General features: G+C 40.7%; 42 protein-coding genes, 1 tRNA gene and 2 pseudogenes. 23 read left to right on the top strand and 22 right to left on the bottom strand.

The genetic code is table 11. The annotated features are described in order from the left end of the window. Nucleotides 1-388: 388 nt before the first annotated feature. From ACG9ZB_RS14095 to ACG9ZB_RS14060, 8 genes are all read right to left on the bottom strand, one after another. A complete protein-coding gene (locus ACG9ZB_RS14095; protein WP_419326396.1) occupies nucleotides 389-1642 on the bottom strand; it encodes a DcaP family trimeric outer membrane transporter in 1254 nt (417 codons plus the stop codon). A gap of 105 nt (nucleotides 1643-1747) precedes the next feature. Next, complete coding sequence (locus ACG9ZB_RS14090) at nucleotides 1748-2794, bottom strand: AbrB family transcriptional regulator (RefSeq protein ID WP_419326394.1); 1047 nt, start codon at nucleotides 2792-2794, stop codon at nucleotides 1748-1750. 49 nt (nucleotides 2795-2843) lie between these two features. After that, nucleotides 2844-4343: a tripartite tricarboxylate transporter permease gene (locus ACG9ZB_RS14085; RefSeq protein ID WP_419326393.1), complete on the bottom strand. Its 1500-nt coding sequence runs from the start codon at nucleotides 4341-4343 to the stop codon at nucleotides 2844-2846. A 12-nt stretch (nucleotides 4344-4355) separates the two neighbouring features. Then, nucleotides 4356-4802: a tripartite tricarboxylate transporter TctB family protein gene (locus ACG9ZB_RS14080; protein WP_419326392.1), complete on the bottom strand. Its 447-nt coding sequence runs from the start codon at nucleotides 4800-4802 to the stop codon at nucleotides 4356-4358. A gap of 55 nt (nucleotides 4803-4857) precedes the next feature. Then, nucleotides 4858-5850 (bottom strand): Bug family tripartite tricarboxylate transporter substrate binding protein, encoded by a 993-nt coding sequence (locus ACG9ZB_RS14075; protein ID WP_419326391.1) that lies wholly within the window; start codon nucleotides 5848-5850, stop codon nucleotides 4858-4860. A gap of 93 nt (nucleotides 5851-5943) precedes the next feature. Then, on the bottom strand, nucleotides 5944-7089 hold the full coding sequence (tcuB, locus tag ACG9ZB_RS14070) for a tricarballylate utilization 4Fe-4S protein TcuB (protein WP_004730463.1): 1146 nt from the start codon (nucleotides 7087-7089) through the stop codon (nucleotides 5944-5946). A gap of 2 nt (nucleotides 7090-7091) precedes the next feature. Beyond that, complete coding sequence (tcuA, locus tag ACG9ZB_RS14065) at nucleotides 7092-8486, bottom strand: FAD-dependent tricarballylate dehydrogenase TcuA (RefSeq protein WP_419326389.1); 1395 nt, start codon at nucleotides 8484-8486, stop codon at nucleotides 7092-7094. A 126-nt stretch (nucleotides 8487-8612) separates the two neighbouring features. Beyond that, nucleotides 8613-9518 carry a LysR family transcriptional regulator gene (locus ACG9ZB_RS14060; protein WP_419326387.1) on the bottom strand — a complete coding sequence of 302 codons (906 nt, stop codon included), beginning with the start codon at nucleotides 9516-9518 and terminating at the stop codon, nucleotides 8613-8615. Nucleotides 9519-10005: 487 nt separating this feature from the next. Here ACG9ZB_RS14060 and adeR point away from each other — a divergent pair, with 487 nt between their 5' ends. Both adeR and adeS read left to right on the top strand, forming a co-directional pair. Further along, nucleotides 10006-10734: an efflux system response regulator transcription factor AdeR gene (adeR, locus tag ACG9ZB_RS14055; RefSeq protein ID WP_419326385.1), complete on the top strand. Its 729-nt coding sequence runs from the start codon at nucleotides 10006-10008 to the stop codon at nucleotides 10732-10734. Then, nucleotides 10724-11815 carry a two-component sensor histidine kinase AdeS gene (gene adeS / locus ACG9ZB_RS14050; protein WP_419326383.1) on the top strand — a complete coding sequence of 364 codons (1092 nt, stop codon included), beginning with the start codon at nucleotides 10724-10726 and terminating at the stop codon, nucleotides 11813-11815. Before adeR ends, adeS begins: the two co-directional genes overlap by 11 nt. Before the next feature lie 22 nt (nucleotides 11816-11837). On the opposite strand, the gene ACG9ZB_RS14045 is transcribed toward adeS, so the two are convergent. From ACG9ZB_RS14045 to ACG9ZB_RS14030, 4 genes are all read right to left on the bottom strand, one after another. Further along, the gene (locus tag ACG9ZB_RS14045) at nucleotides 11838-12377 is read right to left on the bottom strand and encodes a GNAT family N-acetyltransferase (RefSeq protein WP_419326381.1); all 540 of its coding nucleotides are present in this window, start codon (nucleotides 12375-12377) and stop codon (nucleotides 11838-11840) included. An 86-nt stretch (nucleotides 12378-12463) separates the two neighbouring features. After that, nucleotides 12464-15568, bottom strand: coding sequence for a multidrug efflux RND transporter permease subunit (locus ACG9ZB_RS14040; RefSeq protein WP_419326379.1), 3105 nt, complete (start codon nucleotides 15566-15568; stop codon nucleotides 12464-12466). 2 nt (nucleotides 15569-15570) lie between these two features. After that, the gene (locus tag ACG9ZB_RS14035) at nucleotides 15571-16731 is read right to left on the bottom strand and encodes an efflux RND transporter periplasmic adaptor subunit (RefSeq protein WP_419326378.1); all 1161 of its coding nucleotides are present in this window, start codon (nucleotides 16729-16731) and stop codon (nucleotides 15571-15573) included. Nucleotides 16732-17292: 561 nt separating this feature from the next. Then, nucleotides 17293-17369: transfer RNA gene (locus ACG9ZB_RS14030), tRNA-Ile, on the bottom strand. Nucleotides 17370-18015: 646 nt separating this feature from the next. On the opposite strand from ACG9ZB_RS14030, the gene ACG9ZB_RS14025 reads away from it, so the two are divergent. Further along, nucleotides 18016-18588, top strand: a complete 573-nt coding sequence (locus tag ACG9ZB_RS14025) for a 1-acyl-sn-glycerol-3-phosphate acyltransferase (RefSeq protein WP_419326376.1) — start codon at nucleotides 18016-18018, stop codon at nucleotides 18586-18588. 262 nt (nucleotides 18589-18850) lie between these two features. After that, the gene (locus tag ACG9ZB_RS14020; RefSeq protein WP_178927990.1) at nucleotides 18851-19600 is read left to right on the top strand and encodes a YebC/PmpR family DNA-binding transcriptional regulator; all 750 of its coding nucleotides are present in this window, start codon (nucleotides 18851-18853) and stop codon (nucleotides 19598-19600) included. A 380-nt stretch (nucleotides 19601-19980) separates the two neighbouring features. Here ACG9ZB_RS14020 and ACG9ZB_RS14015 read toward each other — a convergent pair whose 3' ends face one another. Then, nucleotides 19981-20451 carry an Lrp/AsnC family transcriptional regulator gene (locus ACG9ZB_RS14015; protein WP_004693423.1) on the bottom strand — a complete coding sequence of 157 codons (471 nt, stop codon included), beginning with the start codon at nucleotides 20449-20451 and terminating at the stop codon, nucleotides 19981-19983. Nucleotides 20452-20733: 282 nt separating this feature from the next. Further along, nucleotides 20734-21498 (bottom strand): glutathione S-transferase family protein, encoded by a 765-nt coding sequence (locus ACG9ZB_RS14010; RefSeq protein WP_279697206.1) that lies wholly within the window; start codon nucleotides 21496-21498, stop codon nucleotides 20734-20736. Between the two features lie 380 nt (nucleotides 21499-21878). Between ACG9ZB_RS14010 and ACG9ZB_RS14005 the strand changes: the two genes are divergently transcribed. From ACG9ZB_RS14005 to ACG9ZB_RS13965, 9 genes and pseudogenes are all read left to right on the top strand, one after another. Next, entirely contained in the window at nucleotides 21879-23081 is a 1203-nt protein-coding gene (locus tag ACG9ZB_RS14005) for an SfnB family sulfur acquisition oxidoreductase (RefSeq protein ID WP_419326375.1), read from the top strand. A gap of 10 nt (nucleotides 23082-23091) precedes the next feature. After that, a complete protein-coding gene (locus tag ACG9ZB_RS14000) occupies nucleotides 23092-24315 on the top strand; it encodes an SfnB family sulfur acquisition oxidoreductase (protein WP_419326373.1) in 1224 nt (407 codons plus the stop codon). Beyond that, a complete protein-coding gene (locus tag ACG9ZB_RS13995; RefSeq protein WP_419326372.1) occupies nucleotides 24315-25739 on the top strand; it encodes an LLM class flavin-dependent oxidoreductase in 1425 nt (474 codons plus the stop codon). The genes ACG9ZB_RS14000 and ACG9ZB_RS13995 overlap by 1 nt, the downstream gene beginning before the upstream one ends. Before the next feature lie 15 nt (nucleotides 25740-25754). Continuing rightward, entirely contained in the window at nucleotides 25755-26597 is an 843-nt protein-coding gene (locus ACG9ZB_RS13990; protein ID WP_419326370.1) for a MetQ/NlpA family ABC transporter substrate-binding protein, read from the top strand. Between the two features lie 2 nt (nucleotides 26598-26599). Next, nucleotides 26600-27442 carry a MetQ/NlpA family ABC transporter substrate-binding protein gene (locus ACG9ZB_RS13985; RefSeq protein WP_419326400.1) on the top strand — a complete coding sequence of 281 codons (843 nt, stop codon included), beginning with the start codon at nucleotides 26600-26602 and terminating at the stop codon, nucleotides 27440-27442. A gap of 11 nt (nucleotides 27443-27453) precedes the next feature. Further along, nucleotides 27454-28524 (top strand): annotated as a pseudogene (locus tag ACG9ZB_RS13980) (methionine ABC transporter ATP-binding protein). Then, nucleotides 28505-29164, top strand: a complete 660-nt coding sequence (locus tag ACG9ZB_RS13975; protein WP_419326368.1) for a methionine ABC transporter permease — start codon at nucleotides 28505-28507, stop codon at nucleotides 29162-29164. Before ACG9ZB_RS13980 ends, ACG9ZB_RS13975 begins: the two are co-directional and overlap by 20 nt. 336 nt (nucleotides 29165-29500) lie before the next feature. After that, complete coding sequence (gene ychF / locus ACG9ZB_RS13970) at nucleotides 29501-30592, top strand: redox-regulated ATPase YchF (protein ID WP_004693442.1); 1092 nt, start codon at nucleotides 29501-29503, stop codon at nucleotides 30590-30592. Between the two features lie 188 nt (nucleotides 30593-30780). Continuing rightward, entirely contained in the window at nucleotides 30781-31119 is a 339-nt protein-coding gene (locus ACG9ZB_RS13965; protein WP_419326367.1) for a hypothetical protein, read from the top strand. A 58-nt stretch (nucleotides 31120-31177) separates the two neighbouring features. Here the strand turns inward: ACG9ZB_RS13965 and ACG9ZB_RS13960 are convergent, their stop codons facing one another. Then, nucleotides 31178-31717 (bottom strand): DUF962 domain-containing protein, encoded by a 540-nt coding sequence (locus ACG9ZB_RS13960; protein ID WP_419326365.1) that lies wholly within the window; start codon nucleotides 31715-31717, stop codon nucleotides 31178-31180. Nucleotides 31718-31834: 117 nt separating this feature from the next. Between ACG9ZB_RS13960 and ACG9ZB_RS13955 the strand changes: the two genes are divergently transcribed. Further along, complete coding sequence (locus ACG9ZB_RS13955; protein WP_419326364.1) at nucleotides 31835-32530, top strand: Crp/Fnr family transcriptional regulator; 696 nt, start codon at nucleotides 31835-31837, stop codon at nucleotides 32528-32530. Between the two features lie 293 nt (nucleotides 32531-32823). Here ACG9ZB_RS13955 and ACG9ZB_RS13950 read toward each other — a convergent pair whose 3' ends face one another. Beyond that, nucleotides 32824-33306 (bottom strand): hypothetical protein, encoded by a 483-nt coding sequence (locus ACG9ZB_RS13950; RefSeq protein ID WP_419326362.1) that lies wholly within the window; start codon nucleotides 33304-33306, stop codon nucleotides 32824-32826. Between the two features lie 101 nt (nucleotides 33307-33407). Between ACG9ZB_RS13950 and ACG9ZB_RS13945 the strand changes: the two genes are divergently transcribed. The 5 genes from ACG9ZB_RS13945 to dapC all read left to right on the top strand — a co-directional run bounded on the left by ACG9ZB_RS13945 (nucleotide 33408) and on the right by dapC (nucleotide 39830). After that, complete coding sequence (locus ACG9ZB_RS13945; protein WP_419326360.1) at nucleotides 33408-34160, top strand: AzlC family ABC transporter permease; 753 nt, start codon at nucleotides 33408-33410, stop codon at nucleotides 34158-34160. Continuing rightward, a complete protein-coding gene (ygaH, locus tag ACG9ZB_RS13940) occupies nucleotides 34157-34504 on the top strand; it encodes an L-valine transporter subunit YgaH (RefSeq protein ID WP_419326358.1) in 348 nt (115 codons plus the stop codon). The genes ACG9ZB_RS13945 and ygaH overlap by 4 nt, the downstream gene beginning before the upstream one ends. Before the next feature lie 222 nt (nucleotides 34505-34726). Further along, a complete protein-coding gene (gene purT / locus ACG9ZB_RS13935) occupies nucleotides 34727-35941 on the top strand; it encodes a formate-dependent phosphoribosylglycinamide formyltransferase (protein WP_419326357.1) in 1215 nt (404 codons plus the stop codon). Nucleotides 35942-35969: 28 nt separating this feature from the next. Beyond that, nucleotides 35970-38636, top strand: a complete 2667-nt coding sequence (glnD, locus tag ACG9ZB_RS13930) for a [protein-PII] uridylyltransferase (protein ID WP_419326356.1) — start codon at nucleotides 35970-35972, stop codon at nucleotides 38634-38636. Nucleotides 38637-38660: 24 nt separating this feature from the next. Next, complete coding sequence (gene dapC, locus ACG9ZB_RS13925) at nucleotides 38661-39830, top strand: succinyldiaminopimelate transaminase (RefSeq protein ID WP_419326355.1); 1170 nt, start codon at nucleotides 38661-38663, stop codon at nucleotides 39828-39830. Nucleotides 39831-39904: 74 nt separating this feature from the next. Here the strand turns inward: dapC and ACG9ZB_RS13920 are convergent, their stop codons facing one another. From ACG9ZB_RS13920 to msrB, 4 genes and pseudogenes are all read right to left on the bottom strand, one after another. Then, nucleotides 39905-40543, bottom strand: coding sequence for a LysE family translocator (locus tag ACG9ZB_RS13920; protein WP_419326398.1), 639 nt, complete (start codon nucleotides 40541-40543; stop codon nucleotides 39905-39907). Nucleotides 40544-40590: 47 nt separating this feature from the next. Continuing rightward, nucleotides 40591-41397, bottom strand: a pseudogene (locus tag ACG9ZB_RS13915) (AraC family transcriptional regulator). A gap of 66 nt (nucleotides 41398-41463) precedes the next feature. Further along, the gene (locus tag ACG9ZB_RS13910; RefSeq protein WP_126036662.1) at nucleotides 41464-41946 is read right to left on the bottom strand and encodes a glutathione peroxidase; all 483 of its coding nucleotides are present in this window, start codon (nucleotides 41944-41946) and stop codon (nucleotides 41464-41466) included. Then, nucleotides 41943-42362 (bottom strand): peptide-methionine (R)-S-oxide reductase MsrB, encoded by a 420-nt coding sequence (gene msrB, locus ACG9ZB_RS13905; RefSeq protein WP_005399615.1) that lies wholly within the window; start codon nucleotides 42360-42362, stop codon nucleotides 41943-41945. Before msrB ends, ACG9ZB_RS13910 begins: the two co-directional genes overlap by 4 nt. A 227-nt stretch (nucleotides 42363-42589) precedes the next feature. Between msrB and ACG9ZB_RS13900 the strand changes: the two genes are divergently transcribed. Continuing rightward, a complete protein-coding gene (locus ACG9ZB_RS13900) occupies nucleotides 42590-44020 on the top strand; it encodes a pyridoxal phosphate-dependent aminotransferase (protein WP_419326353.1) in 1431 nt (476 codons plus the stop codon). Between the two features lie 139 nt (nucleotides 44021-44159). Then, nucleotides 44160-44363, top strand: coding sequence for a KTSC domain-containing protein (locus tag ACG9ZB_RS13895; protein WP_004980128.1), 204 nt, complete (start codon nucleotides 44160-44162; stop codon nucleotides 44361-44363). 25 nt (nucleotides 44364-44388) lie between these two features. Here ACG9ZB_RS13895 and ACG9ZB_RS13890 read toward each other — a convergent pair whose 3' ends face one another. Together ACG9ZB_RS13890 and ACG9ZB_RS13885 are read right to left on the bottom strand one after the other, a co-directional pair. After that, complete coding sequence (locus tag ACG9ZB_RS13890) at nucleotides 44389-44994, bottom strand: O-methyltransferase (RefSeq protein ID WP_419326352.1); 606 nt, start codon at nucleotides 44992-44994, stop codon at nucleotides 44389-44391. Between the two features lie 28 nt (nucleotides 44995-45022). Continuing rightward, nucleotides 45023-45241 carry a DUF1653 domain-containing protein gene (locus ACG9ZB_RS13885; protein ID WP_419326351.1) on the bottom strand — a complete coding sequence of 73 codons (219 nt, stop codon included), beginning with the start codon at nucleotides 45239-45241 and terminating at the stop codon, nucleotides 45023-45025. 237 nt (nucleotides 45242-45478) lie between these two features. On the opposite strand from ACG9ZB_RS13885, the gene ahpF reads away from it, so the two are divergent. Both ahpF and ACG9ZB_RS13875 read left to right on the top strand, forming a co-directional pair. Continuing rightward, the gene (gene ahpF / locus ACG9ZB_RS13880; RefSeq protein ID WP_419326350.1) at nucleotides 45479-47044 is read left to right on the top strand and encodes an alkyl hydroperoxide reductase subunit F; all 1566 of its coding nucleotides are present in this window, start codon (nucleotides 45479-45481) and stop codon (nucleotides 47042-47044) included. 180 nt (nucleotides 47045-47224) lie between these two features. Next, complete coding sequence (locus tag ACG9ZB_RS13875) at nucleotides 47225-47566, top strand: hypothetical protein (protein WP_004980136.1); 342 nt, start codon at nucleotides 47225-47227, stop codon at nucleotides 47564-47566. Nucleotides 47567-47668: the final 102 nt, after the last annotated feature.

Here is a 47668-nt window from a genome sequence, read left to right as displayed (position 1 = left end):
AGAAATGCCACATCTCCGACAAACTAGGCCAGCATCATTGGTCTCTCAAATAATTTAACCCATACGAGTCTTTGTTGAATTTCTCTGTTCATAAACACCAATTATATTGAAATGATGTCTATGAATTACACATATTAGGTGACTATTTGCTGCTAAATTACTTTACGCTCCAGACGTAAAATAGAAAAGCTCAAGCAATGCCAGATGAATAGCATTTCTTGAGCCGATGGCTTAATTATAGTCAAACTACTTTATTATCCATACAGGATTCTAAAAAAAACTCGAAATAATTCATCGACTGATTTGTATTGGTTTTATAATGATTTGACTATAAACTTACGATGCAGACAATCAGAAAAGTGAATATCCGCAAAGTATCAATCCTGTTCTAGAATTCATATTTCGCCATCATTTCTATACGATTATCTTTTCCAATTCGATCATTCACGGTATTACGCTCACCATAAACATACTCCACCCCAAAAGTTAAAGGTTTATTGGGTTTGAACATCATATTCACCCAGCCCTGTTGTAACTTCTCATTGGCATCTTTCGGAATTCGGTCTTTATCAGCATAGATCAATGCACCATAGCCGAGAGTGCTTCTCAGCTTTTGATTAAATTGATAAGTAAGACCCATTTGAAAGGCATCAAAATCAATTAATTCGATGTCATCACCATTTTGGATATAACGACGGTTATCTGAACTTGCCAAAAGTAATTTATTGTCTCCAGAAACATGCGAATAGTTCGTATTGAATAATAAGGATGGCGTGATTTTATAACGAAGACCGAGTGCTGCTCCCCAACCCAATTCTGTTTCATCATTTTCACTACGTAAGCGTACTTCTTGCAGCAGACCGCGTGCAGTCATTACTCCTTTACCAGTGGCAAATTCATGTTTAACTTTACCTGCGAGTAAGGGCAAACGGTTCTCATCATTGCCTTTTTCTAAGCTTAAGAAATAGATGGTGAGCGGACTGATGGATTGCGAGTATCGCACCATTGGATTACGTGTTGTACCACCACCTAAAGCAGTATTTGAATCGAGCATTTCTGGCGCTGTTTCTGTTGAAAGAAAATTAGATGTCGTTTGACCAATCAACCAACGATCATAATTCAAATAAACATGCCGTAAGCGTGCTGTATCCTTGTTCTCTCCACCACGAAAATCGATTTCAATTTTGCCTTTTAATGTTTGGTCAGCTAAGGGGGTGGAAAAATCTAAACCAATACGTGTGGCATTCACTGTCGAATCCAAGCGATCTTCAGTGGCTTTTTTACTCGGATCCCCTTCTAGCACCACAGTATTAATCCGGTTAAACATGCCTTTCGCACCTTCAATCTGGTATGCAACATCAGCACGAACAAATCCATACAAATTCACATCAGCACCAGATTTGGTTTGCCACTTTGATATAGCTTGGATATTTTTTTCAGCAGGTTTAACTACAGTGGTTTCCGCTGTTGGTGTGATATTCGGATTAGTAGCCGATTTCACTTGCTGAGCCTGAAGCATTTGTCGAAGCTCATTCACTTCAGCACGCAATTGTTCGATTTCACTGCTCTGATTTGCATGGGTAAATGTAGTGATCGTGGTCAAACTCGCAATGAGTGCAATCCTAGGTGTATTAAATTTCATTTTGCATTCCATGTATTTTATTTAAAAAACTATGTTGTTCATCCATTTACAAAAACTGTAGGTATAGTTCCTCCTATATGAGCATGTGCAGCTGCTTAGAACGTCTTATTTTTCAGATTTAAAAAACAGTTGAAGACTGCGTTGATAAAAGAAATGAGTAGTCAGAATGACAAAAATTAATCTGGAAAGTTGAAAAGCCACAACAATGGGTACCGCAAGCCCCAAAGCTTTCGCCATGAGTGACATTTCTGCAATTCCTCCTGGTGAAAGCCCTAAAATCAAAAGCTGTTTTTGCGTATGACTTAAATTGACCAGCAATAAAGCAAAACTAATTGAGAACCCTAAAGCCATTAGATTGAATACCAATGTCATCAAAATAAATTTTTTATTGTTCTTTAAAAAACTAAATGGAAATTTGCTACCCAATGACCAACCAATACAAACTTGACCAAAAGCAATAAACCATTCAGGTAATCTCATTTGAAGCATTCCGTAGAATGACATCAAGCCAATAATGGCTAGTGGACCCAAAATCCAGGCATTCAAAAGATTAAAAAATTGAAAAACCCTACCAACAAAAAATGCTAGACAAAAAAGCAGAAAGACCTGAAGAAAGTCAAATCTTTCCGTATCTTGTATATGTAAACTAGGCCATTCAACTTGAAAATAAACTTGCATAAAAACTGGAACTAACACCACCAGAATCACAATTCTCAAACTATGTGCAGCAACCACTTTATCGACTTGTGCCTGATGACGTTCTGCAATATTCACCATCTCACTAGCACTGCCAATGGCTGAAGAAAACCATGCGGTAGCCCAATCTAAAGCATTAATTCGATATTGCAGACCCGCCAACATAGCTCCCAGTAAGAGTGACCATGCCATCCCAATCAGAATAAAGCCCCAATAAGCAGCGATGGCTTGTACCAGAGCAGGTGTAAAGTATAGACCTAGGGCCATACCAATAATGATCTGCCCTACACGTCGCCAACGAGGATCACAGCTGAGTGGATGCCCAACGCTACCCAGTAGCAAGGCTGTCAACAATGGACCCAGCAACCATGGCAAAGGAATATGCACATAATTGGCCAATACGGCACCCAATAGAGCGAGAGCCAAGCCTTTGATATTTGAGCTGATTGTTTTCATATTTTTGGGCAATAATAGTCAACAGCTACTGACCGTTATTGCCATCCCGTTAAGCTTGTTGCTTTTTGATGAACAGGTACTTACGTACCACTGGTAAGATCAATAACAAGGTCGACATGATCCAAAGACCCATACTGATGTTACTGCTCCACAAAATGTTGAGTTCACCTTGAGAAATAGACAATGCGCGTCGCAGGTTCGACTCCATTAATTCCCCGAGTACGAAGCCAAGAATTAACGGTGCCAATGGGAAATCAAATTTTCTCAGGATATATCCAAATACACCCAAGCCCATGCAGAGCAGCAAGTCAAAGATATTGGTGTGAATGGCATACACCCCAACAAAGCTGACACTGGCAATAATTGGAATCAGAATATAATTAGGAATACTCAACATGCGGGCAAAGAAACCCACTAATGGCAAGTTCAATACCAACAGAATGATATTACCGACCATCAAAGATGCAATTAGTGACCAAACCAATACTGGCTGCTCTGTAAATAATTGTGGGCCTGGAGTAATGTTGTACATAAGCAATGCCCCCATCATTACCGCTGTTGTACCAGAACCTGGTACACCCAAAGTCAACATCGGGACAAATGAGCCACAAGCTGCTGCGTTATTGGCACTTTCGGGAGCTGCAAGACCACGCAGATCACCTTTACCAAACTTGCTATTGTCGCTTGCCATCTTGCGTTCAGTGGTATAAGCCATCGCACTTGCAACGGTTGCACCTGCACCAGGTAAAATTCCCGAGAAGAAACCAATTAATGCACCACGGATAATGGTAGCCAATGAACTGAGAAATTCTTTCACGTTGAATAGTGAACGTTTTCCTTGCTCCATCGCGACTTTACCAATCGTGGTGCGTTCAAGCAGTAATAAGATTTCACTAACACTAAATAAACCAATGACCAAAGTCGTAAACGCAATACCGTCACTTAATCCAACACTGTTAAAGGTAAAGCGATACACCCCTGTAATTGCATCCATCCCCACAGTCGAAAGAGCCAAGCCCATTAATGCCATGATTAATGTTTTGAAAGGCTGTGTGCTGACCAAACCCGTTAAACAGACAATTGCAAATACCATTAAGGCAAAATATTCGGCTGGACCAAACGCGATCGCCCATTTCGCCAAGATTGGAGCAAACAACACAATACCAATAAAAGCGATCGTACTGCCAATGAAAGAACTGACCGAAGACAACGACAAGGCAATACCTGCCTTTCCTTGCTGTGCCAATGGATAACCATCTAAGGTGGTCATAATGGCCCCAGCATCTCCAGGTACGTTTAAGAGAATCGCTGAAATACGTCCACCATATTCACAGCCTAAATAAACTGCTGCCAATAAAATCAAGGCACTATCAACAGGTAAACCTAAGGCATAAGCAAACGGCAATAAAATTGCCACGCCATTAATAGGACCTAAACCTGGCAATAAGCCTACAATTGTTCCAATAAAGGCACCAATAAAGGCAATTAGGAGATTTTGCGGTTGTAAGGCAACCTCGAAACCTGTCATTAAAAAACTTAATACGTCCATATCGGGTCATCCTTAACCAAAAAATCCAAGTGGTAATGGCACATCCAAGAAACGGTCAAACATATAATAGGTACTAACGCTGAGTACCAAACCTGTAACCAAAACTGGTACGGTCTTGCCATGGAAAAGTTTGCCCAATGCTACCGTCATCAACAGCGTTGCAACAATAAAGCCCAGCCATTCAAAAACTAATGCATACAGTGTTAAAGCAACTGTACACAACGCTAACTTACCAAGCAGATACTTCGTCCAGCCTAACTCAACTGGCTCAAACATAATGGCTGGGCGCACAGTGAGATACACTGCACTAGCTGTAATTAAGCCCATTAATAAAATAGGAAAAGCTTTAGGTCCCACTGGATCGTAGGAAATTGGCGCTTCAAAATTGCTTGCATAGATCAGCAAAAATAATCCACACACTGCAATAATGGCGGTAAGAATCCGTTCAGATTTCATCATCTATCCTCAAAACAAAAACTGAGCTGAGAAATTGTTTCTCAACTCAGTCTATGTGCTATTTTGATAATTTATATTCTTGCGACAATTGACGCATTTCTTCAGTCTGCTTATATACATAGGCAGTAATTTCTTCACCTGTCATCTGAAATGGGAGAAGATCTTGGTTGTTACGTATTGCTTCATATTTTTGGTCAGCCATCATTTTATCGAAAGCATTTTTCCACCAGCCATACGCGTCATCACTGACCTTTGGTCCAATATAGAACCCACGGATTACTGGCCATTCAATGTCATAGCCCTGCTCTTTGGCAGTACGTAGCTGTGAGAATTTCCCTTCTAAGCGTTTGTCTGCAAACACTGCCAAAACACGAATATCACCAGATTCTAGGTGTGAGCCGACTTCACTGACATTGCCGACACCAACTTGAATATGCTGCCCCAGTAATGAAGTTAGGACTTCCCCCCCACCTTCAAGTGCAACAAATCTCAAGTCGGCAGGACTAATACCCGCTTTTTTTGCCAACATTGCAGTTTGCATCCAGTCTTGACCACCGACACTCCCTGCACCACCAAAGCTAATGGCTTTCGGATTTTCTCGTAGGGCTTTCATCAGGTCATCGAGGTTTTTCAGTGGTGAGTCTTTATGTACCGAAACCAAACCATAATCTACGGCTACCCCTGACAGCCATTTCACATCTTTTTCAGAGAAGTTTCCAAATTTTCCTTGCGCCAAGTTCAAAAGTGAACCCGTCGAAAATGCAATCACGGCATCATTGTTCGCAGGATCATTATTGACAATCTTGTTATAGGCAACAGCACCTACACCGCCTGGCATATACGTGACACGAATCGGTGCTTCAAGCTGTTCTGTTTTTTTAAAGCCAGACTGAATCAGTTTACAAGTCATGTCAAAACCACCGCCTGGCTTGGCTGGGGCAATACACTCTGGACGTTTAGGCTCACCCGCCGCTTTAGAAGCATTTCCTGAACCACATCCAACCATTGTCACGCCGATGCATGCTAATGCGAGTAATTTTAAATTTTTCATGTTAATACATCCTTATAAAGTGTTTACTCTATTAATCTTTTGATTTTGAACCATCACCATGATCGACCTCCTTGGCACAATCATGGTTAAGGCTTACTTAGTTTTAACCTTATGTTTTGCAATACGCTCTTCTACAGCAAACTTCAGTAAAGCTGCGCTACGGTAAAAACCATGTGCAAACTTGCCAAAAGGAATAGTTAAGAAGAAAGTCATAACGGTCGCCAAATGTATGATCAGTAATAGCGCCATTGCAGAACTGTCACGGAATGCCAGTAGTGCTAGTCCAGTAATACTGATCAATAACAATAAGAAGATAAAACCGCGATCCATTGGCTTTTGTTTAGCATCACCATGTAATGGATGGCGTTTGATATTTAGATAGAGCAGTCCGATTGGACCAACGACCAAACCAATCCCGCCCAATGTGCCTAAAATGACAGGTAAACTGGTATATGCATACGGTGCTTCTAGAGCTAAAAAATAGTGATAGAAAGTCGCAACACTCGTTGCCAAGAAGCACAATAAGAATCCATACATCGTGAAATGATGAAATACACGGCGTATGTGGGTATAACGATCATCTTCTTCATTACAGCCTTTGCCATGTCCTCCATCGAGGTATTTCAGGGTCAAGACATTTTTAGAAGCCTGTAGAATGTCTGGTTGTGCCACACCCTCTGGAATAATTTCAGAAGTTTGCTTCCAAAACTTCGCTACTCCCAAACCTAGCAGTACAAAGGCGGTGATAAAGACTGAACCGAATAAAACTGCTAAAAAGTTATGTGGGAAAATCGCGTAAAAATCACCTTGATATTGACCGAATAAGTCTGTGCCATTCATCCAAACCCCTGCCAACATCAACAAGAAGAAGCTGAATGACATTCCAGACACCAAGGCAATGCCTGTCTTTTTGTAAATGGCACCAAAAGAAGCCGGTACTGCAAACTCTTGATAAGTTTCCAAGCGAACTTGAGCCATAGCTTGAGGAATATTCACACCAAATTCATGTGGCGGTGCATATTGGCAGGCATGTAAACACGCGCCACAGTTATGGCACAAGTTAGCCATATAGTGAATGTCCGCCTGTGTGAATTCCAAACGCTTGGTCATGGCTGGGAATACAGCACAGAAAGTTTCGCAGTAACGGCATGCATTACAAATTTGTAAAGCCTGCTTAACTTGCTGTTCATTCTCAGTAAGTTGCACTACAGGAATGAATTTTTTTACATTGGAATTCATATTTAAGCTCCCTGCTTAAATGCAGCGGATGCAGCATTCTTACCTGCAATACGTCCAAAGGTGGTTCCAATTGACATTCCCACACCCGCGGTATAACCCTGACCAAGCACATTGCCCGCCATCATTTCACCTGCCACATATAAATTTGGGCTTGCGATATCGTTAAAACGTACTGCGGCATCATCTTTAACTTTCAGACCTAAATAGGTGAAGGTAATACCTGGTCTTAAGGCATAGGCATAATACGGGGGCTGATCGAGCGGAACTGCCCAATGCGTTTTTGCCGGGCTTAAATTCTCGGTATGACAATTGTCCAACACTGTGTGGTTAAACTCACCTTCAACACAAGCATGGTTATAGTCCCTTACCGTTTTGGATAAGGTCGCAACATCCAAATTTAACTTTTGGGCGAGCTCTTCAATGCTATTGGCTTGCGTCCCTTCAAAAACAGGCGGCATAAATTTACCCACTGATTTTGAATCGATAATTGAATAAGCAATTTGATTTGGCTGTTGAGCGACCAGACGTCCCCATATCGCATAGCGTTTTGGCCAGAAATCTTCACCCTCATCATAAAAACGCTCAGCGTTTTTATTGACCACAATACCCAAAGACACGCAGTCAATACGGGTACAAATACCGCCATCATATAAAGGAGCACGGGCATCCACCGCTACACAGTGTGACTGAGATGGATCGCCAATAATATCGGCACCTATATCTATCATTAATTTCAGCAAGTTGCCCTGATTAAAACGAGTGCCACGAATAATGAAGTTATCTGCAGGCCATTCACCATTTTCGTTTTGGCCCCAAGCTTCTTTTAACCATTCACGATTAGATTCAAAACCGCCTGCAGCGAGAACACAAGATGCACCTTCAAAGCGGGTACCATCGGCTGCAACCGCTGCGATAAATTTGCCATCTTCAATAATTAGGTCGGTAATTTTAGTGTTGTAACGGATTTCGACACCGAGGTCTTGAGCACTTCTAAAATAAGCATTGACCAGCGCTTTACCTCCGCCCATGAAAAAAGCATTGGTACGGGCAACATGAAGAGCACCTGATAAAGGGGGTTGAAAATTGACCCCGTGTTGACGCATCCAATCACGACAATTCGCTGTGGTACGAATTACCAAACGCGCCAAATGTTCATTGGTTTTTCCAGCAGTGACTTTGAATAAGTCTTGCCAATATTCTTCTTCCGAATATGCATCCACCAATACATCCTGTGGAGCATCATGCATACAGCGCAAGTTGCGAGTGTGCTGTGAATTTCCCCCGCGCCATTCTTTTGGAGCTGCTTCGACTAGTAATACTGATGCACCTGTCTCTCGTGCAGTGATAGCTGCACACAATGCGGCATTCCCACCGCCAATCACTATTACATCATGCATTCGATATCTTCCCTCTCGAATTTTGAACAATTAAAACTCAAAACAAGAGGTCAACGTGATGCTAAGGACTTAAATAGGTCTTTATTAAAACTAAATAGGCTAAAAGTCTAATAGTTCGACACTCGGTCATAAATCTTTACTTATCAATTCCTTAATACAATTTTTTATAGCTACTTTGGTGGCAAGGCTAGCTGGAGATAACTCCTCTTCTGAAATACTAATCAGATAATTCATTCGATCTAGCTCTGGCGAAACGATTTTAAGGAAGCACAAATCCGATCTAAGGTATTCAAAATAGGCACTGCCTGGCTGAATAGTTGCCATATTGAGTTGACGCACACAGTTCATGAGTAAATGCAAACCATCTATTTCAAATTCGACATTTAACAGTTCAACTTTTTGCTCCAAGAATTTGCGTAAGCCATGACGTTGACTGGGTAAAGCCAAAGGCAGTTGATTTACTTTTTCAAATTCAATTTGCTTGGTTTGAATATTTTCTGCAAAGCCATACTTATGAAGTAAATCTTCATGTGCTATCAAAAACATCGGTTCTTTCAGTAAAGGCTGGACTGACCAACTTGGATCAACATCTTGAGTAAAAATAATGGCAATATCTAGTTGGCGCGAATTGACCAAGGTGGCTAGGTTACCAGACAGACTCTCAACCAAATGCACCTTAATATCGGGATAACGTTTGGACATCAAATTCATTAACGGTACACCCAGTACCGAAGCAATACTCGGTGAAAATCCTACACAGACATGTCCCGTTAAACGAGAAGAATGTGCGGCTTCAATGGCATATTGCGTATGCCTAAGGACAAGTTGTGATTGTTTAAAAAAAGCTAAACCTGAAGGCGTTGGTTCCACCCCTGTGGTAGAGCGGCGTAATAAACGTGTGCAAAGTTCATCTTCAAGTTTAGAAATTTGCTGGCTTAAAGCCGAGGTTCCGACATCTAGCTTTTGTGCAGCCTTTCCAAAGCTTCCAGATTCGACAATCGTCACTAAATACTTGAGCTGCTTTAATTCCATTGAATTTCTCGCTTAGATGCACGCACAATCAATACTCATGGATTTTAAAAATAAGATATTGATAAAAAGATAGGAGAGAAAAAACATCATGTTCAACTCGAATTTCAACAGAGAAAGTTGAACATGTTCACCTTCCATAGAGGTCGGTCATACCAGATAAGGTGATGCAGTTTATTGAAATTGGGCACTTAATCAAAATACTATAGTTGTTTTGAAGATTTCCTCATAAAAAACCTATGCTTGTTTTATCTCTATCTGAACGTACTTGATCAAGACAATATGTTTATTTCCTTTAAAAATGTGAACCAAAGCTTATAAATTAACGGTCGCAAATTTCTGGATATATATTGAATTAAACAACATAAGATCTACGCTGCTAATCATTAAAATTAATGAAAATATTAACTACCCGATTAGACATTTCTATAAAATCACTATACTTTGAAAAATATCCATAAACTTAATTTTAGTACGCTTTGGTATTCTCTTGAACACATCCTATCATTCCTGCGACTTATCCAATAAAACCATTCTTGTGGTTGAAGACGACTTTGATATCGGTGATATTCTTGAAAGATATTTAAAAAAAGAAAATATGCATGTAATACGTGCTATACAAGGTCAGCAGGCGCTAGAACTGTTAAAAGTCCATGCTATTGATCTTGTGATCTTAGATATTAAACTGCCCAAAAAAAATGGTTGGGAAATATTAACCGTTCTAAGACAGTACAGTAATCTCCCTGTAATCATGCTTACTGCCATGGATGATTTCGACAATAAAATCATGGCATTAAAAATGGGTGCTGATGACTTCGTGGTGAAACCCTTTAATCCGAATGAAGTGATTGCTCGAGTTGAAGCAGTATTACGTCGGAGTACCTTACAGCAGGAACAAAAGAAATATCTGAACTATAAATCTATTGAAATTGATCTTGAACAACATTTGGTCTATGTTCTTCAACATGATCAAAAGCAACTGCTGAATCTCACGCTGACTGAATTTAATATTCTCAAGCTGATGCTGCAAAGTCCAAATAAGGTCTTTACCAGAAGTGAATTAATTGAAAAATGTATGCCCGAAAAAACGACTCTAGACCGTACCGTGGACAGTCATATTAGTAACTTACGGAAAAAGCTTGAACAAAAAGGTGCATTAGGATATTTCATCAATTTACGTGGTGTAGGCTATCGATTAGATCAAAATCATGATAACTAAACTGAATAAAAGTTCGATTGGTATTAGCGCCCAGCTGCTGATCATGATGAGCGTACTGAATCTGGGCATTACCATATTTTCCTTTGGTTTAGGCTATTTGGTTTATGGTTGGGCTACAGAAAAAGGTTTACTCGATCTCCATAATGCTTGCCCTGAAGATTTTTCCTTTACCTCTGTGGACTATCTGTGGACTTTTTTGGTCTTGTTGACGGGCTTTTTACTGTCAACTTTTTTAGCTTTTAGATACGCTAAACGCTATACCCAACCGATTAATGCGCTGGCCAATGTCGTACAACAAATTCAGCAAGGGAATCTTTCATTAAGAATTGAACAGCAACAAGCACACATTCCGCACGAATTCATGTCACTGATCCAGAATTTTAATGCCATGGCCAATCAGCTTGAGGTATCAGTCAAAAATTCTACCCTTTGGAATGCGGCAATTGCACATGAACTTCGCACCCCGATCACCATTTTACAGGGTCGATTACAAGGAATTGTAGATGGTATTTTTGAAGCAGATCCGCAATTACATCGAAGCTTGCTCAATCAAGTCGAAGGATTATCTTATTTGGTTGAAGATTTACGCACGCTGACTTTGGTTGAAAATCAACAATTCCGTTTAGACCTCCAAGAAACAACCCTTGAGAACAGTATTTTCAAGTGCGTTCAAATGTTTCAGGATCGCTTTCAACACAAAGGCTTGCATGTGGTCTTTAATTTAACCCATGAAACAGTGTTATGTGATGCAAGACGTATGGAACAAGTGCTGATTGCCTTATTTTCTAATGCCTCACGTTATGCAGACGCTGGCATACTTTCAATTACCACCAAAACAACCCAAGACCATTGGATTTTAATGCTTGAAGATCAAGGGCCAGGTATTGATGAACAGCACCTCGAACATTTATTTAAACCCTTTTACCGTTTAGAAGAATCTCGGTCACGCTTGGAAGGTGGCACTGGTCTTGGGCTTGCGGTGATTTACGCTATTATTGAAGCGCATCAAGGGCAGATCACTTATACAAAATCAACAGATTTTGGTGGTAGCTGTTTTACCATTCTCTTGAAAAAATCCTAGTGCTAGATCAAGGTCTCAAATCCTACTTTTTCTCTAACCATTCTTTTTTCAATATGGCGTATTGAAGGGTATTTTCATATTTTGGCGTTCCATCCTCATATTGAACAAAAGAAATATATTCGATAAAACATCCTTCTTTACGCATGCCTAAACGTTCACACAGTTTTTGTGAGGCATGATTATCCTCCTCCACATAAGCATAGATTCTTCGTGCATTAAGCTGATTGAAAAGATGATCTAAGAATGCATCAGCACTCTCATAGGCAAAGCCTTGACCATGAAAATTTGCATTGAAGTTCCACCCTACGGAGTAGGTATCTGGTTCTTCATGAATAAAAAATAGCTCGCCAATGACATGATTGCTTTGTTTTAACTGAACTGCAAGATAATCTTTACTCTGCTGTCTTGATTTTATTTTTTCAATCGCTTGTTCAATATTTGGAATCTGTTCACCGATAAAACAATTTACTTTGGGCTGAGAAAGATAAGCCAGCAAATCACTCGCATCTTCAATTTCAAATGCTCGCAAAATCAATCTTGGTGTTTCAATCTTTAACTGCATTGCATAAACCTCTTTAAAATATTACACAACATCGTCCGATGAGATAAAGTGAACACACCTTATCCCATGACTATGCTGGACTTGGGCTACTCGTGAGAATGTTTTCGCTGAGAGAACTTTTCTACTATGTTCATCACGAAAATAAAGAATACTGGAACAAAAAAGATTGCCAGAATGGTGGCACTGATCATGCCGCCAAAGACGCCTGTACCAATGGCTTTTTGCGTTTCCGAACTGGCACCTGTCGCGATTACCAAGGGAATCACACCACAGGTAAATGCCAAAGACGTCATTAAAATAGGACGTAACCTCAGTTTTGCAGCGGCAACGGTTGCCTCCACCAAGCTCATACCCTCTTGTCTCAATGTTTTGGCAAACTCAACAATCAAAATTGCATTTTTTGCAGATAAACCAATAATGGTAATCAAACCAACTTTGAAAAAAATGTCATTGGGCATGCCTCTTATCATCACCGCAATAAATGCACCCACCATGCCAAGAGGAACCACCAGCATCACCGATAAAGGAATTGGCCAGCTTTCATACAGCGCAGCCAGCACCAAAAACACCACCAGCATCGATAAGATCAGCAAGAATGTGGTCTGCGCTTCAGACTGTCTTTCTTCCAGAGAAATCCCCGTCCACTCATAACCGACACCTTTAGGCAATTGTGCAATGAGACGTTCCATTTCAAGCATTGCTTGCCCTGAAGAAAATCCTGCTGCGGGACTCCCTGTGATACTTAAGGATGGTCGACCATTGTAGCGGTTGTAATGCTGTGGAGCGTGTTGCCAAACGGGTGTGATCACTTCAGACATCGATACCAATTTACCACTCTGGCTACTCACCTTAATTTTTACAATATCCTCAATGCTCATTCTAGATTTGGCATCCAGTTGTACAATCACTTGCTGCATACGATCCTGATTGGGGAAGTCATTGATATACATAGACCCCATAGAAGTCGAAATAATATCCGTGACATCGCTAAAATTGACACCAAGCGCCTGTAATTTTTCACGATCAATTTTAAGCTGTACTGTGCTCCCATCTGGTAAACCTTCGGCATACACCCCCGTGAGTTTTTTACTTTGTGTAGCAAGTGCAATCAGTTGATCTTGCGCTTTGATCAACGCATCCATCCCAATGTTGCCTCTATCCAGTAGACGCAAAGTAAAACCAGACGAAGTCCCTAATTCATCGATCGCGGGCGGTAAAACAGACATTGTCTGCCCCTCTGAGCTTTCGGTCATGGCCATATTGGCATTGTTTACAACCTCTTGAGCAGTAATGGTTCGCTCTTTAAAATCGGTCAGATTGGTAAAAAACATGGCAGTATTTTGACCTGAACCGCTAAATCCAAATCCTAAAATCGCCATATTGTCTTTGATGCCTTTTTCATGATTAAGAAATTGCTGAAACTCATCGACCACCTTCATGGTGCGCTGCTGAGTGGCATCTGCGGGCAACTGAATGGAGGTCATAAACCAGCCTTGATCTTCCTCTGGCATAAATGCAGTTGGCACCATTTTAAAACTGAAGATCAGCACCGCTACAATGCCCAAAAAAATCAGCATCGCAGGAAAAATATGCCGAGTCACTCGAAACAGTGCTTTTTCGTATTGACTATTCAATTTTTCGAAATTTCGATCAAACCAGCCAAAAAATCCTTTTTTTTCTTGGTGTGCATGAATAGGTTTTAGTAACGTTGCACATAAGGCAGGCGTGAATGTCAGTGCCAAGAATGCTGAAAACAAAATAGAAACCGACATAGTAATGGTAAATTGACGGTAAATAATCCCCACAGAGCCTGATGCTAAGGCCATCGGTAAAAATACCGCAGCCAAGACTAAGGTAATCCCGATAATGGGGTTGGTAATTTCAGTCATGGCTTTTGAGGTTGCTTCTACAGGAGACAAGTGTTCTGTTGCCATGATCCTTTCCACGTTCTCAATCACCACAATCGCGTCATCCACAATAATTCCGATGGCGAGCACCATGCCAAACATGGTTAACACGTTAATTGAAAACCCAGCCATCAGCATGACTGCAAAGGTTCCCAGCAAGGCAATTGGCGCCACAATTGCAGGAATTAAGGTATAGCGAATATTGTGAAGAAATATAAACATCACAATAAATACCAACACCATCGCCTCTAGCAAGGTGGTAATTACTTTTTCAATTGATACTTTTACAAAGGGCGCTGTATCGTACGGAATAGAAAATTTCATGCCTTGAGGTAAAGAGCCACTGAGCTGATCAAGTTTGGCTTGAACGCCTTGGGCGGTTTTCACTGCATTGGCACCGGGACTCATTTGAATGGCGATAGCCGTCGAGGGTTTACCATTTTCCAGAATGGCAAAATTATAAGACTGCGCACCAATTTCAATGCGAGCCACATCCGATAATTTAACATTTGCCCCATTTTTATTTGATTTCAGGCTGATATTTTCAAATTGCTCAATATTTTCAAGCTGACCTAAAGCGGTTAAAGGAATGGTAATCTGCTGATCTTTTGACGCAGGCAAATCTCCGATTCGCCCAGGAGAAATTGGAATATTCTGATTTTGAATGGCTGTATTAACATCTTTAATGCTAAGTCCGTATGCAACCAAGCGATCAGGATCGACCCAAATGCGCATGGCTTTTTCCGCACCAAAATTTTGAACCTTACCCACGCCATTGACCCGCTTAAGCTCTTCAATCACAAAGCGAGCCATGTAGTCACTCAGATCAACTTCAGAATAACGATTATCAGGGGAATTGAGTCCCACAATCATCAAAAATCCAGATGATGCAGCATCAACCATTAAACCTTGCTGCCTCACCGACTGTGGTAGTCTCGATTCAATTGCTTTGATCTTGTTTTGTACATCAACTTGGGCAAGTTCAACATCTGTACCAGGCTTAAAGGTCGCTGTGATGGTTGCACTGCCCGAGTTATCCGATGTAGAGCTGTAATAGAGTAAGTTTTTAACCCCTGACATCTCACGCTCAATCAAGGTGACTACACTATCATTGAGGGTTTTAGGCGTCGCACCAGGATAGGTTGCGGTAATACTGATTTGTGGAGGAGCTACACTGGGAAAACGGGCAATGGGTAATTTTGGGATACTCAGCACCCCAAATAAAATAATAAATAGTGCAATGACCCAAGCAAAAATTGGTCTACGTATGAAAAACTGAGACATTTTTAATGTGCTCCTTTTTCAGAGGTAGCTACAGATGGTTGCCAGATTTTTATTTTTAATTCCTGCTCTGGCTGAATACGATCAGCACCTTCAACCACGACCTTTTCACCAGCACTCAAGCCATTGGTTATCACATAATTACTTTGATAACGCTGCCCTAACTGAACAGGTTTAACAACAGCCTGCCCCTGCGGATTAATGACGGTAACATTGGTCTTGCCACTCACATCATGTTGAATTGCTTGTTCTGGTATCAAAATCGCGTTGTCAACTACAGCACGATTAATGTTGACCCGCACATACATGCCCGGTAAAAGCTCTTGCTGGTGATTATTAACGAGGATACGAATTGTGACATCACCCGTATCAGGATCAACATTGGTATCTGAAAACAATAATTTACCCTTTGCCTGATAAGGCTTGCCCTGACTATTTAAAATGACGACTTGAGGTTGCACATCGGATACTGTTCCTTGTTGCAACGCTTCTTGTAATTTCTCATATTCACTAATGGATTGTTTTACATCAACATAAACTTGACTGATCTGTTGAATGACAGCCATCGCCTTAGTATCTGCTTGACCAACCAATGCACCTTCCGTCACTAGAATCTGACCAATACGACCAGAAATCGGTGCTGTAACCGTAGAATATTTTAAGTTCAACTTTTGTCTGGTTAATGCTGCTTTTAGTTGAGCAACATCGGCTATCGCTTGACTATACGCTGTCTCAGTATTGTTATATTCTTGCTGGCTAATTGCATGGCTTGACAATAATTGTTCATAACGACCAAGAAGCGATTTTAAACGCATCACTTCAGCCTGAGCACGTTGCAATGTAGCGTGATTACTCTCTACATCTGCTTGCAAGATATCGGAATTAATTTTGAATAAAGGCTGCCCTGCTTTGACATCAGAACCTTGTGTAAATAAAACCTTTTCCACAATCCCCCCAACTTGTGGACGAATTTCTGCAATTCGGTAGGCTGCTACGCGTGCAGGAAGATTTTCAATAAGATGAATTGGCTGATGCTGTGCAGTAAACACGCTCACAACCGCAGGTGGCTGTTCAGTTTGAATTTCTTCAGCATTTCGTTTACAGCCCATAATCATGGCTGCACTCATCCCTAATGCACAAAGCTTAAGATGAAAGTGATTGTTCATTCTAACTACAACAAAATTAATGATAGTTGCTATTGTTAAAACTGAGTGTCAAATTTCTGCCAATATTGTGTTGAGATTGTGTGGAGATTATCTTTAATTATATTTAGAATTGGCTTTGTTGCATAAATATGTAAGCGTCTGATTTAAATAAATTTAATTTTGGATCAAAAAATAATCAAAACTTTTAAAATCATATAGTTATGAAATCTTTGTGCAACAAAGCCGTGCGGGCTTATTCATTTGAGAATTATATTGCTAGATAAGCCTTTACAGATAGGTTTGTGCAACAAAGCCTCGTCCACTCAAAATTAAATTAAATTGGCGAGAATACAGAAAGGAAAACTGGTCTAGTGAAGTTAAAGAGATATCTACAAAAGCTGAAGCAGGTTTCCGTGTTCACCCGAAACTTCAAGACTTCATTCCAAGCACAGATCAAAACCTAGTAGAACTATACAAAGAAACTGTTTGTTTAAGTTGATTTTATCTGCTTACCATTTGCTTACCAGAATCTAAAAACAAAAAAACCACTTACGATTAGTACACGTAAGTGGTTGTTTTATATGGTGGGCCCAGACAGACTTGAACTGTCGACCAACGGATTATGAGTCCGCTGCTCTAACCAACTGAGCTATAGGCCCTAATATGCTGAATTTGTTATATATCAACAAGTTCAGGCGAAATGAATACTAGCGAAGATTTTTTCAAAAGACAAGCTTTTTCATATATGGTTGTACACTATCCAAACAATCAGGGAAATTTAGATCATCAAACTGACATATTAGGTCTTTCACGATCTTTGAGTTACATACTAAGACTCAAAAGCACTTATAAATACTGGAATAATAAAATTTAATTAAATTGGATAAAAACTAAATACTGGCTTTTTCTTTTTTTCGTGACTCAATGAAAAACTCAACAATTGACCACAAAACAATCAAACTAAAGAGAACTATTGCACATAAAAAAGTCGAAAGATAAGCCATTTTAACAATCCTGAGCTTTGTTAAACCAAAGTTAAAGTGTGAAAATGCACACTTTAATCTTAGACCAAAGTCTAATCTGTCATTTAGATTATGAATAGTGGTATTTTCATTTTCAGCATATTTATTTTCTATTTGATTAGATTTAAAACATCTTAGTATTCAATTCTTGCCCTCTCCTTGTTCAACTGATGAGGATTCAAAACGATTCATAAAAGTAGCAAGTGCAATCAAGTAGGACTTGACTCAAAGAGTAAACAAGCAGACATTACCCTCTTTAAAAAACACTTGTATTTTTATGCTCATGTTAAAAAAATTCATTGGTGAGTCTTTGTTTAAACTCGCAGGCTGGAAATATCATGTACAACCAAACGTTTTGGAAGATAAGCAAGTCATTATTGGTTTTGAACATACTTCTATGTTGGATGCTGTCTTGTCACTGGCGATTTTTCACATCTACGATATGAAAATCCATACTCTGATTAAAAAAGAATTATTTAAAGGGCCAATGAAGCCCATACTCGAAGCCATTGGTGGCATCGCGGTCGATCGCAAGTCAAATAAAGACATTGTGTCTCAAATGGTTGAGCACTTTACCCAAAATAAAAAATTCAATTTAGTGATTGCACCAGAAGCAACACGTGCCAAAACAGGTGAAGTACGCAAACCTATTCGTACTGGGTTTTGGCATATTGCTAAAGCAGCAAATGTGCCTATTGTACTGATGTACGCGAATTCAAAAACTAAGCAAGGCGGTATTTTTGGAAAAATCTACCCAACAGATCTAGATCATGACTTAGCGCTTATTAAAGCACTTTATAAAGAGCATGTTGGTTTAGATATTGAGATTCCAGAACCTAAAACTGCTGCACAATAAGATCGTTTAATTAACCTAAAAGAATCTGAAGACGTTATTCTTTTAGGTCTCTGTGGGTATTTCCCAACAGTTAATTTTTAAAGTGAACTTTCTTTATAAGGTAAATTTGAAATAACTGTATTTATTTCAAACAATTTTAATTCTTTTTTTGTTTGTTCAGGCGATTTTCAGAAAAACACCTACTTTCGCATAAAAAAGTGCTTATGGTAGAATTTGCACAATTTGATAGGCACAAAGCCAATCTACAAGGAGCATATTTCGCATGGCGGGTCATTCCAAGTGGGCCAATATTAAGCATCGTAAAGCAAAACAAGATGCTAGCCGTGGTAAACTTTTTACCAAATTTATTCGTGAATTAACAACTGCTGCAAAGCTTGGCGGTGGTGATGCTGCAAGCAACCCACGTCTTCGTGCAGTTGTAGAAAAAGCGCTTTCTGTAAACATGACACGTGACGTCATCAACCGTGCAATCCAACGTGGTGCTGGTGGCGAAGATAACGATGATTTAAAAGAAATTACTTACGAAGGTTATGGTGTTGGTGGTGTCGCAGTTATTGTGGAAACCATGACTGACAACTTAAACCGTACTGTACCAGATGTCCGTCACTGTTTCTCAAAAACAGATGGTAACTTAGGCACAAATGGTTCAGTTGCTTTCTTATTCACAAAACGTGGTGAGATCACTTTTGAAGATGTGTCTTTAGAAGATCAAATCATGGACGTAGCCCTTGAAGCAGGTGCTGAAGATATCGAAGTGGATGAAAATGAAATCTTAGTCATTACTACACCTGAATCTTTTGGTGACGTACAAGATGCTTTAACTGCTGCAGGTTTAAAATCGGACAATGCTGAAGTGGTCATGAGCCCTTCAACTAAAGCCGAAATCACCGATATCGATCAAGCCAAAAAAATTATGAAAATGATTGATATGCTGGAAGATTTAGATGATGTACAAAACGTTTATACCAACGTTGAGTTCTCTGACGCGGTATTGGCAGAATTAGACGCCTAATCTGCTGCTTTAAAAAAATGCGTTCTCAAATATGATTTTGAGAGCGCATTTTTTATGACTGATTGAATACCTTTTCAATAAATTTTGCTTTTTTAAATCGATATTCATCTATCATTAAATATTGGCTGTCTTGCTTTAATTAGTTACACGCCGTCACTAATTTTTGATTTTCCAACAAACAATCACGAACTATCAGAAAACTTTACCACCGAGCGTTTTTCACGACCAATTGAATAGTAACATCATCCTGCTGTAGCACCTCTAACATACACAGCTCATGTGTTCTTCAGGTACTAGGGCTAAAATTATGGCTGATAATATGCAAACTTTTGAAAGTAGGAAACCTACTACTCATTAGACTCATACAAGTTCAGCGTGACTTAGACTTTGCTCAACAAACCACTACAGTTAAAAACGTTATATTCTTTAATCACAAAGCTTGAGTGGAGTGCCACTACATGTTCGATTTTACCAATGCGTTTGAGTAAAATATCACTATAGTTTTCCATATCTCTTGCCACAACTTCAACAATAAAATCTGCTGACTGCCCTGTCACTAAAAAGGCATTGGTCACTTCAGGAATATTTTCTAGCTCTTCTAAAAACTTGGAAAAAGTGTCGGTATCGTGCTTGCTCAAAGATACTTGTAGCAAAACATGTAGACTAAAACCGAGCTTTTGATAGTTAATGTCACGCTTAACTTTGGTCATAATGTCGTTATCAATGAGGTGCTTAATACGACGATGTACTGAACTGACCGATAGATTAATACGCTCTGATAATTCGTTTAGATTGATATCTTCATTACTTAAAATTTCTAAAATTTGCTTATCAAAACGATCTAATTCCATTATTTAACTCTCATCACAACTTATGTTTGTTTATAGGTGTTTATTTTATATTAAGCATTTCAAATGAAAGATAAAGCTTATTTGCATTTTTTTTCATATATTTTGAGATTGATAAAAAGATATCAGCTTTTTCAAACAAAGAGTGCCATGATCTTTTACAAAGTTATAAATAGACTGAGAAACTTTCTATTCAGCTTCTATAAATCATGATATTGAAAATACAATAAAGGCAAAGGTATCTGTATCACACACCACCTTTGCCTTGTTAGGCTTGAGCTTATCTTAAACGCCGCGCCAGTCGACTCGAGCATTGCGCTCGGTTTGATAGACTCTTAAAACATACTGCCCTAAGGGTAAATTGGTTAAATAGGTTTTATAAGCACTAAATTCTTCAGATAGACTTTCCTCATGGTCTTTTTCCCAAGGTGTCCCCTTAATTTCCAGCACAGGCGCTAACATCGAACATACAGCAATATCCGCCAAACCTAAACGATCCCCGACAAAGTAACGTCCATGATTAGCAATTAACTTCTCATTCAATACTTCAATTAAACGCTGCATTTCGGCTTTGGAATGCTCTATTTTCTCTGCATTCAACTCATAGCCTTTCGACATTAATGTTTTCATTAAAGGTTTGGTGTATTTCTCAAATTTACGTAAATATCCCTTTTCGCCCAACATAATCTGTAACGATTGATCGTTATCGGACAATGCATGTGCCAACCCCCAACGGCGCACATGCAATCCTAAATCATTGGCTAGAGCATTAACATCTAAAGCCTCTTTACGAAGCTGTGCCTCATTACGTAACAATCGATGTTCTGGATAACGCTCATCCAGATATAATGCTATATCGGTGGTATCTGCGACCCATTTGTCTTGATCACGTAAAATAGGCAATTTATTCTGCCCTGTCTTTAACTGCGCAAAGGCCCGATGAACCCCAGGCACTACATTTTGCGCGACAAAATCTAGCTCTTTATGATCGAGCAACCAGCGAGCTTTCTCACAAAAATGAGATAAAGGAAACTGGTATAAAGTTCTCATAAATGCTCCACATTTATTTTTCTATTTTGGCTTTTCAGAAAAACCATCTATTTCAGTTGGATACTTTAGTCACTGTATTTAGGATTTACAATGTACTTTTTACTCAAAACTGCCTAGAAAATATTCAACAGCCTTTATCAAATTTATACGTTTTTTTCTCTACAATATCTCAAATCTTGATAACCAAGGCTTTAATCATACTATTCATCCCTTCTTTAAATTAGTTATTCCTTATTTTTCAACTTCTTGACATATCATCTAAATGATTAAACTTAGCATATTTTATTTTTAACTTTTTAGCTGCTAAGTAATTCAAAATCCTTCATTTAATCATTCAAGCAATCCCAAGTAGCGTATAGGCATTAAGTAAAGGTGCTTTTATGTCTCATACACTCTCTAAAAATATTCACGTGATACAAAATGATCAGGATGCGATTAATGCAGCTTATCATGTCGCTGACTTTGCCTTAGAAGGTCGGGATCAACGTGATCAGAACCGTCAGCTTCCTTTTGCTGAAGTCGAATTATTTACCCAAAAAGGATTAGGCGGTATTCGTATTCCTCAAGCTTTTGGAGGCGCATTTGTTTCCAACAAAACCTTAGCCCAGGTTTTTCGCATTATTAATAAAGCCGACTCAAGTGTCGGTCAAATTCCACAAAACCAAATTGCGCTGCTCAACATGATTGATATCTTGGGCAACGAACAACAAAAACAGTTTATTTTTAATGAAATATTAAACGGCAAACGCCTTGCCAATGGCGGCCCTGAACGAAATACCAAAGACACTAAAACTCTGAGTACAACATTAAACATTGAAAATGGTCGTTATTATGTCGATGGTGAAAAGTTCTACTCTACAGGCAGTAGCTTTGCCCATTGGTTAGCCATTAAAGCCATTCACCCTGAAGAATATGTGGTACTGACGCTTGTTGATGCCACAGCACAAGGTGTTGAAGTCATCGATAACTGGAACGGTTTTGGTCAGCGTACAACCTCAAGTGGCACAGTAAAATTACAACGGGTTGAAGTCGATCCACTCCTTATCTTTGATGAGCGGAAATTGGCTGAAGACGTCAATTATCGCGGTGCTTTCTCACAGTTAATGCAAGTTGCGATTGATGTCGGCATAGCAGAAGCCGCATTTGAAGATACTTTGTCAGCAGTTAAAAAAGCCCGACCAATTGTCGATGCGCAAGTTGAGAAAGCCTGTTTTGAACATTACACCTTACAAGAAGTCGGCAAATCTGCAGTGCTGCTGGATGCCGCTATCCTACTGCTCGATGAAGCTGCTGAATATTTAGATGAGCTCGACCAACTGAGCGTCGTCAGTACCGAACAAGCAGCTAAAGCCTCTATCTTAGTCGCCGAGGCGAAGGTCTATGCCAATGATGCTGCACTACAAATTTCTGAAAAACTCCTAGAGCTTGGCGGCAGTCGTTCGAGCCTAAGCCAACATAATTTAGATCAACATTGGCGCAATGCACGTGTGCATACCTTACACGACCCGATCCGCTGGAAGCTGCATGCACTGGGTAACTACTATTTAAATAACACTTTCCCTGCTCGCCACGCTTGGATTTAAGGAGAACGTCATGACTTCATTTCAACCCATTGTTCCTCTTCAATCCCAAGACACGGCGTATGCACATATTATTCAAAGCGATGCTGAAGCCTTAGAGATTGCCAAAAATTTAGCTGAGCAGTTTAAACAACAGGCTATCCAACGTGATGCGGAACGTCTTTTGCCTTTTGAGGAAATCGAAGCATATAGTCAATCTGGGCTCTGGGCGATTACTGTACCGAAGGAATTCGGGGGCGCAAATGTTTCCAGCTATACGGTCGCGCAAATTATTGCACTAATGAGTGGTGTGGATGGTTCGATTGGACAAATTCCCCAGAACCATTTCTATGCCTTAGAGGTTTTACGTAACAACGGTACTGAACAACAAAAGCGTAAACTCTATGCAGAAGTGCTAAAAGGTGCACGCTTTGGTAATGCCTTGGCAGAGTTTAAAACTAAAAATGCAACACAAAAACAAACTGCACTCAGCCAAACTGAACAAGGCTATGTGGTCAATGGTGAAAAGTTTTATTGCACAGGCAGTCTGTTTGCAGACCGCATCCCCACTTTAGTCAAAGATGCCGATGACAAAGAGTTTCTGGTCTTTATCCCGCGTAGTAGTACAGGACTCAAACTGATTGATGATTGGTCGGGTTTTGGTCAACGTACCACAGGCAGCGGTACAGTCAAATTCAATCATGTCGCTGTAGATGCTGAGGATATTGTTCCTTTCGATACCGCTTTTTCTAGACCAACTCTGGTGGGGCCTTTTGCTCAAATTATGCATGCTGCCATTGAAACAGGCATTGCGCGTGCTTCTTTCGAGGAAACACTGGTTCGTGTGCGTCAGGCTCGCCCATGGATTGACTCTGCTGTTGAACAGGCAACCGATGATCCTCTAACACAGTTTGAACTGGGACGAGTAATTGCCGATGTACGTGCCAGTGAAGTCTTACTCAAACAAGCAGCTCGCTCTATTGATGCAGCACGTCCTAATCCAACCATTGATAACATTGCCAAAGCATCTCTCGATGTAGCGAAAGTTCGTGCACACAGCACAGAAACAGCTTTAAAAGCCGCTTCGAAATTGATTGAACTGGCAGGCAGTCGTGGTAGTCAGCGTGAAGATGGCTTAGACCGCTTTTGGCGTAATGCACGTGTTCACACGCTACACGACGCGTCACGTTGGAAATATTACTTCATTGCCAATTATCTTCTTAATGGTGTACTTCCGCCACGTAGAGGGACATTGTAATGACACTATCATCTCAAAATAACAAGCCGAAGCAAATCATCCTGAATGCCTTTGATATGAATAGCGTAGGTCATATCAATCATGGTTTGTGGACACACCCACGTGATGAGTCGCATCGTTTTAATGAGCTCAGCTATTGGACCGATTTGGCGCAAACTTTAGAGCAAGGTTTATTTGATGGTTTGTTTATCGCCGACATTACGGGTGTCTACGATGTTTATCAAAATGGTCTGGATTTAACCCTAAAAGAGTCAATTCAACTTCCAAGCCATGACCCAAGTACACTCGTTTCAGCAATGGCTGCCGTTACACAGCACTTAGGGTTTGGCGTCACTGTGAACTTGAGCTATGAGTCGCCTTATCAGTTTGCACGGCGCTTTGCAAGCCTTGACCATTTAACCCACGGTCGTATTGGTTGGAACATTGTCACGGGTTACTTAGACAGCGCAGAACGGTTAATTGGTCAAAAAGGTTTAAAAGATCACGACTTGCGTTATGAACAAGCTGAAGAGTTTCTCGAACTTTGCTATAAATTTTGGGAAGGTTCTTGGGAAGACGATGCCGTACAAAAAGATAAACTAAACCGGGTCTTTACCGATCCTTCAAAAGTTCATGCCATACAGCATGAAGGCAAATTTTTCCAAAGTCAGGGCATTTTTCAGGTTTCCCCATCTATTCAGCGGACGCCTGTACTTTATCAAGCGGGCGCTTCAAGTAAAGGCTTAGCTTTTGCAACTCAACATGCTGAAGCCATGTTTATTGGTGCTGACACGCCTGAAAAACTCAAACAGCAAGTCGATAAGATTCGTGTGCTTGCATTAAGACATGGACGTGATGAACAAGCCATTAAACTCTTTGTTGGCATTAGTGTAGTGACGGCAGAAACGGATGAACTCGCACAAGAAAAACTCGCCGACTATATTCGCTATGCCAGTCCAGAAGCAGGTTTGGCACATTTTTCCAGTTCAGTCGGAATTGATTTAGCACAGTTTACAGATGATGAAGCGATTCCTTATAAACAAACCAATAGCATTGCCTCGGTTAATAACAAATTTAAAGAGCAAAAAGTTACCCGAGCTGATTTAAAAGCCCAACATGTACTCGGTGGACGCTATCCACTGATCATCGGGAGTGGAAAAACCGTAGCAGAAAAACTCATTCAGCTCATAGATGAAACTGGCGTAGATGGCTTTAACCTTACACGAACCGTTGCCCCAGAGTCACATCAAGACTTTATTCGTTGGGTCATCCCAGAATTACAAGAGCGTGGCCGTTATAAAACTGCCTATGAAACAGGTAGTTTACGCCACAAATTATTCGCTCAAGGTAACCGACTGTCCGCAGACCACCCAGTACAGCAGTATCGCTGTCAAAGCTCGCCCCTCATACTCAAACACAGCAAAAACAAACCGCATAAATTTTAAAATACGAGAAATATCATGGCTCAAACTGTAAAAACAAAATTTACCATTATTGGGGTAATTGTCGCCGCTATCGTCATCGCACTAGTGGCTTGGTCTTATCATAAAAAATCGAGTAACACTGAACTGGTGATTGGGATCAGCCCACCCTTTGCCAATCCATTAAACGTGGCTGTGGAAGAAGCGAAACAGCAAGGTATCAAGGTCAAACTGGTCGAGTTTTCGGATTGGAATACCCCCAATATCACGCTCAACCATGGTGATATTGATGCCAACTATTTTCAGCATCAGCCCTTCTTAGATAACGCCATTAAAGAAACCCAATTTAAACTCAAAGCACTGGATAAAGGCGTCATCACACACGTCGGTTTATATTCAAAAAAATATGACTCGATTGCCGCGATTCCTGAAAATGCACGTACAGTTATTCCAAATGATCCAGTAAATCAAGGTCGTGCGCTTTTACTGTTACAACAGGCCAAATTGATTAGCTTAAAAGATCCGAACAATCACCTATCCAACCTACAAGATATTGTCAACAACCCTAAAAAGCTCCAGTTTATTGAAGTTGAAGGTCCACAAACTGCGCGTGCCGTTGATGATGCTGACTTGGTTTTTAGCTATCCACATTATTTACGTCTTGCAAAAACCATCGACCCAAATGATGCGCTGATCTTAGATGACAACACCAACACCCTGTATTCGATTTTATTTGTGGTGCGTGACGACTACCAACAGAAACATCCAGAGAAAGCAGCACAGCTTGAAAAGTTCATCAAGATTTATCAAACGTCTGACAAAGTTAAACAGACTTTGAATAGTGAAATTGGTGAAAAACTTTGGTTCCCTGGTTGGAAGTGAGTATAAGCCATGCGCAATCCTTCACTCAAAATCGAAAAAAATGGCTGATTGGCTTAAGCGTCATCGTGGCAATTTTGGCTCTAGCGGGTTACCGCTATAGCAAAAGCCATGCACAAGATGATGTCTTAACGATTGGTATTAGCCCACCTTATGCCGAATTACTACAAAGCGTAGCAGACGATGTAAAAAAGCAAGGCATTCAGGTCAAACTGGTTGAATTCTCGGACTGGCATGCGCCAAATATTGCTGTGCAAAATGGTGACATTGATGCCAACTTTTTTCAGCAAAGTGTCTTTCTGAGCAATGCAATTCGCGAAACAAATTATGACCTGCATGCATTCGCCACAGGAACAGGAAGTCATGTCGGACTGTATTCAAAAAAATATAAGTCCTTAGATGCACTAGCAGCTCAAGCACGTGTGGTTATTCCCAATGATCCTGTGAATTCGGCGCGTGCACTGATTTTACTGCATCGTGCGGGTTTGATTCAGTTCAAAGATATCAACAATGAATTGTGTACCGTAAAAGATATTGTGAGCAATCCTAAACAACTTCAGTTTATTGAAGTAGAAGGCCCACAAACTGCCCATGCATTTAATGATGCCGATTTAATTTTTGGCTTCCCGCATTATTTAAAAATGGCTAAGGTCACAGATCCGCATCATACCCTTTTTCTTGATCCGATAGACAAGAAATACGCCATTTTATTTGTGACACGTAAAGACTATCCAGACCAAAACCAAAAACTTGCGACTTTTGTGCAAGCATTCCAAAACTCAAAACATGTTCAAGAAATTTTAGACCGTGATTTTGGCCAAGGTCTGTGGTTTGAAGGCTGGAAATAAGGAGAAAAAGAATGGTCAGCTTTGGTTCTCATGTGGATTTTTCCATTCCACATATCAAAATTCGTAATTTAAACAAACACTATGCAGTTCAAGGGCATAGTGTACATGCACTCAAAAATATTGACCTCGACATCCCGACAGGGAAAGTGTTTGGCATTATTGGCAAAAGTGGCGCGGGTAAATCTTCCCTGCTCCGCACCTTAAATGGTTTAGAACGTATTAGTGAAGGTCATATCCATATCCATCAGCAAGACTTGGCAACATTGAGTCATGCTGAATTAATTCAGCTCCGCCAACGCATTGGCATGATTTTCTAACATTTTAATTTAATGTCTGCCAAAACAGTCTATGAAAATGTCGCACTGCCCCTCATCGTTGCCAATTATCCCAAACAAGACATCGAACAACGAGTCAATGAAGTTTTACAGTTGGTTGGGCTGAGCGATAAGGTTCAGCATTACCCATCACAACTGTCTGGCGGTCAAAAACAGCGTGTCGGCATTGCCCGTGCATTGGTCCACCATCCTAAAATTTTACTCTGTGATGAAGCAACATCTGCACTTGATCCAGAAAGCACCTCTGTAGTGTTGTCGCTACTCAAAGAGATCAATCAGAAGTTGGGTATCACCATTGTATTGATTACCCATGAAATGCAGGTGATTCGGGAAATCTGCGATCAGGTCGTGGTCATTGATGGCGGTGAAATTGTGGAATCAGGTGAAGTTTGGTCTGTGTTCTCTCAACCGCAGCAAGGCATTACCCAAGAACTGCTGAATCTAGAACAACTCGATTTGCCTTTTCGCTTAAATGCGGGACCCACGCAGCTCGATACACATGCCATTTTCAAAATTCGCTCGACTTCAGATGCGCATCATCCACCTGACTTAAAACAGATTTTGGAGCACTTTCCACAAACTGTACATTTGTATCAAAGTCAGGTCGACACCATCCAAAACCATTTAATTGGAACATTCGTTATTGCTGTTCCCACACAGGGCTTAGAAATTCAATCACTACTACAAAAACTAAAAGCGCATGTGACACATGTAGAGGTACTTGGCTATGCACGACCAACTCATTGATTTATTACTGACAGGTACTATCGACACCTTAATCATGGTCGGTGCATCCGCATTTTTTGCCTTACTCATTGGTCTGCCAATCGCAGTGGTTCTCGTCAGCACCTCTGAGCATGGCATTTATCCGTCTAAAAGTATTAACCATAGTTTAGGCTGGTTGGTGAATATCACCCGTTCTGTTCCCTTCTTGATTTTGATGGTCGCCCTCATTCCACTCACACGTTGGATTGTAGGCACCAGTTATGGTGTTTGGGCAGCCGTTGTCCCTTTAACCTTAGCAGCAACCCCCTTTTTTGCACGAATTGCAGAAGTCAGTTTACGCGAAGTGGATCAAGGGTTGATTGAGGCTGCACAAGCGATCGGCTGTAACCGTACTCAAATCATTTGGCATGTGTTGTTACCTGAGGCGCTACCAGGAATTGTCGCGGGTTTTACAGTGACCATTGTGACCATGATTAACTCCTCTGCCATTGCAGGCGCCATTGGTGCAGGTGGTTTAGGTGATATCGCCTATCGTTATGGTTATCAGCGTTTTGATATGCAGATCATGTTGGCCGTGATTGTCGTGCTTGTAATTTTGGTTATGTGTGTGCAAGCAATTGGAGACAATCTGGCAAATCAACTGGATAAGAGGAAAGTTTAATCCCATCTTCCACATCAAGTAGAGCACTATACTGTCTACTCACATTTTCTAGCCACCTCCTTTTTCTGAGGAGGGTATTTCAATATGAAGTTCACGCAATTTTCATGAAAGACTCAAGCCAGTGTATAGACAATGATCTACATGCAACTGACCTCTTAAATCTGGTTTCTTTATTAAAAGAAAAGGCTTAAAAGGCTCGTACATAGGGCTTAAATGAGGAAGTTCTTCCCACAACATGATTTACAACTTTGATTCTTCTCCCCTGACACCTGACTTTGTCATGGCTTTCATGTAAAATCACTGGCAATTTTTATATAACACGTTGTGAGTTATTTCATGGGTTTTAATTGCGGTATTGTCGGCTTGCCGAACGTTGGTAAATCTACACTTTTCAATGCATTGACTAAAGCTGCTATTGCTGCTGAAAACTTCCCATTCTGTACCATTGAACCAAACACAGGCATCGTTCCTGTACCAGATCCACGTTTAGACAAATTAACAGCAATTGTAAAACCTCAACGTGTCATTCCAACGACGATGGAATTTGTAGACATCGCAGGTTTAGTTGCGGGTGCATCTAAAGGTGAAGGCTTGGGGAACCAATTCCTTGCAAACATCCGTGAAACGGATGCAATTGCTCACGTTGTACGTTGTTTTGAAGATGAAAACGTTATTCACGTTAACGGTAAAATTGACCCGCTTGATGACATTGCAACCATCAACACGGAACTTGCACTTGCTGACTTAGAAACTGTGACAAAAGCAGTGACTCGTTTAGCAAAATCTGCAAAAGGTGGCGACAAAGAAGCGCTTGCAACCAAAGCAGTTTTAGACAAAATTTTGCCTTTACTTGATGAAGGCAAACCTGCTCGCGCAGCTGACCTAGACGACGACGAACGTAAACTGGTTCGTGGTTTTGGTTTAATGACTTTAAAACCAACCATGTATATTGCGAACGTTGCAGAAGATGGTTTTGAAAACAACCCGCATTTAGATGCTGTAAAAAAACTTGCAGCTGAAGAAAATGCAATCGTCGTTCCGCTTTGCAACCAAATCGAAGCCGAGATTTCACTGCTTGAAGATGAAGACCGTGCTGAGTTCCTTGAAGCTTTAGGTATGGAAGAACCGGGTCTAAACGTGGTTATCCGCGCTGGCTACGGGCTTTTAGGTTTACAGACTTACTTCACGGCGGGTGTACAAGAAGTTCGTGCTTGGACCGTTAAAGTAGGTGCAACTGCACCACAAGCGGCGGGTGTAATCCACACTGACTTCGAAAAAGGCTTTATCCGTGCTGAATGTGTTGCTTATAACGACTTCGTTCAATACAACGGTGAAGCAGGCGCGAAAGAAGCAGGTAAATGGCGTTTAGAAGGTAAAACATACATCGTTCAAGACGGTGATGTTCTACACTTCCGCTTTAATGTATAAGTTGTTCAGAATATAAAAAACCCGATACCCATCGGGTTTTTTATAAGCTTAAACCAAGCTTAAAAACAGCATTAAATAACATATGAACACCTGATCCGCTTGGATCTCACACAATATTATCACTTCTATTCTTTCGTATTATCGCTAATTTAATCACAGGCACTAATGCCTTCATTGAACAAACGAAAATGAAAAAGATCAGCATATTTATTGCAGCAGGTTTATTCACAACGCTTAGCGCTACAGCATTTGCATGCCCACAAGGAACAACACTGTCGGGTGGTACAGGTACAAATCATAAAGGTGGTAAGTGCGTCGCAATCATGAGCGTGACGAAACATGATCAGGCAATGAAACAAGAAAAAATGACAAAACATGATCCAACCATGAAGCAAGATAAAATGGTGAAACATGATTCAATGAAAGCCAATGATATGACTAATAAGTCCCATAAAGATGCTCATGCTCCAAACCTGAATACACCCAAAGCTCAACCAGATATGCATAAAGTCGCGAAAACATCTTAAAACAGCATAAAAAAAGCCAGTGAAATTCACTGGCTTTTTTATCGATAAAATAATTCAGTTAATGTGATGTCACAGAGACATGCTTATTATCCATTGCAGCACGCTGTTTACGCGCTTCATCTAACATGCGTTGTTCAATGTCTTTTCTAAAGCCAAGCATAAACACCATTTCCGCCAAAACAAATAATGGTCCAATAGCTAGGCCAATTACATCATCTATAAAGGCCGGTTTTTTCTTCTCATAGAAATGCCCGACAAACTGGAACGCCCAGCCGACGACAAAAACACCAATACTGAGACCTAACCAAAGACCCAAATCAAACTGTGCAATTTTATAAGCCAATGGATAAGCAATGGCATAGATCACTAGCATGATCACACCAAAAATTCGATCTAAGCTCAGGTAGTAAACAATACTCGCTAAGATCAAAACCGTCGCCAAAGTAATTTCAAAACTGCCAATAGTTATGCCAGCTCTTGCGGTTAAGCACATAATTGAAAACACAATCAGCGGAATACCCACAAAGTGGGTCACGATATTTTTATGATCAAGATGATAAGCTGCATACTGACTTAATAATTTTTCTAATTTACTCATACTGTATTTCCTTATTGCATGATATTGATCACGATATAGAATAACTTTAAAGGAAAACAGCACATCAGGTTGTCGTCGACCTGACAAGTTGCTCGATCAATCACGAAAGGACGCGGAATGCTGGAAGTTCAACATCAACAACAATTACTCAATAACAATTGGTTCGCCAAACTACCACACGCCTATCAACAATATATTGTGCAACATGCCAAATATAGTGAGGTTGCAAAAGACCAAGCTGTTTTTCACTCTGGAGATTTATTTGATGGCATCTATGCAGTCTTGAATGGTGCAATTCGCTTAGGTCATGTCGACATTGAAGGTAAAGAAGCCGTTGCAGCAATCGCAGAACCGATTATGTGGTTTGGAGAAATTTCTTTAATAGATCAGCAACCGCGTTCGCACGATGCGATTGCTATTCAAAAAAGCACCCTACTCCATCTACCTAAACGTGATGTTGAGGATTTTATCCAAGCCACCCCAGAATTTTGGTTTCATATTGCTCAACTTGCTTCGCAGAAGTTACGCCTCGCTTTTTTAGAACTAATCGCAATCCAAAGTCAAAATATCAGTCAACGACTGGGTCAACGATTACTGTTTATTTTAAGCGGTTATGGCAACCATCTGTCGATTACCAATGATGAAATCCATTTATCACAGGAGCAACTGGCTCAAATGCTGATGTGTTCGCGCCAAACCATCAACCAAGAACTTCAAAACTTAGAAAAACAAGGAATACTGGCAATTGCTTTTAAAAAGATTAAGATTTTAGATCCTGCAAAGCTGCATACAATTGCACATAGCTCAGAATAGACAATCAAGCTTGCTCCTTAAGAGCGCAGCTCACATAGAAATAATGTATAAAAATATTGCTACACGGCGTAACGTCCTGGCTATTTGTCTCAACGACTTTGGACTGCTGTGGCAGCATTTGACCAATAATTAAGTAAACGTTGTAGCAGCTAATTTTTTTAAATGAACCCTTAAAATTTGACTCAATTTTTATATTTTAGTGCATAGGAATATTTTTATTATGTTATTCATTAAAGCTACAACCATAAAAAAACGAGTTTTAAAAACTCGCTTTTGGGCATGCTACATCGGTCTTAGACGCCTACTTTTTTAGGGTCTGTATTGCCTAAACTTGGGTTATCAATTGCGCCCCGACATTGTGCTTTATCACGTTCATAATCGCTCTGTTTCTGTGCAACACTTGACGAACCGTCTAAGGTCTCACGTGCCCATACTTCTAAACTGGTCACGGCCTTACGACACAGTGCGTATTTCCCTTCGGTCACTGAGTCTGTCATTTTGACATTAATACGCCAGTCCGTACTGAGTTTACGTGCAGGATGACGAACTTTAGCTTCTATCTGATCCAGTTGCTTGTTATAGATCAAGCCATCTACTTCATTGATAAACACCCAAGCACGCTGGGCATATTCCGTCGCGTCATTGGTAATTTTTGGCGCAGCCTTAATTTCTACTTTTTGTTCAGGAGCTTGCTCTGACTGCCCACAAGCTTGCAAAAGTAAACTGCTTACAATGATTGCAGTCAGCCCTAAAGTACGTAATTCGAGCTTCAACATGGTTAAACGCCTCAACAAACAATTGGGCACTATGCTAGTGAATTCAGTTACAATACACAATCAATTTTGACCCATTGATAAAGTCTTCTTCAAGGTGTGTTGTGTCCGAACTTAATCCCACTCCTGTACAAGCTGCTGGTTTTTGGCAAGGGGCTAAGGATAGCCAAGCGATTATCTTTACCTATCTGCCTGTTTCTTTTGCTTTTGGTGTATCTGCAACCCAGTTTGGCTTTAGTGCATGGGAGGCTTTATTTTTATCCTGCTCAATGTATGCAGGAGCCAGTCAGTTTTTAGTGGTTGCCCTATTGGGTAGTGGCACGTCTATTTGGATGACTGCCCTCACTGTAATTACCCTAGATATTCGTCACTTACTCTATGGCCCTGCGCTACAAAACTTAATTCAAGATAAACTGAACCTAAAGAAAACTGCTATTTGGTCATGGGGGCTAACCGACGAAGTCTTTGCATCAGGCATGATTAAATTATCGCAACGTCGCCAAGAGTGGTCTGAGTCTTGGATGCTCGGTTTAAGCCTGTTTAGTTGGCTCGCATGGGCTACTGGTTCTTTTCTAGGGGGAATGTTTGCAGACCAAGTCAGTCATTTACCCCAGTTTTTACAAGCCGCCCTAGACTTTTTATTACCTGCACTGTTCTTAAGTTTTTTATTGGCAGCTTTTGAAAAGAAACACACTTTTGTAGTGGCTGTGACCATTCTTGTATCTGCCATTGCCTGCTATTTTATTGACTTATCTGCTGCGATTTTTATTGGTATAAGCTCTGGTATTTTTGCAGGTTTGTTTAAGCACTATGTACTGAAAAAACCAGACCCTGAACATATGGGAGATCAAGCATGAATATCGAAATTATTTTGGTCGGCATTTTAGTGGGTATTGCAAATTTTGCCTCACGCTTTGGCCCATTCTTCGTCATTCAAAAATTCCAGCAAGGTTCACAAAAGCGCGGTGCCTTATGGTTAAAAATTGCATTAGGCTCGATTGGTATTGCGGCGATCAGTTCAATGCTCGTGGTTGCGACTTTGCCACCACTGTTAGATACACCCAATAAAAGTTTTGCCATGTTAGTCGGCTTCATCGTATTAGCTGGACTTTATTTCAAGTTTAAGCAAATCGTCCCTGCCACACTCACCGCAGCGCTGAGCTACGGCTTGGTTTACACCTATCTTCCTATGCCTTTTTAACCCATATCTTGCATCCATCAAAACTTGAAGCGCTCAGCTGTGTAAGTCATTTCCAGCTTGATTGGAAAAATTTATTGAGCATCCTTTTTGCATGAAAATTTTGACTTTGGAATACACCGCTTTATAAAAAAAATTGTTGGACAATATCATTAATTTATGTGAATGAACCCTGAACACCTTTCAGAGTTCTGCTATGCTAAAAGCCCATAAAATCAAGCATGGATGATTTACATGAGCGTTACTATTGGTACTCCACTTCAGCCTTCAGCATTTAAAGTTCTGCTATTAGGTTCTGGAGAGCTTGGGAAAGAAGTTGTGATTTCTTTACAACGTTTAGGTGTAGAAGTTCATGCTGCTGACCGTTACGATCATGCTCCTGCAATGCAAGTGGCACACCATGCCTATACCTTAAATATGGCAGATGCGACTGCGCTTAAACAACTCATTCAGGACGTTAAGCCAAATCTAATTGTTCCCGAAATTGAAGCTATTGCAACGCAAGTATTGGTTGAAATCGAACAAGAAAATATTGCCACAGTCATCCCCTCTGCAAAAGCGGTCAATTTAACCATGAACCGTGAAGGCATCCGTCGTTTAGCTGCGGAAGAACTGGGCTTACCGACATCGGCTTACCGTTTTGCAGATACTTTAGAATCTTTCCGGGCTGCATGTGATGACATTGGTTATCCAAACTTTGTTAAACCAGTCATGTCCTCTTCTGGTAAAGGCCAATCCCGCGTAAAAGAGTTCGCAGAAGTAGATGCTGCATGGGAATATGCGCAAACAGGTGGTCGTGTAAACCAAGGGACTGTGATTGTAGAATCGCAAATTGATTTTGATTTTGAAATTACGCTATTAACAGTTCGCTCTAAAAACCCTGAAACAGGTGAAATTGAAACGTCGTACTGTGACCCAATTGGTCACCGCCAAGACTCGGGCGACTATGTGGAAAGCTGGCAGCCTCAAGCCATGACACCAGCCGCACTTGACGAAGCAAAACGTATTGCCAATAAAGTCACTATCGCATTGGGTGGCTGTGGTATTTTCGGTGTAGAACTCTTTGTCAAAGGCGATAAAGTGTGGTTTAGTGAAGTATCACCACGCCCACATGACACAGGTCTTGTGACGCTTGCCTCTCAGTTCCAAAGTGAATTTGAATTACATGCACGTGCGATTTTGGGATTACCTGTCAATACAGCACGTCACAGCATTGCAGCGAGTGCTGTGATCTATGCAGGTGTGGATGCAAATAACTTATCTTTTTCTGGCTTAAATCTTGCTTTGGCAAACCCAAATACTGATTTACGCATTTTTGGAAAACCAGAAGGCTTTACACGTCGCCGTATGGGCGTTGCGACAGCGCGGGCTGAAACAACCGACCAAGCGCGTGAACTAGCGGCCGAAGCTGCTGGACTGGTGAGCGTTCATCAAAATTAAGCGTTGTTAAAATATACGGATACGGTTCATGATCAATACTTCTCCACTGCTTAACTATGTCAGCAGTAATCACGACATCAAAGCGATTAATCAATGGCGTAGTGATGTCGAAAATCAATTACAAGAAAGTTTTGATCATGGCCAATCCATCCGCGATGTCATTTTAACGCGTTCAAATATGATCGATGAAGCACTTATTTTCCTATGGAAATATGCAAAACTCGATCAGACAGACTTAAGTTTGTTTGCTGTCGGTGGTTACGGCCGCCGTGAGATGCTGCCTTACTCTGATGTAGACATCATGATCTTGTCTGAAGATGAGTTTAGCGAAGAACAAGAAAAGCTCATTTCTGTCTTTATTTCCTCACTTTGGGATGTCGGCAATTTCAAACCCGGTATTAGTGTACGTACCATTGCCAACTGTGTTGAACAAGCAACCTCCGACTTAACTGTTGCTACTGCCCTCATTGAGTCCCGTTTAATTACAGGCAATGAACACCTAGCCAAATGGCCGCGACGTATTGTTTCGCAAACATGGACAGACAAAACCTTCTATGATGCAAAAATGGATGAACAGGCTAAGCGTTATGCACAGCATAACTTTACGGAAAGTAATCTAGAGCCCGATATTAAAAATGCGCCGGGTGGCATTCGGGACATTAACCAAATTGGTTGGATTGCTAAGCGGCATTTCCGCGTCAACCGTATTTATGACTTGGTGCACTTAGGCTTTATTTCAGAGTTTGAGTTAGGGGTATTAGAAGAAGCCGAAAGCTTCCTCTGGGAAATTCGTCATCACCTACACCGCCTCACTAAACGTGATGAAAACCGTTTACTGTTCGACTATCAACGTGACATTGCTGCAAAGTTTGGCTATGTGCGTGAAGAAGGTAAATCACCGAATTATCCAATTGAACAATTCATGAAGCGTTATTATCGAAGTGCTCAACAAGTCACCACGCTGAATGAAATGCTGTTGGCTTATTTCAATGAATCTGTGATTACCCCACGCCTACCGAACTATGAGCGTAATATTGAGGAAATCAATGAAAATTTTAAACTGGTCGATGGCAAACTAGCCGTTCAACACCATAAGATTTTCTCTGAAAACCCAAGTGCTATTTTAGAAATTTTCTATATATTGGCCAATCGGCCTGAAATCACAGGCATTCGCGCACGTACGCTACGTTTGTTAATTTTGGCTGCTAAACGCATTGACCAAAAATATAGAGATAATCCAGCGCATCAAGCCCTGTTTATGGCCATCATTCGCTCACCCCATCGTTTATATGAAACCATGGTGGCAATGAAACGTTATGGCGTTTTAGGTAACTATATTCCTGCATTTGGGCAGATTATGGGGCTGATGCAATATGACTTGTTCCATATCTATACGGTAGATGCGCATACTTTATTATTACTGCGCAACTTAAACCGTTTCAAAGAACCTGAGTTTGCCAAGGACTTCCCTGTCGTGAGTTCGGTGTTCCAACGTCTGGCACGTCGTGACATTGTTTATTTGGCTGCCATTTTTCATGATATTGCTAAAGGCCGTGGCGGAGACCATAGTGAGCTAGGTGCAACCGATGCGATCGAATTCTGTCGTAGTCATGGTTTTACCGAACGCGAATGCAACCTTGTCGCATGGCTCATCCAAAACCATTTACTTATGTCTGTCACTTCTCAAAAGAAAGATATTTCTGACCCCGATGTGGTTAAAGCGTTTGCTGAGAAAATGGGCGATATGGAACATCTCGACTATCTATATACGTTGACTGTTTCAGATATCAATGCAACCAATACTTCACTTTGGAATACGTGGCGCGCATCTCTCATGCGTCAGCTCTATACCCATGCACGTGACGTGATTCGCTCAGGTTTAGGCCGTCCTGTTGACTATCAAATGCTTATCGAGGACACCAAATTTTCTGCCAGCGAACAACTGGTCGAAGAGTTTGCACTAGATGATGTCGAAAAAGTCTGGCAAGAACTGGGGGATGAATATTTCCTCAAAGAATCTGCTGATGAAATTGCTTGGCACACACGTGCTATTTTAAAGCACGGTGACAACCCTGAACCGCTGGTTTTAATGCGTGCACAGCGTAAATTTGCTCAAGATGCAGTACAAATCTTTATTTATACCCAAGATCAGCCCAACCTGTTTGCAACAACAGTTGCTATTCTCGATCGTATGAATTTGGATGTACAAGATGCGCGTATTATTACCGCGACCAAAGCATTTAGCTTAGACACTTATGTCGTGCTTGACCGCTTTGGTACGCTGCTAACTGACCCTGAACGTGAAGCCAAAGTGCTGTCAGCGTTAAAAGATGCTTTAGCCAATTCAGATAAATACCCTGGGCTCATGCAACGTCGCATACCACGTCAGCTGCGTCATTTTGACATTGAAAACACCGTTGATATTACGCTGAATGAAGCACTGCAACAAAACATGGTTGAAATTGCAACACTCGACCATCCCGGCTTACTTGCCAAAGTAGGCGGGTTGTTTATGATGCAAGGACTAGATATTCACTCTGCTAAAATTGCCACCCTAGGTGAGCGTGCCGAAGATATTTTCTTTGTCACCAAAAAAGATGGTCAACCCATGACCGAAACTGAAGCTGAAACTTTTGCTGCACAACTAAAATCAGCCTTAGATGAAGCCTCTAATCAGGTCTGTGGTCAACATTAACAATACACACTGGTATTTTGTTTCATGAACTCGAGTTTATCCCTTTTACACCCTTATCCTTTTGAAAAGTTGAATAAACTATTTCAGGATATTACTCCCGCAGACTTACCCCTCATTCCACTCTCGATTGGTGAGCCTAAGCATCCTGCACCCGAGTTTGTGAAACAAGCCATTATAGATAATTTTCAGCATTTATCGACCTACCCAAACAGTAAAGGTATACCCGAGTTACGCACCAGTATTGCATACTGGCTAGCCCGTCGTTTTCAACTCAATCAGATTAGTGCAGAAAACAATATATTGCCTGTTTCGGGCACACGTGAAGCAATCTTTTCTTTTGTACAGGCATTGGTGAATCGTGAAGACGCGCCTTATGTGGTGATGCCTAACCCGTTCTACCAAATTTATGAAGGTGCCGCTTTACTTGCTGGGGCAAAACCGTATTTTGTAAATTGCACCGAAGAAAATGGTTATCTCGGTGACTTTGATGCTGTGCCTGCTGAAGTCTGGGAGAAAACAGCCCTGTTATTTGTCTGTACACCGGGCAACCCAACTGGTGCGGTGTTATCAAAAGAACAATTCAAAAAATTAATCGCACTGTCAGACCAATATGGTTTTGTGATTGCATCGGATGAATGCTATTCAGAGCTTTGGTTTGATACTGCACCTGTAGGCTTACTCGAAGTTTGTGCTGAAATAGGTCGAGACGACTATAAAAACTGTGTCGTATTCCACTCACTGTCTAAGCGCTCAAACTTACCGGGTATGCGTTCTGGCTTTGTAGCGGGTGATTCGGCATTGCTCAAACCTTATTTACAATACCGTACGTATCATGGTGCGGCGATGCCTGTACAACACCAATTGGCTTCGATTGCAGCATGGGATGACGAAGTGCATGTTGAAGAAAATCGTGTGCAATATCGTGCAAAATTTGATTTATTTCAAAAGGAATTGGGCCATATACTTCCCCTACAAAAACCAGATGCAGGCTTTTACTACTGGTTGAAAGTAGATAATGACGAAACTTTTGCAAAAATGCTCATGGAAAAGGCACATGTCAAAGTGCTTCCTGGACGTTATTTGTCACGCGATACTGAGCAAGGTAACCCAGGCGAAAACCATGTACGTCTTGCGCTAGTTGCAGATCTTGCACAGTGTGAGCAGGTGATTAAACGCCTAAAAGCAATTTTATAAATAAGCTCATCTAAAAAAAAGAAAACCCCCTATAACGGAGGTTTTCTTTTAATCAATTCTAGAAAATAAGAGCCCTAATCTATGTCCCTTATTTTTAATCTTCCAGATACCATGAGCATGATTGCAAAACCAAGAAAACAAGTCCCAGACATCTTATAAAGCCAACTGAGTCGCTGAGTTAAAAAATGATTCCAGCGCTTACAACTCAATAACTTAAGCAACAATAGATTCCACATCAGAACCACAGCCACCATCCAGAGACTCATTGAAAGCAAGGTATAAACATCAAATTTTGAATAAACCAGCAATATCAAACTACTATAGAACATCATATTTTTAGGGTTCAGCAAACTTGACTGTAAACCTTGAGTAAAACATAGAATTTTAGTTTGATGAGGTGTGGAATCATGTGCTTGAACATCAACATTTTCATGATGCTTATAGCGAAAACACTGTATAGATAAATACAACATATACGCAATACCTAATCCACGTAACAACATCAGAACATAGGCATGAATATGCCCAAGCGACCCCAGTAACGTAAAAATAAGCGCTAGAATAAAAGCATTCCCCACCACAATCCCGAATACTGTATATCGTACTCTTCTTTGACCACTGTTTAATGCCGTCATCAGAATCAAGAAAAAATCGGGGCCAGGAGAAAGCAAAGCCACAAAATGCGTCACAGCAATAACAATAAAAAGCTCCATCACTTATCTCTCTTTAAAAGTGAGACAAGCCTAACGACGAATTAAGATCAACTCTTGGATAAAATTGCGCGATGCTGCTTTTGATAGAGTTTAGGCGTGGTTACCGTTAAACTTTTAAAAACACGATGAAAATGACTTTGATCACTAAAGCCCAGTGTATAACTCAGTTGCGCTACATCCATTCCTTGTTTTAAAAAGGTTCCTGCATCATTAATTTTATGATTCAATTGATAAGCGCGCGACGTCATGCCTAAAGGTGATTTAAATAGCCGAATAATGGCATACCGACTCAACTGGACTTCTTGCGACATTTGATCTAATCATAAAAACACGTCAGCATCCTGAATCATCGATAAAAGCTGCTTAAACTCTTGCTGTGCATAGTGTTGAGGAGCAAGCAATTCTAGTTGAATATATGGAAATAAAAGCTCAGTAAGTGTTGTGATTAAAGTTTGTTCTGTTTCCCAATAAGACAGTGCAGTATCAAATAATTGACTGTTGAAGAAACTAAAGTCTTGATACATCTTTGGCGGTTTATACAACACAGGCTTGAACTGCGGAATGTTATGACAAGTATCATCATATCCAGTTTCTTGTAATAACTGGTTCAAGCAACATGCATCTAAATGCATGATTTGGTAGCTCCAAGCCTGATCTGGAACAGGATTACATGCATGTTCTACATGTGCAGGGACCAATACCAAGGTACGCGCGTCTATTTGTTGTGTTCTACCAAAATGACTAGTGAAAATACTGTTGCCTTGATCCACCGCTCCAATTAAAAATGTCGGATGACTATGGGCTTTATAACAAGCACGACTTGCACATGCCCGACGTGTTTCCACATAAGGCATGCGCGGATCACTCCAAAATTCAACTGAAGCGCCTTACTCTTTCATCACTGACGACACATCAACAGATTATTGTTGTAATGCTTTTTCAATATCTGCCTGAATCGCTTCAGGCTTGGTGGTTGGTGCATATCGATTAATTACTTTGCCATCTTTACCAATCAAGAATTTTGTAAAATTCCACTTAATGCCGCTGCCGAGAATCCCTTTGCTGTTATTGGTTAAATAACGGAATATGGCGTGGGCTTCAGGGCCTTTAACATCGACTTTGGAAAACATGGGAAAAGTCACCCCATAGTTTTTCTGACAATACGCTCCTATTTGCTCATTGCTACCCGGATCTTGCCCCCCAAACTGATTACAAGGGAAGCCTAACACCTCAAACCCTTGCGCATGATATTGCTCATAAATTTTTTCTAATCCCGCAAATTGTGGTGTAAAACCACATTTACTGGCCGTATTGACGATGAGTAGCACTTCGCCCTCATAGTCAGCAAAGGATTTATTTTTTCCATCTAACAATTCCGCTTCAAACTGATAAATGTTGGTCATGGATAAGTATCCTCATCACTTTTTTCTTGTGTTTCTAGTTCTAATGAAGCCGAGTTTACACAGTAACGTAAACCTGTAGGCTCAGGTCCGTCTGTAAAAACATGACCTAAATGAGCATCACAGTGATGGCATACAATTTCGGTACGCACCATGCCATGTGTTGTATCTTGATGCTCTTCTATCACAGTCGTATTGAGTGGCTTATAAAAACTTGGCCAACCGCAACCACTGTCATATTTATTTTCAGAGTTAAATAATGGCGTACCACAGCAACGACATACGTAAGTGCCTGCTTGTTTAGTATTCCAATACTTCCCCGTAAAGGCTGGTTCTGTCCCCTTTTGTCGCGTAATGCGAAATTCGTCAGGTGATAACTCTCTTTGCCATTCTCGGTCTGTTTTATTGAGTTTTCCCATGATTACGTCCCTTTCTATCTTGCTATTTAAAATAGGATAATCCTATATTTACGTGATTCATCTTAAAATTTCTAGTGTTTAGTTCACAATTTACAAAAGACCTATAATTCCAACAAAAGCAAAAAGAAAGCAATTTATAAAAATGGTAAGCAATTTATTTTCTTAAATGCTTTTTTGTGAGCAAATTTAGTGTTAGTCTTATTGACATTCTTGCTCAGGATTAAAAAATGTCGCAAAAAAAGAGCGTTATTTTTAAACATCTACTGCCGGTGATTAAACAATATCAACAGGTGGGTTTTACGCATGAAAAAATTGTTGCTTTACTCAGAGATGAACATGATCTCGATTTGGTGACAACTGAAACATTTAAAAGCTATTTATACCGTTATGCAAAAGTGACCTCCACTCTTTCCGAGAACATCAAAATGCCGAACACTCTCCACACCCCACGCGAAATAAAAAAATCGTCTAAGCTCGAGCATGTATGCTACGACATCCGTGGACCAGTGTTACGAGCGGCCAATGAAATGGAAGAAGCCGGCCATAAGATTATCAAACTCAACATTGGTAACCCTGCACCCTTCGGCTTCGAAGCCCCTCAAGAAATTATTAATGATGTGGCTTTAAACCTGCCAAATGCAGTAGGTTATACCGACTCAAAAGGGATTTTCCCTGCGCGTAAAGCCATCTGTCAGTACTACCAACAAAAAGGCATCTTAGATATGCATGTCAATGACGTGTATATCGGCAATGGTGTCTCTGAATTGATTGTGATGGCCATGCAAGGCTTGTTAGATGATGGTGACGAGATGCTCGTGCCGATGCCTGACTACCCCCTTTGGACGGCTGCGGTAAATCTTTCAGGCGGTACAGCTATTCATTATAAATGTGATGAAGAAAACTTTTGGTATCCCGATATTGCGGATATGGAGACTAAAATCACACCACGCACCCGCGGTATCGTGATTATTAATCCAAACAACCCAACAGGTGCAGTTTATCCACGTCATGTGCTTGAGCAAATTGTCGCATTGGCTAAAAAGCATGATTTGATTTTGTTTGCAGATGAAATTTACGACAAAATTGTTTATGACGGCATTGAACATGTTTCTGTAGCAGCATTAGCGGGTGACCAACTCTGTATCTCTTTCAATGGTTTATCTAAAGCATACCGTATTGCGGGTTACCGTTCAGGCTGGATGGCCATCACAGGCGATAAGTCTCGTGCAGTCGACTATATTGAAGGTTTGGACATGCTGGCTTCTATGCGTTTGTGTGCCAACCACCAAGCGCAGTATGCCATTCAAACTGCTTTAGGCGGCTACCAGTCAATCAATGATTTAATTCGTCCAGGCGGTCGTTTATACGAACAGCGTAATATCGCTTGGCAAATGTTGAATGATATTCCGGGTGTATCTTGTGTTAAGCCTGAAGGTGCAATGTATTGCTTCCCGAAATTGGACCCAGAAATCTATCCAATTCAAGATGATGAAAAACTGATGCTTGATCTACTTCGTGCGGAAAAAGTACTTCTGGTTCAAGGCACAGGCTTTAACTGGCCAACACCAGATCATTTCCGCGTAGTGTTCTTACCTGCTGAAAATGAACTACGTGAAGCCATTACCCGAGTAGGTCGTTTCCTTGCGAAAATGCGTTAATTGATCACTTAAAAAAACCGTACTTTATGTACGGTTTTTTTATTTACAAAACTGTAATACTTCACTTTTTAAGTTTGGCATAAGTTTAAATTAAGCAGCCACATTGCTGTGATTCCATGTAAATAATGGGGAGTCGCTTATGGGGACAATTGCGGTAACATCTTGGAAATACAATGCTTCCACACGCTATTTAAAAATTTTCTATGCCGATGGTTCAGGCGAGCTGTACCACCCTGTGCCTGAATTTATTTATAACAACTTAGTTCGATGTAATAATAAAACAGCCTTTGTTCATAAATATTTAGAATATGATTTGCACTTTACACGCTTAAGTATTCATTAATTTTTGAAGCTCAAACAATCAGGATTTATCCTGATTGTTTTTCATGATTGCATGTCACCACCAACAAGCCCGCACCAATCGCTAATGTAGACAAGTTAAACTGCTCGTCCTGCTGAATAAACGCGATGAAGTCCGTGACTTGATCTGCATGCGATAGAACATTATCAACCACCAAAACTCCGCGTGAAGCACACATTAGTCGTTTCAAATCTTGCCAATAGTCGACATAAGCATCACGCTCAGCATCTAGCAATATAAAATCAAAGATGGCTTGCGACTGCTTCAAATATTCAGCTGCGTCACCCACCCAAAATTCAACACCATTGGATAAATTGAAATCTGCAAGATGACTCGCAGCCTGTTGACTTCTGTCAGCATCAATTTCTAAAGTGGTTAATCGAGCATTCACTTGTTGCGCTGCATAAGCCAACCATAAGGTTGAGTAGCCAGTTGATGTTCCTATTTCTAATATCTGCTGAGGCTGCTGAATATGAACCAGTTGCGCCAAAAATTGTGCAGACTCAGGCTCAATATTGCGAAAGCGCGCGATGCGATCTGTTTGCGTACTGTCATGTTCTTGAAAGTGTTGATATAAGGCCGATACTTTACTCAAAAATTCTGCATGCATCATCAAATCCCCTCTACTTACTTAGCTTCGTTTATACTTCTTGAATCAGTTTAAAGCGCTTAACCTCGCGGTCATCCTCTAGCATTACCGTTTCAGCAAACATGGCAAATGGACGCACCCAAATCGAGTAATCACCATATAAACACTGATAAACCACCAGTTTTTCTTCAGTTTCACTATGTGTTGCCACATGTAAGACTTGATACAGTTGCCCCTTATAATGTTGATAAATACCACGTTGTAATTGCATCAGTTACTTCCCTATTTTTAACTGTATCGATCATACCGAATTTCAGCTCACTAAACTGCGAATCAGTTGAAAAATCATTTAAATTCCCTATATAGCTTTATGAAATGATTCAAGAAAACACCTTAAAATCTATAAAACCGATTATTAAAATAAAAACAAACTGTTTTATCTATTTTTAGATTCACTCTATGATTCTTCTATCAAATAAATTTATAGACTGCTTTGGAGAGCTTAACAATGTTAGATCAAAATACTTCAGCTCAATTAAAAACACTTCTTGAACGCCTTGAAGGTCCGATTGAATTGGTTGCGACTTTGAACGGTTCTGAGAAATCAGACAAAATCAAAGAATTGGTTGAAGAAGTTGCAGCACTGTCTCCACTGGTGACTGCACGTTTTGATGGTCAAAACTCACGTGCACCTAGCTTTGGTGTAGCAAAAGCCGGTGAAGAGCCTCGTGTCTTCTTTGCGGGTTTGCCGATGGGACATGAGTTTACCTCTTTGATCTTGGCATTGTTACAAACCTCAGGTTATGCACCCAAAGTATCGGATGAAGTTTTGGCTTCAATCAAAGCTTTGGGCATCCAGTCTCACTTTGACGTCTTTGTGTCTTTAAGCTGTCATAACTGTCCAGACGTGGTACAAGCGTTGAACCTGATTGCTATTTACAATCCGGGCACGACAGCAACCATGATTGATGGTGCATTCTTCCAAGACGAAGTTGAAGAACGCAAAATCATGGCTGTACCGATGGTGTTCCAAGACAATAACCATATCGGTCAAGGCCGTATGACCTTGGAAGAAATTATTGCCAAACTGGATACCAATTCAGCGGTAAAAGAAGCTGAAAAACTCAATGCCAAAGATGCTTTTGATGTTTTAGTGATTGGTGGTGGCCCTGCAGGAAATACCTCTGCCATTTATGCCGCACGTAAAGGCATTAAAACCGGGATCGTGGCTGAACGGATGGGTGGTCAAGTCATGGACACCATGCACATTGAAAACTATACCTCGATTCAAAAGACCCAAGGGCCTAAGTTTGCTGCTGAAATGGAAGCACATGTACGTGAGTACGGTGTGGACATCATGAACTTACAACGTGTTTCTAACATCAAAGGTGCAGATGAGACTGCGAATGGCTTGGTTGAAGTCACTTTAGAAAATGGTGCGAAGCTTGAATCTAAAACTGTGATTCTTTCAACAGGTGCACGTTGGAGAGAAATGAATGTGCCGGGCGAAGTAGAATACCGTACCCGCGGTGTTGCCTACTGCCCACACTGTGATGGTCCACTGTTTAAAGGCAAACGTGTAGCAGTAATTGGCGGGGGGAACTCAGGTGTCGAAGCTGCGATTGATCTTGCTGGGATTGTAGAACATGTGACTTTGGTTGAGTTTGATACCAAACTACGTGCCGACCAAGTGTTGCAAGACAAATTGCATAGCTTGCCTAATACTACAGTGATCCTAAATGCACTCTCGACCGAAGTTGTGGGTGATGGTTCACAAGTGACGGCATTGAAATATAAAGACCGCGCAACTGATGTAGAACATACGGTTGAGCTTGCAGGAATCTTTGTGCAAATTGGTTTATTACCAAACACTGATTTCTTAAAAGAGACTGCTGTTGAGCTTTCAAACCGTAATGAGATTATGATTAACGATCGCAACGAAACCAATGTCAAAGGTGTATTTGCCGCAGGTGACTGTACGACTGTGCCATACAAGCAAATCATCATTGCCACAGGTGAAGGCGCGAAAGCATCTCTGTCTGCTTTTGATTACATTATTCGTTCTGGTGTGTAATTCACTCAGACTATTCTCAGCTAAAGGCTTATAGGCAACTCCGCTTATAAGCCTTTTTATCACGCTGTTTTTTATAAAAAATTACATTTTTTTAACAATAATGCAGTCTGATTTACATTCAAAGTAGATTATATTTTGCCCAATCCCTACTTTTGGGTATAAAACGAAAAGGATATGAAAATGAATAAATTACTTATTGCCTTAGGTCTTGCTGCTGTTGTTGCTTTAGTGGGTTGTTCAAAAGAAAAAGCACCTGAAACAGGTGCAACGACAGGTGAACACCTTGAAAATGCTGCTGAACAAGCAGGTCATGATATTAATAGTGCGACTAGTGAAGCAGTATCTGACACTCAAAAAGCAGCGGATGAAGCAGCTGCAAAAATTGGTGCTGCCGCTGACGAAGCTGCTGCGAAAACTGAAGCTGCTGCTGAAGATGTTAAAAATGCCTCTAAAGAAGCAACAGCTCATGTTGCTGGTGCAGTAGAACAAGGTGCTGCTGATGTGAAAGAAAAAGCACAATAATATTTTGTCTTGTCCTGAAATAGATTGACAGTATTCCACTTCAAACCGAGTTAAGCAATTAGCTCGGTTTTAGTTTGCTCATACGTCTGATTCGGGGTGTTC

Source organism: Acinetobacter johnsonii (assembly GCF_048551975.1).
Taxonomy (GTDB): Bacteria; Pseudomonadota; Gammaproteobacteria; order Pseudomonadales; family Moraxellaceae; genus Acinetobacter; species Acinetobacter johnsonii_A.
This window is presented reverse-complemented; position numbering and strand designations above follow the sequence as displayed.

What these genes read in the sequence shown, in the direction of transcription:
- ACG9ZB_RS14095 (WP_419326396.1), bottom strand. Translation starts at nt 1,642, where the DNA reads ATGAAATTTAATACACCTAGGATTGCACTCATTGCGAGTTTGACCACG.
- ACG9ZB_RS14090 (WP_419326394.1), bottom strand. Translation starts at nt 2,794, where the DNA reads ATGAAAACAATCAGCTCAAATATCAAAGGCTTGGCTCTCGCTCTATTG.
- ACG9ZB_RS14085 (WP_419326393.1), bottom strand. Translation starts at nt 4,343, where the DNA reads ATGGACGTATTAAGTTTTTTAATGACAGGTTTCGAGGTTGCCTTACAA.
- ACG9ZB_RS14080 (WP_419326392.1), bottom strand. Translation starts at nt 4,802, where the DNA reads ATGATGAAATCTGAACGGATTCTTACCGCCATTATTGCAGTGTGTGGA.
- ACG9ZB_RS14075 (WP_419326391.1), bottom strand. Translation starts at nt 5,850, where the DNA reads ATGAAAAATTTAAAATTACTCGCATTAGCATGCATCGGCGTGACAATG.
- tcuB (WP_004730463.1), bottom strand. Translation starts at nt 7,089, where the DNA reads ATGAATTCCAATGTAAAAAAATTCATTCCTGTAGTGCAACTTACTGAG.
- tcuA (WP_419326389.1), bottom strand. Translation starts at nt 8,486, where the DNA reads ATGCATGATGTAATAGTGATTGGCGGTGGGAATGCCGCATTGTGTGCA.
- ACG9ZB_RS14060 (WP_419326387.1), bottom strand. Translation starts at nt 9,518, where the DNA reads ATGGAATTAAAGCAGCTCAAGTATTTAGTGACGATTGTCGAATCTGGA.
- adeS (WP_419326383.1), top strand. Translation starts at nt 10,724, where the DNA reads ATGATAACTAAACTGAATAAAAGTTCGATTGGTATTAGCGCCCAGCTG.
- ACG9ZB_RS14045 (WP_419326381.1), bottom strand. Translation starts at nt 12,377, where the DNA reads ATGCAGTTAAAGATTGAAACACCAAGATTGATTTTGCGAGCATTTGAA.
- ACG9ZB_RS14040 (WP_419326379.1), bottom strand. Translation starts at nt 15,568, where the DNA reads ATGTCTCAGTTTTTCATACGTAGACCAATTTTTGCTTGGGTCATTGCA.
- ACG9ZB_RS14035 (WP_419326378.1), bottom strand. Translation starts at nt 16,731, where the DNA reads ATGAACAATCACTTTCATCTTAAGCTTTGTGCATTAGGGATGAGTGCA.
- ACG9ZB_RS14025 (WP_419326376.1), top strand. Translation starts at nt 18,016, where the DNA reads ATGTTAAAAAAATTCATTGGTGAGTCTTTGTTTAAACTCGCAGGCTGG.
- ACG9ZB_RS14020 (WP_178927990.1), top strand. Translation starts at nt 18,851, where the DNA reads ATGGCGGGTCATTCCAAGTGGGCCAATATTAAGCATCGTAAAGCAAAA.
- ACG9ZB_RS14015 (WP_004693423.1), bottom strand. Translation starts at nt 20,451, where the DNA reads ATGGAATTAGATCGTTTTGATAAGCAAATTTTAGAAATTTTAAGTAAT.
- ACG9ZB_RS14010 (WP_279697206.1), bottom strand. Translation starts at nt 21,498, where the DNA reads ATGAGAACTTTATACCAGTTTCCTTTATCTCATTTTTGTGAGAAAGCT.
- ACG9ZB_RS14005 (WP_419326375.1), top strand. Translation starts at nt 21,879, where the DNA reads ATGTCTCATACACTCTCTAAAAATATTCACGTGATACAAAATGATCAG.
- ACG9ZB_RS14000 (WP_419326373.1), top strand. Translation starts at nt 23,092, where the DNA reads ATGACTTCATTTCAACCCATTGTTCCTCTTCAATCCCAAGACACGGCG.
- ACG9ZB_RS13995 (WP_419326372.1), top strand. Translation starts at nt 24,315, where the DNA reads ATGACACTATCATCTCAAAATAACAAGCCGAAGCAAATCATCCTGAAT.
- ACG9ZB_RS13990 (WP_419326370.1), top strand. Translation starts at nt 25,755, where the DNA reads ATGGCTCAAACTGTAAAAACAAAATTTACCATTATTGGGGTAATTGTC.
- ACG9ZB_RS13975 (WP_419326368.1), top strand. Translation starts at nt 28,505, where the DNA reads ATGCACGACCAACTCATTGATTTATTACTGACAGGTACTATCGACACC.
- ychF (WP_004693442.1), top strand. Translation starts at nt 29,501, where the DNA reads ATGGGTTTTAATTGCGGTATTGTCGGCTTGCCGAACGTTGGTAAATCT.
- ACG9ZB_RS13965 (WP_419326367.1), top strand. Translation starts at nt 30,781, where the DNA reads ATGAAAAAGATCAGCATATTTATTGCAGCAGGTTTATTCACAACGCTT.
- ACG9ZB_RS13960 (WP_419326365.1), bottom strand. Translation starts at nt 31,717, where the DNA reads ATGAGTAAATTAGAAAAATTATTAAGTCAGTATGCAGCTTATCATCTT.
- ACG9ZB_RS13955 (WP_419326364.1), top strand. Translation starts at nt 31,835, where the DNA reads ATGCTGGAAGTTCAACATCAACAACAATTACTCAATAACAATTGGTTC.
- ACG9ZB_RS13950 (WP_419326362.1), bottom strand. Translation starts at nt 33,306, where the DNA reads ATGTTGAAGCTCGAATTACGTACTTTAGGGCTGACTGCAATCATTGTA.
- ygaH (WP_419326358.1), top strand. Translation starts at nt 34,157, where the DNA reads ATGAATATCGAAATTATTTTGGTCGGCATTTTAGTGGGTATTGCAAAT.
- purT (WP_419326357.1), top strand. Translation starts at nt 34,727, where the DNA reads ATGATTTACATGAGCGTTACTATTGGTACTCCACTTCAGCCTTCAGCA.
- glnD (WP_419326356.1), top strand. Translation starts at nt 35,970, where the DNA reads ATGATCAATACTTCTCCACTGCTTAACTATGTCAGCAGTAATCACGAC.
- dapC (WP_419326355.1), top strand. Translation starts at nt 38,661, where the DNA reads ATGAACTCGAGTTTATCCCTTTTACACCCTTATCCTTTTGAAAAGTTG.
- ACG9ZB_RS13920 (WP_419326398.1), bottom strand. Translation starts at nt 40,543, where the DNA reads ATGGAGCTTTTTATTGTTATTGCTGTGACGCATTTTGTGGCTTTGCTT.
- ACG9ZB_RS13910 (WP_126036662.1), bottom strand. Translation starts at nt 41,946, where the DNA reads ATGACCAACATTTATCAGTTTGAAGCGGAATTGTTAGATGGAAAAAAT.
- msrB (WP_005399615.1), bottom strand. Translation starts at nt 42,362, where the DNA reads ATGGGAAAACTCAATAAAACAGACCGAGAATGGCAAAGAGAGTTATCA.
- ACG9ZB_RS13900 (WP_419326353.1), top strand. Translation starts at nt 42,590, where the DNA reads ATGTCGCAAAAAAAGAGCGTTATTTTTAAACATCTACTGCCGGTGATT.
- ACG9ZB_RS13895 (WP_004980128.1), top strand. Translation starts at nt 44,160, where the DNA reads ATGGGGACAATTGCGGTAACATCTTGGAAATACAATGCTTCCACACGC.
- ACG9ZB_RS13890 (WP_419326352.1), bottom strand. Translation starts at nt 44,994, where the DNA reads ATGATGCATGCAGAATTTTTGAGTAAAGTATCGGCCTTATATCAACAC.
- ACG9ZB_RS13885 (WP_419326351.1), bottom strand. Translation starts at nt 45,241, where the DNA reads ATGCAATTACAACGTGGTATTTATCAACATTATAAGGGGCAACTGTAT.
- ahpF (WP_419326350.1), top strand. Translation starts at nt 45,479, where the DNA reads ATGTTAGATCAAAATACTTCAGCTCAATTAAAAACACTTCTTGAACGC.
- ACG9ZB_RS13875 (WP_004980136.1), top strand. Translation starts at nt 47,225, where the DNA reads ATGAATAAATTACTTATTGCCTTAGGTCTTGCTGCTGTTGTTGCTTTA.